Annotated in this window: 57 protein-coding genes and 2 pseudogenes (1 of these 59 cut by a window edge); 34 read left to right on the top strand and 25 right to left on the bottom strand. The window is 72.7% G+C overall.

Going from position 1 to position 54080, the window contains the following annotated elements; translation table 11 throughout:
- Positions 1 to 2, top strand: a 2-nt sliver of a protein-coding gene (locus ACZ6JS_RS32590) for an ATP-binding protein (RefSeq protein WP_469303347.1). 2098 nt of this gene lie to the left of the window's left edge; a 2-nt sliver of its 2100-nt coding sequence is all that appears in the window; the start codon falls outside the window, past its left edge; the stop codon is cut by the window's left edge — 2 of its three bases fall inside, at positions 1 to 2.
- 152 nt (positions 3 to 154) lie between these two features.
- Here the strand turns inward: ACZ6JS_RS32590 and ACZ6JS_RS32585 are convergent, their stop codons facing one another.
- Positions 155 to 340: a DUF5999 family protein gene (locus tag ACZ6JS_RS32585; protein ID WP_469303346.1), complete on the bottom strand. Its 186-nt coding sequence runs from the start codon at positions 338 to 340 to the stop codon at positions 155 to 157.
- A 155-nt stretch (positions 341 to 495) separates the two neighbouring features.
- Between ACZ6JS_RS32585 and ACZ6JS_RS32580 the strand changes: the two genes are divergently transcribed.
- Both ACZ6JS_RS32580 and ACZ6JS_RS32575 read left to right on the top strand, forming a co-directional pair.
- A complete protein-coding gene (locus ACZ6JS_RS32580) occupies positions 496 to 933 on the top strand; it encodes an SRPBCC family protein (protein WP_469303345.1) in 438 nt (145 codons plus the stop codon).
- A gap of 74 nt (positions 934 to 1007) precedes the next feature.
- Complete coding sequence (locus ACZ6JS_RS32575; protein ID WP_469303343.1) at positions 1008 to 1730, top strand: LppU/SCO3897 family protein; 723 nt, start codon at positions 1008 to 1010, stop codon at positions 1728 to 1730.
- A gap of 375 nt (positions 1731 to 2105) precedes the next feature.
- Here ACZ6JS_RS32575 and ACZ6JS_RS32570 read toward each other — a convergent pair whose 3' ends face one another.
- The gene (locus ACZ6JS_RS32570) at positions 2106 to 3335 is read right to left on the bottom strand and encodes an acyl-CoA dehydrogenase family protein (protein WP_469303341.1); all 1230 of its coding nucleotides are present in this window, start codon (positions 3333 to 3335) and stop codon (positions 2106 to 2108) included.
- 215 nt (positions 3336 to 3550) lie between these two features.
- Between ACZ6JS_RS32570 and ACZ6JS_RS32565 the strand changes: the two genes are divergently transcribed.
- The 3 genes and pseudogenes from ACZ6JS_RS32565 to ACZ6JS_RS32555 form a co-directional block, all read left to right on the top strand.
- Positions 3551 to 4195: a TetR/AcrR family transcriptional regulator gene (locus ACZ6JS_RS32565; RefSeq protein WP_469303340.1), complete on the top strand. Its 645-nt coding sequence runs from the start codon at positions 3551 to 3553 to the stop codon at positions 4193 to 4195.
- Between the two features lie 177 nt (positions 4196 to 4372).
- Entirely contained in the window at positions 4373 to 4921 is a 549-nt protein-coding gene (locus ACZ6JS_RS32560; RefSeq protein ID WP_469303339.1) for a hypothetical protein, read from the top strand.
- A 206-nt stretch (positions 4922 to 5127) separates the two neighbouring features.
- A pseudogene (locus ACZ6JS_RS32555) lies at positions 5128 to 5376 on the top strand (DUF6357 family protein); the annotation flags it as partial.
- Positions 5377 to 5384: 8 nt separating this feature from the next.
- Here ACZ6JS_RS32555 and def read toward each other — a convergent pair.
- Positions 5385 to 5939, bottom strand: coding sequence for a peptide deformylase (gene def / locus ACZ6JS_RS32550; protein WP_469303337.1), 555 nt, complete (start codon positions 5937 to 5939; stop codon positions 5385 to 5387).
- Positions 5940 to 6062: 123 nt separating this feature from the next.
- Between def and ACZ6JS_RS32545 the strand changes: the two genes are divergently transcribed.
- From ACZ6JS_RS32545 to ACZ6JS_RS32520, 6 genes are all read left to right on the top strand, one after another.
- Positions 6063 to 7301, top strand: coding sequence for a MurT ligase domain-containing protein (locus ACZ6JS_RS32545; RefSeq protein WP_030029096.1), 1239 nt, complete (start codon positions 6063 to 6065; stop codon positions 7299 to 7301).
- Positions 7302 to 7329: 28 nt separating this feature from the next.
- The gene (locus tag ACZ6JS_RS32540) at positions 7330 to 8058 is read left to right on the top strand and encodes a type 1 glutamine amidotransferase (protein WP_469303336.1); all 729 of its coding nucleotides are present in this window, start codon (positions 7330 to 7332) and stop codon (positions 8056 to 8058) included.
- A 215-nt stretch (positions 8059 to 8273) separates the two neighbouring features.
- Positions 8274 to 9299, top strand: a complete 1026-nt coding sequence (locus ACZ6JS_RS32535) for a 6-phosphofructokinase (protein ID WP_469303334.1) — start codon at positions 8274 to 8276, stop codon at positions 9297 to 9299.
- Positions 9300 to 9400: 101 nt separating this feature from the next.
- A complete protein-coding gene (locus tag ACZ6JS_RS32530; RefSeq protein ID WP_469303332.1) occupies positions 9401 to 10357 on the top strand; it encodes a cytochrome c oxidase assembly protein in 957 nt (318 codons plus the stop codon).
- Between the two features lie 32 nt (positions 10358 to 10389).
- The gene (locus tag ACZ6JS_RS32525) at positions 10390 to 10548 is read left to right on the top strand and encodes a hypothetical protein (protein WP_031150049.1); all 159 of its coding nucleotides are present in this window, start codon (positions 10390 to 10392) and stop codon (positions 10546 to 10548) included.
- A gap of 84 nt (positions 10549 to 10632) precedes the next feature.
- Positions 10633 to 11343, top strand: a complete 711-nt coding sequence (locus ACZ6JS_RS32520) for a lysophospholipid acyltransferase family protein (RefSeq protein ID WP_469303330.1) — start codon at positions 10633 to 10635, stop codon at positions 11341 to 11343.
- A gap of 19 nt (positions 11344 to 11362) precedes the next feature.
- On the opposite strand, the pseudogene ACZ6JS_RS32515 reads toward ACZ6JS_RS32520, so the two are convergent.
- From ACZ6JS_RS32515 to ACZ6JS_RS32480, 8 genes and pseudogenes are all read right to left on the bottom strand, one after another.
- A pseudogene (locus tag ACZ6JS_RS32515) lies at positions 11363 to 11905 on the bottom strand (alpha/beta hydrolase family protein); the annotation flags it as partial.
- A 203-nt stretch (positions 11906 to 12108) separates the two neighbouring features.
- Positions 12109 to 12894 carry an urease accessory protein UreD gene (locus ACZ6JS_RS32510; RefSeq protein WP_469303327.1) on the bottom strand — a complete coding sequence of 262 codons (786 nt, stop codon included), beginning with the start codon at positions 12892 to 12894 and terminating at the stop codon, positions 12109 to 12111.
- Positions 12891 to 13586: an urease accessory protein UreG gene (gene ureG, locus ACZ6JS_RS32505; RefSeq protein WP_469303325.1), complete on the bottom strand. Its 696-nt coding sequence runs from the start codon at positions 13584 to 13586 to the stop codon at positions 12891 to 12893. Before ureG ends, ACZ6JS_RS32510 begins: the two co-directional genes overlap by 4 nt.
- Before the next feature lie 63 nt (positions 13587 to 13649).
- On the bottom strand, positions 13650 to 14324 hold the full coding sequence (locus ACZ6JS_RS32500) for an urease accessory protein UreF (protein ID WP_469303323.1): 675 nt from the start codon (positions 14322 to 14324) through the stop codon (positions 13650 to 13652).
- Between the two features lie 13 nt (positions 14325 to 14337).
- Positions 14338 to 16059 (bottom strand): urease subunit alpha, encoded by a 1722-nt coding sequence (locus tag ACZ6JS_RS32495; protein WP_469303321.1) that lies wholly within the window; start codon positions 16057 to 16059, stop codon positions 14338 to 14340.
- The gene (locus tag ACZ6JS_RS32490; RefSeq protein ID WP_469303319.1) at positions 16052 to 16363 is read right to left on the bottom strand and encodes an urease subunit beta; all 312 of its coding nucleotides are present in this window, start codon (positions 16361 to 16363) and stop codon (positions 16052 to 16054) included. Before ACZ6JS_RS32490 ends, ACZ6JS_RS32495 begins: the two co-directional genes overlap by 8 nt.
- A gap of 16 nt (positions 16364 to 16379) precedes the next feature.
- Positions 16380 to 16682 carry an urease subunit gamma gene (locus tag ACZ6JS_RS32485; protein ID WP_030660405.1) on the bottom strand — a complete coding sequence of 101 codons (303 nt, stop codon included), beginning with the start codon at positions 16680 to 16682 and terminating at the stop codon, positions 16380 to 16382.
- A 372-nt stretch (positions 16683 to 17054) separates the two neighbouring features.
- Positions 17055 to 17504, bottom strand: coding sequence for an ATP-binding protein (locus tag ACZ6JS_RS32480; protein ID WP_469303317.1), 450 nt, complete (start codon positions 17502 to 17504; stop codon positions 17055 to 17057).
- 196 nt (positions 17505 to 17700) lie between these two features.
- Between ACZ6JS_RS32480 and ACZ6JS_RS32475 the strand changes: the two genes are divergently transcribed.
- Positions 17701 to 18585, top strand: a complete 885-nt coding sequence (locus ACZ6JS_RS32475; RefSeq protein ID WP_030841915.1) for a helix-turn-helix domain-containing protein — start codon at positions 17701 to 17703, stop codon at positions 18583 to 18585.
- A 13-nt stretch (positions 18586 to 18598) separates the two neighbouring features.
- Positions 18599 to 18829 (top strand): DUF397 domain-containing protein, encoded by a 231-nt coding sequence (locus ACZ6JS_RS32470; RefSeq protein ID WP_469303314.1) that lies wholly within the window; start codon positions 18599 to 18601, stop codon positions 18827 to 18829.
- Here ACZ6JS_RS32470 and ACZ6JS_RS32465 read toward each other — a convergent pair.
- Positions 18826 to 19998 (bottom strand): 8-amino-7-oxononanoate synthase, encoded by a 1173-nt coding sequence (locus ACZ6JS_RS32465; RefSeq protein ID WP_469303312.1) that lies wholly within the window; start codon positions 19996 to 19998, stop codon positions 18826 to 18828. The genes ACZ6JS_RS32470 and ACZ6JS_RS32465 overlap by 4 nt on opposite strands.
- A gap of 156 nt (positions 19999 to 20154) precedes the next feature.
- Between ACZ6JS_RS32465 and bioB the strand changes: the two genes are divergently transcribed.
- From bioB to bioD, 3 genes are read left to right on the top strand one after another with little or no spacing between them, the layout of a single operon-like run.
- Positions 20155 to 21420, top strand: a complete 1266-nt coding sequence (gene bioB, locus ACZ6JS_RS32460) for a biotin synthase BioB (protein ID WP_469303310.1) — start codon at positions 20155 to 20157, stop codon at positions 21418 to 21420.
- Entirely contained in the window at positions 21413 to 22735 is a 1323-nt protein-coding gene (locus tag ACZ6JS_RS32455; RefSeq protein ID WP_469303308.1) for an adenosylmethionine--8-amino-7-oxononanoate transaminase, read from the top strand. Before bioB ends, ACZ6JS_RS32455 begins: the two co-directional genes overlap by 8 nt.
- Positions 22736 to 22745: 10 nt before the next feature.
- Positions 22746 to 23489 (top strand): dethiobiotin synthase, encoded by a 744-nt coding sequence (bioD, locus tag ACZ6JS_RS32450; RefSeq protein WP_469303307.1) that lies wholly within the window; start codon positions 22746 to 22748, stop codon positions 23487 to 23489.
- Between the two features lie 242 nt (positions 23490 to 23731).
- Here the strand turns inward: bioD and ACZ6JS_RS32445 are convergent, their stop codons facing one another.
- Entirely contained in the window at positions 23732 to 24154 is a 423-nt protein-coding gene (locus ACZ6JS_RS32445) for a GNAT family N-acetyltransferase (protein ID WP_469303305.1), read from the bottom strand.
- Between the two features lie 212 nt (positions 24155 to 24366).
- On the opposite strand from ACZ6JS_RS32445, the gene ACZ6JS_RS32440 reads away from it, so the two are divergent.
- The 5 genes from ACZ6JS_RS32440 to mug all read left to right on the top strand — a co-directional run bounded on the left by ACZ6JS_RS32440 (position 24367) and on the right by mug (position 29620).
- A complete protein-coding gene (locus tag ACZ6JS_RS32440; RefSeq protein WP_469303303.1) occupies positions 24367 to 25701 on the top strand; it encodes a hemolysin family protein in 1335 nt (444 codons plus the stop codon).
- A complete protein-coding gene (locus ACZ6JS_RS32435) occupies positions 25698 to 26723 on the top strand; it encodes a hemolysin family protein (RefSeq protein WP_469303301.1) in 1026 nt (341 codons plus the stop codon). The genes ACZ6JS_RS32440 and ACZ6JS_RS32435 overlap by 4 nt, the downstream gene beginning before the upstream one ends.
- 67 nt (positions 26724 to 26790) lie before the next feature.
- The gene (locus ACZ6JS_RS32430; RefSeq protein ID WP_469303299.1) at positions 26791 to 27573 is read left to right on the top strand and encodes an SGNH/GDSL hydrolase family protein; all 783 of its coding nucleotides are present in this window, start codon (positions 26791 to 26793) and stop codon (positions 27571 to 27573) included.
- Between the two features lie 71 nt (positions 27574 to 27644).
- Entirely contained in the window at positions 27645 to 29078 is a 1434-nt protein-coding gene (gene purB / locus ACZ6JS_RS32425; RefSeq protein WP_469303298.1) for an adenylosuccinate lyase, read from the top strand.
- Positions 29075 to 29620, top strand: coding sequence for a G/U mismatch-specific DNA glycosylase (gene mug, locus ACZ6JS_RS32420; protein WP_469303448.1), 546 nt, complete (start codon positions 29075 to 29077; stop codon positions 29618 to 29620). Before purB ends, mug begins: the two co-directional genes overlap by 4 nt.
- A gap of 8 nt (positions 29621 to 29628) precedes the next feature.
- Here mug and ACZ6JS_RS32415 read toward each other — a convergent pair whose 3' ends face one another.
- From ACZ6JS_RS32415 to ACZ6JS_RS32400, 4 genes are read right to left on the bottom strand one after another with little or no spacing between them, the layout of a single operon-like run.
- Positions 29629 to 30105, bottom strand: a complete 477-nt coding sequence (locus ACZ6JS_RS32415; RefSeq protein ID WP_469303296.1) for a hypothetical protein — start codon at positions 30103 to 30105, stop codon at positions 29629 to 29631.
- A gap of 10 nt (positions 30106 to 30115) precedes the next feature.
- A complete protein-coding gene (locus tag ACZ6JS_RS32410; protein WP_469303294.1) occupies positions 30116 to 30553 on the bottom strand; it encodes a hypothetical protein in 438 nt (145 codons plus the stop codon).
- Positions 30554 to 30593: 40 nt separating this feature from the next.
- A complete protein-coding gene (locus ACZ6JS_RS32405; RefSeq protein WP_469303292.1) occupies positions 30594 to 31343 on the bottom strand; it encodes an ABC transporter permease in 750 nt (249 codons plus the stop codon).
- A gap of 26 nt (positions 31344 to 31369) precedes the next feature.
- Positions 31370 to 32281 carry an ABC transporter ATP-binding protein gene (locus ACZ6JS_RS32400; RefSeq protein ID WP_469303290.1) on the bottom strand — a complete coding sequence of 304 codons (912 nt, stop codon included), beginning with the start codon at positions 32279 to 32281 and terminating at the stop codon, positions 31370 to 31372.
- A 108-nt stretch (positions 32282 to 32389) separates the two neighbouring features.
- Here ACZ6JS_RS32400 and ACZ6JS_RS32395 point away from each other — a divergent pair, with 108 nt between their 5' ends.
- From ACZ6JS_RS32395 to ACZ6JS_RS32385, 3 genes are all read left to right on the top strand, one after another.
- Positions 32390 to 33568 (top strand): sensor histidine kinase, encoded by a 1179-nt coding sequence (locus ACZ6JS_RS32395; RefSeq protein ID WP_469303289.1) that lies wholly within the window; start codon positions 32390 to 32392, stop codon positions 33566 to 33568.
- A 4-nt stretch (positions 33569 to 33572) separates the two neighbouring features.
- Positions 33573 to 34223 (top strand): response regulator, encoded by a 651-nt coding sequence (locus ACZ6JS_RS32390; protein ID WP_469303287.1) that lies wholly within the window; start codon positions 33573 to 33575, stop codon positions 34221 to 34223.
- 101 nt (positions 34224 to 34324) lie between these two features.
- The gene (locus tag ACZ6JS_RS32385; RefSeq protein ID WP_469303286.1) at positions 34325 to 35482 is read left to right on the top strand and encodes an ROK family transcriptional regulator; all 1158 of its coding nucleotides are present in this window, start codon (positions 34325 to 34327) and stop codon (positions 35480 to 35482) included.
- A gap of 116 nt (positions 35483 to 35598) precedes the next feature.
- Here ACZ6JS_RS32385 and ACZ6JS_RS32380 read toward each other — a convergent pair whose 3' ends face one another.
- Positions 35599 to 36366, bottom strand: a complete 768-nt coding sequence (locus tag ACZ6JS_RS32380) for a GntR family transcriptional regulator (RefSeq protein ID WP_469303284.1) — start codon at positions 36364 to 36366, stop codon at positions 35599 to 35601.
- A gap of 288 nt (positions 36367 to 36654) precedes the next feature.
- Here ACZ6JS_RS32380 and ACZ6JS_RS32375 point away from each other — a divergent pair, with 288 nt between their 5' ends.
- The 4 genes from ACZ6JS_RS32375 to ACZ6JS_RS32360 all read left to right on the top strand — a co-directional run bounded on the left by ACZ6JS_RS32375 (position 36655) and on the right by ACZ6JS_RS32360 (position 42796).
- The gene (locus ACZ6JS_RS32375) at positions 36655 to 37527 is read left to right on the top strand and encodes an alpha/beta fold hydrolase (protein ID WP_469303282.1); all 873 of its coding nucleotides are present in this window, start codon (positions 36655 to 36657) and stop codon (positions 37525 to 37527) included.
- A gap of 220 nt (positions 37528 to 37747) precedes the next feature.
- Entirely contained in the window at positions 37748 to 39316 is a 1569-nt protein-coding gene (locus ACZ6JS_RS32370) for an alkaline phosphatase D family protein (protein WP_469303280.1), read from the top strand.
- 112 nt (positions 39317 to 39428) lie between these two features.
- Positions 39429 to 40856, top strand: a complete 1428-nt coding sequence (locus tag ACZ6JS_RS32365) for a GNAT family N-acetyltransferase (RefSeq protein WP_469303278.1) — start codon at positions 39429 to 39431, stop codon at positions 40854 to 40856.
- Between the two features lie 236 nt (positions 40857 to 41092).
- Positions 41093 to 42796, top strand: coding sequence for a DUF885 domain-containing protein (locus tag ACZ6JS_RS32360; protein ID WP_469303276.1), 1704 nt, complete (start codon positions 41093 to 41095; stop codon positions 42794 to 42796).
- Between the two features lie 114 nt (positions 42797 to 42910).
- Here ACZ6JS_RS32360 and ACZ6JS_RS32355 read toward each other — a convergent pair whose 3' ends face one another.
- The gene (locus tag ACZ6JS_RS32355) at positions 42911 to 43423 is read right to left on the bottom strand and encodes a rhodanese-like domain-containing protein (RefSeq protein ID WP_469303274.1); all 513 of its coding nucleotides are present in this window, start codon (positions 43421 to 43423) and stop codon (positions 42911 to 42913) included.
- Positions 43424 to 43517: 94 nt separating this feature from the next.
- Here ACZ6JS_RS32355 and ACZ6JS_RS32350 point away from each other — a divergent pair, with 94 nt between their 5' ends.
- Positions 43518 to 43964 (top strand): Lrp/AsnC family transcriptional regulator, encoded by a 447-nt coding sequence (locus ACZ6JS_RS32350; RefSeq protein ID WP_469303272.1) that lies wholly within the window; start codon positions 43518 to 43520, stop codon positions 43962 to 43964.
- Between the two features lie 118 nt (positions 43965 to 44082).
- Here ACZ6JS_RS32350 and ACZ6JS_RS32345 read toward each other — a convergent pair whose 3' ends face one another.
- From ACZ6JS_RS32345 to ACZ6JS_RS32335, 3 genes are all read right to left on the bottom strand, one after another.
- Positions 44083 to 47094 (bottom strand): AAA family ATPase, encoded by a 3012-nt coding sequence (locus ACZ6JS_RS32345; RefSeq protein ID WP_469303271.1) that lies wholly within the window; start codon positions 47092 to 47094, stop codon positions 44083 to 44085.
- Entirely contained in the window at positions 47091 to 48260 is a 1170-nt protein-coding gene (locus tag ACZ6JS_RS32340) for an exonuclease SbcCD subunit D (protein WP_469303269.1), read from the bottom strand. Before ACZ6JS_RS32340 ends, ACZ6JS_RS32345 begins: the two co-directional genes overlap by 4 nt.
- A gap of 85 nt (positions 48261 to 48345) precedes the next feature.
- Entirely contained in the window at positions 48346 to 48972 is a 627-nt protein-coding gene (locus ACZ6JS_RS32335; protein WP_350990726.1) for a YigZ family protein, read from the bottom strand.
- Between the two features lie 135 nt (positions 48973 to 49107).
- Between ACZ6JS_RS32335 and ACZ6JS_RS32330 the strand changes: the two genes are divergently transcribed.
- A complete protein-coding gene (locus ACZ6JS_RS32330) occupies positions 49108 to 49401 on the top strand; it encodes a hypothetical protein (protein ID WP_469303267.1) in 294 nt (97 codons plus the stop codon).
- A 191-nt stretch (positions 49402 to 49592) separates the two neighbouring features.
- The gene (locus ACZ6JS_RS32325) at positions 49593 to 49997 is read left to right on the top strand and encodes a CoA-binding protein (protein ID WP_469303265.1); all 405 of its coding nucleotides are present in this window, start codon (positions 49593 to 49595) and stop codon (positions 49995 to 49997) included.
- Positions 49998 to 50151: 154 nt separating this feature from the next.
- Here ACZ6JS_RS32325 and ACZ6JS_RS32320 read toward each other — a convergent pair whose 3' ends face one another.
- On the bottom strand, positions 50152 to 50793 hold the full coding sequence (locus tag ACZ6JS_RS32320) for a cupin domain-containing protein (protein WP_469303446.1): 642 nt from the start codon (positions 50791 to 50793) through the stop codon (positions 50152 to 50154).
- Positions 50794 to 50902: 109 nt separating this feature from the next.
- Here ACZ6JS_RS32320 and ACZ6JS_RS32315 point away from each other — a divergent pair, with 109 nt between their 5' ends.
- Entirely contained in the window at positions 50903 to 51769 is an 867-nt protein-coding gene (locus ACZ6JS_RS32315; RefSeq protein ID WP_469303263.1) for an EamA family transporter, read from the top strand.
- A gap of 19 nt (positions 51770 to 51788) precedes the next feature.
- Here the strand turns inward: ACZ6JS_RS32315 and ACZ6JS_RS32310 are convergent, their stop codons facing one another.
- Positions 51789 to 52622 (bottom strand): acyltransferase, encoded by an 834-nt coding sequence (locus ACZ6JS_RS32310; RefSeq protein ID WP_469303262.1) that lies wholly within the window; start codon positions 52620 to 52622, stop codon positions 51789 to 51791.
- 137 nt (positions 52623 to 52759) lie between these two features.
- Here ACZ6JS_RS32310 and ACZ6JS_RS32305 point away from each other — a divergent pair, with 137 nt between their 5' ends.
- Positions 52760 to 53305 carry a gamma carbonic anhydrase family protein gene (locus ACZ6JS_RS32305; protein WP_469303261.1) on the top strand — a complete coding sequence of 182 codons (546 nt, stop codon included), beginning with the start codon at positions 52760 to 52762 and terminating at the stop codon, positions 53303 to 53305.
- A gap of 76 nt (positions 53306 to 53381) precedes the next feature.
- Here ACZ6JS_RS32305 and ACZ6JS_RS32300 read toward each other — a convergent pair whose 3' ends face one another.
- The gene (locus ACZ6JS_RS32300) at positions 53382 to 54056 is read right to left on the bottom strand and encodes a DedA family protein (protein WP_469303259.1); all 675 of its coding nucleotides are present in this window, start codon (positions 54054 to 54056) and stop codon (positions 53382 to 53384) included.
- Positions 54057 to 54080 lie beyond the last annotated feature (24 nt).

Genomic DNA, 54080 nt, shown 5'->3' with positions numbered 1-54080 from the left:
GAATCCAGCCCGCGGACGGCGCGCTGTGCCACCGCATCGGGGCTCCCGTCAGTACGGGAGGGGTCTGCCCGACGGTGTGCGCAGGTCCAGGTCTCGGGGGGCGGGCTTGGGGACGGGCTTTCGGACCAGCTGCTGGCGCATGCTGCCTCCTCGCTCAGACCAGGGCCGGGCGGCGGGGTTCGACCGCGCGGCTGTCGGGGAGCAGTTCACCGGTGTCGTCGAAGACCACGACTCCGTTGCAGAGCAGACTCCATCCCTGTTCGGGATGAGAGGCCACGATGCGGGCGGCGTCGTGGTCGGCGCTGTCGGCGGCTGGGCAGGGGGGCTGGTGGGAGCACATGGCGCACCTCCTCGCGATGTGGGGCGGGAGGGCCGGTGGTCACCCGGTCGAATCCGCGATCCACGGTGGCGGCGAGTATTACTGATCGCCACCCCCGGACGGAACCCATATTCGCCGTCCAGTTCACGGTGTGTATGCCCGATTACCATGCGCTCATGCCCGTTATCCGGATCATTCACCGCACGTCCGCGACGGCCGCCGAGGCGTGGTCCAGGCTCACGGACTGGGAGCGCCACGGAGCGCAGGTCCCCCTCACGCGGACGATCATCGAGACAGCGCCCCCGACGCACGCGGGAACGATCTTCACGGCCCGCACGGGTGTGGGCAGGATCACATTCGACGACCGGATGGAGGTCGTCGTCTGGCGGCCTCCGGCGGCGGACTCGGCGGGGCTCGTCCGCCTGGAGAAGCGCGGCCGGGCGGTGACGGGCTGGGCGGAGATCGAGGTCCGCCCCCTTTCCGCGGGCGGTGCGGAGGTCCACTGGCGCGAGGACCTGCGCCTGCGCGGGCTCCCCCGCGTCCTGGACCCCGCGGTGGCTGCGGCCGGCCGGCTCCTCTTCGGCCGCGCCATCGGCCGACTGCTGGCCCGCTGAGGGCGCGAACAGGGCATCCCCTTAGGGTGCCGTGATCACCGCACTGGTGACCACGCACGAAAGAGGAGAGATCCGTGGCCACTCCGCCACCGCGGCAACAGGGCCCCGGCCCGTACGGCGGCCCCGTGTTCACGGGCCCGCAGCAGCCGTACGGCGCGTACGGCGCCCACCCGCAGCCCGGCCGCTACGGCTGCACCGTGTGCGGGGCCTGGCCGGCCGCGCCCGCCACCGTACGGGGCCACCAGGGCCTGGTCGTGCTGATGCGGTTCCTGAGCCGCCGGGGCCCGTTCTGCCGGGACTGCGGGCTCGCCACCTACCGCGACATGTCGTCCGACACCCTGTGGCAGGGCTGGTGGAGCCCGCTGTCCGTCATCGCGGCGCCGGTGACCCTGCTCATGAACCTGGGCCCGCGGGCGGCCTTCCGCCGACTCGCTCCGCCGTCCGGCGGCTTCCGTCCGGCCCTCGACCCGGGCCGGCCGCTGTGGCGCCGTGTGCCGGTGCTGCTCGTCCTCGTGCCGATCGCGCTCGTGGTCCTCGCGATCCCCACGCTCGTCGTCCTGGGCCTGCTGGTCGGCGACGGCGAACCGACGAGGCTGAGCGTCGGCCAGTGCGTGCGCGACGTGGCCGAGGGATCCGGTCAGACGCTCCTCGTGGAGCCCTGCGGCTCACCCGACGCGGAGTACCGCGTCACCCGCCACCTCGGGCCCGGTACCACCTGCGCGGACGGCGAGCTCTACGCCTACCCCGAGTACGGCCCCGGTGGTACGACCACGAGCTGCCTCGCCCGAGTCCGCTGAGGCCTGGCCGCGCGCCGGGCCGCGGGTCCAGCGCGTCCGCGGCCCTGCTGAACGGTCCGGCCCCGCGCCGGCGGACCCACCGCACCCGCCGGGAGCGGGGCGGCACTCCGGAGCCCCGGACGGGCCCCCGGGGGCGCCGCCGGCAGGGCGCGGAGCGCGCCGACGGCCTCCGCCGGAGGCCGCACCTAGCCCCGCGCCCGGCCGACCGCGCCTACGGCCGCGCCGGCACCCGCGTCCGCAGCCCGGCGGGAGACCCGCTCCCGGCACCGAGCCGGCCTCGCGGGCCGCGGAGCCGACGACCGGAGCGGGCGCCCGGAGCGGGCGCCCGCCCGCGGACGACCGGCAAGCGGGACCGCAGGCGCCCGACCCTCCGCCCTAGCGGATCGGCATGCCGGAGATCGTGCGCGCGATCACCAGCCGCTGGATCTCGCTGGTGCCCTCGAAGATCGTGTAGATCGCGCTGTCCCGGTGCATGCGTTCGACCGGGTACTCGCGGGTGTAGCCGTTGCCGCCGAGGATCTGCACGGCCTGGGCGGTGACCTTCTTGGAGACCTCGCTCGCGAAGAGCTTGGACATCGAGCCCTCGGCCGATTCGAACGGACGGCCCGCGGCCGCCATCCACGAAGCCCGCCACACCAGCAGCCGGGCGGCGTCGATCTGCGTGCGCATGTCGGCGAGCTGGAAGGCCACGCCCTGGTTGTCGATGATCGGGCGGCCGAACTGCGTGCGGGTCCTCGCGTAGTCGAGGGCGACCTCGTACGCGGCGCGCGCGGTGCCCACGGCCATCGCACCGACGGCAGGCCGGGAGGCCTCGAAGGTGGCCATGGCCGCGTTCTTGACCCGCTCGCCTCCGCCGCTGCGGGCGCGCTCGCGGGCGCGGGCGAGGCGCTCGTCCAGCTTCTCCTTGCCGCCGAGCAGGCAGTTGCCGGGGATCCGTACGTCCTCCAGGACCACCTCGGCGGTGTGGGAGGCGCGGATGCCGTGCTTCTTGAACTTCTGCCCCTGGGACAGCCCGGGCGTGCCCGGCGGCACGATGAAGGACGCGTGCCCCTTGGTACCGAGCTCCGGGTCGACGACGGCGACGACGATGTGGACGTTGGCGATACCGCCGTTGGTGGCCCAGGTCTTGGTGCCGTTGAGCAGCCACTCGTCCTTGGCCTGGTCGTAGACCGCGCGGGTGCGCATCGAGCCGACGTCCGAGCCGGCGTCGGGCTCGGAGGAGCAGAAGGCGGCGACCTTCACCTCGTCGGGGGTGCCGTACATCTGGGGGATCCAGGTACCGATCTGCTCCTCGGTGCCGTTGGCCACGACTCCGATCGCCGCGAGCCCGGTGCCGACGATGGACAGCGCGATGCCGGCGTCGCCCCAGAAGAGCTCCTCCATGGCCATCGGGATGCCGAGTCCGGTCGGGTCGAAGAACTGCTGGGCGTAGAAGTCCAGGGAGTAGATGCCGACCTTGGCGGCCTCCTGGATGACGGGCCACGGAGTCTCTTCGCGCTCGTCCCATTCCGCGGCGGCGGGTCGCATCACATCGGCCGCGAAGCCGTGGATCCAGTCCCGCACCTGCTTCTGGTCGTCGTTCAGCTCCATGGTGAACTCCGCCATGTTCCCTCCACCTGTCCGCACTGGTCGCTCCGGAAGTTACTAGCGGTAACCTACGGGAGGGCCACAGTATGTTACCGACGAGTAAGCACTGTCAAGCACGATCGATGCCCCCCGCCGGCCCTCGGTCCGTGTCCGCCGATTCGATCGCCGGGGTGCCACGGGTGTTACGTTGCGTGTGCGTCAGGCACATCGCAAGGGCGGGGAGAGAACACGTCATGGAGACCACGCAGCAGACCGGTGAACCGGGAGCGGCCGAACGCCGCCGGCGGGAGCTGCTCGAAGCCGCCGACCGGGTCGTGCTCAGGGACGGCCCCAAGGCCTCCATGAACGCCATCGCGGCCGAGGCCGGCATCACCAAGCCCATCCTCTACCGGCACTTCGGGGACAAGGCGGGCCTCTACCAGGCCCTCGCCGTCCGGCACACCGATGCCCTGCTCGACTCGCTCCGGGCCGCGCTCGACGCCCCCGCGGAGCGCCGGCTACGGGTGGAGGCGACCCTCGACACCTATCTGGCCGCCATCGAGGCCCGCCCGCAGGTGTACCGCTTCCTGATGCACCCCGCGGAGGATTCCCACACCGCCGAACGGGGATTCGACGTCGGCCTGCACTCGGCGCCGCTGCTGCGCAGGCTCGGTGAGGAACTGGCCCAGGTGATCAGCGAGCGGGTGGACCTCGGCCCCGGCGGGGAGCAGCTGGCCCGGGTCTGGGGCCACGGCATCGTCGGCATGATGCACGCGGCCGGCGACTGGTGGCTGGGCGAACGCCCCTGCGACCGCGCGGACCTGGTCGCGGGCCTCACCGACCTCCTCTGGGGCCGCCTTGCCACAGCCGGCAACCGCAAGGACGGCCCGGGCTTCTGACGAACCCGGCCCCTCGGCCCCCATCGGTGTCGAAGCCGCCGGCTCACGCTCAGCCTCACCGGCGGTTCGCGGCGCGGAGTGAGGGGCGGTGCCCCCGGAAACCCGGCCCGCGGGGCACCGGGCTCCGCCCGGCACCTCCCCGGCCACCACCGCGCCCCACGTGAACGAAGGACGACCATGGCCCGGCCCTATGACCCCGGACCCAAGCAGTTCGTCTTCGCCGTCGGCGACGGCGACGGCGACGACCATCGGGTCGCCGTGGGCGATCCTCAGGAAGCCTATGTGGCGTTCTCTGCGTTCTTCCGGAACCGGGGCTCCGGCACTTGCACCATCAGTGACGAGTCGGCGGGGCAGAGTCTGGTACTCATGCCCGGCCGGGGCGTGATCGCCCGGGTCAAGGGCGCGGGCCGACCCCGATCGGAGTACCTCCGGGTCGACCGGGGCAATCGCTACCTTCCGAGCGCGATGCTGTTCTTCGAGAACGGATATGCGGGCCTCGACCACTTCGGCCAGTGGTTCTCCGACCTCGCCGACCTTGACGCGCCGCCGGAGACTCGCGGCGCCGCCCGCGCCGCGGCGTTCACGACGGAAGCAGCGGCGATCGAAGAGGTCGCCCGGATCTGGGGGGCTTCAGGAATCGTGGACCCGAGCGACCAGTACTACGTCTTCTTCGACTCACACGACGCCGACGACGACCGGGCCGAACATCCGAACTGCTCAAGCTGATCGAGTTTCTCGGTATCGCACGAGTCGACGCCCCGGCCGGGGCTGCCGGCGGCGAAGTCTGGGTGCGTACCGACCCACGGCTTGCCGCCGAATGCGCACGGTGGTCGTGAACAGGTGCGGGATGGGGGCGCGACATCCCCGCGGCGCTCGCCCCGCGCCTGAGCGCCCCCGTCCGGCCGGTGCTGTTCCGGAAAGGCCCTGAGCCCGTGAGGGAGATCGTGTTCACCCGCAGCAGCGGATGGATCCCGAACGTGATCAGCGAGGACGGCGAGCTCAAGCTGATGCTCGGCGCCGGAGCCGACGCCAACCACGAGCCTCGTACGCTCACGTTCCCCATCGAGGAAGCCCACCTCATGGTGATCCGGCAGGATCTCCCCAGACACCTGCTGCTGTGGAGCGCGGTCCTCCCCCTGCGCGACGCCGCCGGAACCGCGGGCCACCGACTGGATGCGGAGGAGACGGCCTAGCGGCGCGGCGCGCCGCGGCCCCATGGGGCCTTGCGGATCGCCCGCCGCAGGCGGCGGGCCCGCATCCCCGTCACGCGGTCCGCGTACACGGTCCCCTCGAGGTGGTCGCACTCGTGCTGGAGGCAGCGCGCGAAGAAGCCCGTACCGGAGATCCGCACGGGAGCCCCGTCCGAGGTGACCCCCTCCACGACGGCGTGGTCGAAGCGGGCCGTGCCCGCCTCCAGCCCCGGCAGGGACAGGCAGCCCTCGGGCCCGAGGAACTCGTCCCCTTCGGCCGTCACCAGACGCGGGTTGACGACGTGCCCCACGTGCCGTACGTCTTCGTCATCGGGACAGTCGTAGACGAACACCCGCTGGGCGACACCGATCTGGTTCGCGGCGAGGCCCACCCCCTCGGCGGCGTACATCGTCGCGAACATGTCCTCGATCAGCCGGTCGAGGGCCGGGCCGAATTCGGTGACCTCCGGGCAGGGCGAGTGGAGCACCGGATCACCCAGCAGGCTCATGGTGCGGACGAGACCGGTGGTACCGGGGATCAGGCGCTGTCGCATGGCGCCAAGCCTACGACGGGCGACTATATGAGGAGATCCGCAGCGGTGCGGGGGCGCCGCGGTCAAGGCTGCAGCAGGTACTGGATAGGCTGGGGCCGACCGACGCTAGGAGGACAAGGGACGATGGCAGGCAACACGGAGCCGCTTTCGCCGCGGGCCAAGCTGGCCGTGACGGCGGGCAAGGCCGCGGCGGCGGTGTCGCGGGCCGCGGGACGCGGAAGCGGATCGGTGATCGGTGGCAAGGTCGCACTCAGGCTCGACCCCGATCTTCTCGGCGCGCTGGCGCAACACCTCGACGTCGTCCTCGTCTCCGCGACGAACGGCAAGACCACGACGACCCGGCTGATCGCCGAGGCCCTTCGCGCCAGCGGGCCGGTCGTCTCCAACGCCCTCGGCGCCAACATGCCGGCGGGCATCACCTCGGCGCTCGCCGGCGGATCGGACGCCAAGTACGGCGTCATCGAGGTCGACGAGAAGTACCTGGCCGGCGTGGCCCGGGACGTCACCCCCAAGGTGATCGCCCTGCTCAACCTCTCCCGCGACCAGTTGGACCGCGCCGCCGAGACCCGCATGCTCGCGGAGAAGTGGCGTGAGGGCCTCCAGGGGTCCAAGGCGGTCATCGTGGCCAACTGCGACGACCCGCTGATCGTCTGGTCCGCCTCCTCCTCCCAGAACGTCGTGTGGGTCGCGGCCGGCCAGGAGTGGAAGGACGACGCCTGGTCGTGCCCCTCCTGCGGCGGCGTCATGCAGCGCCCGGGCGACGACTGGTTCTGCGGCGAGTGCGGCTTCCGCCGTCCGACCCCGACCTGGGTGCTCTCCGGCGACCACGTGCTGGACCCGCACGGCTCGGCCTGGCCGATCCACCTCCAGCTGCCCGGCCGCGCCAACAAGGCCAACGCCGCCACCTCGGCCGCCGTGGCCGCCGTCTTCGGCGTCCCGCCGCAGGTCGCGCTGGAGCGGATGTACCAGGTGCAGGCCGTCGCCGGCCGCTACGACGTCGTCAACTTCCAGGGCCGCGAACTGCGCCTGCTGCTCGCGAAGAACCCTGCGGGCTGGCTCGAAACGTTTTCGCTGATCGACCCGCCGCCGACCCCGGTGATCCTCTCCGTGAACGCGCGCGGCGCCGACGGGACCGACACCTCCTGGCTGTGGGACGTCGACTACCCGCGCCTGGCCGGCCACCCGATCTTCGTGATCGGCGACCGCAAGCTGGACCTCGCGGTCCGCCTGGAGGTCGCGGGCCTGGACTTCCGGGTGTGCGAGACGCTCGACGAGGCCGTGCAGCTCGCGCCGCCCGGGCAGATCGAGCTGATCGCCAACTACACCGCCTTCCAGGACGTGCGCCGCCGCGTCGGCAACTAGTACTCATACCCCCAGAGGACACAAGAGCATGAGCGACAACAGCCTGCGTCTGGTGTGGGTCTACCCCGACCTGCTCAGCACGTACGGAGACCAGGGCAACGCTCTCGTCGTGGAGCGCCGGGCCCGCCAGCGCGGCCTGGACGTGCAGCGCGTGGACGTACGCAGCGACCAGCCCATCCCCACCTCGGGTGACATCTACCTGATCGGCGGCGGCGAGGACCGTCCGCAGCGCCTGGCGGCGGAGCGGCTGCTGCGCGACGGCGGCCTGGAGCGCGCCGTCTCGAACGGGGCGATCGTCTTCTCCGTCTGCGCCGGTTACCAGATCCTCGGCAAGGAGTTCGTCAACGACCAGGGCCGGCGCCAGGAGGGCCTCGGCCTGCTGGACGTCGTCACCCTGCGCGGTGAGGGCGACCGGTGTGTCGGCGACGTCCTCGCCGACATCGACCCGCGCCTGGGCCTGCCGCAGCTGACCGGCTTCGAGAACCACCAGGGCGTCACCCACCTCGGCCCGACGGCCAGGCCGTTCGCCCGGGTGACCATGGGCCGCGGCAACGGCACCGGCGACGGCACCGAAGGCGCGTACAACGACACGGTGTTCGGCACCTACATGCACGGCCCCGTGATGGCGCGCAACCCGCAGATCGCGGACCTGCTGCTGAAGCTGGCCCTCGACGTGAACGCGCTGCCGGCCATAGACGACCGGTGGTACGAGGCGCTGCGCGCGGAGCGCATCGCGGCCGCGACGCAGCCCGCCTAGCACCCGCGCGAACCGCTCATCAGGGCGCCCCCCGCATCATGTGTTCGGCCCGGTTTTCCCTAGGGGGAACCGGGCCGACGTCGTTTTGCACGACGATCACGACCAGCATGTGGAGGATGGTTCAGGGCACTGCTAAACCGCTTGTAGGGTGGCCGTAGTTCCAACCGGACGACGTGGTCCGGTCGCCGGCCCACGTTGCAAAGGTCTGTTCTGCCATGCGCATAGGTGTGCTCACTTCCGGTGGCGACTGCCCCGGCCTCAACGCCGTCATCCGCTCCGTCGTGCACCGCGCCGTCGTCGACCACGGCGACGAGGTGATCGGCTTCCACGACGGCTGGAAGGGCCTGCTGGAGGCGGACTACCGCAAGCTCGACCTCGATGACGTCGCCGGCATCCTCGCCCGCGGCGGCACCATCCTCGGCTCTTCCCGGGTCCAGCCCGCGCATCTGCGCGACGGCGTCGAGCGTGCCCGCGGCCACGTCGCCGACCTCGGGCTCGACGCGATCATCCCGATCGGCGGCGAGGGCACCCTGAAGGCCGCGAACCTGCTCTCGCAGGCCGGTCTGCCGATCGTCGGCGTCCCGAAGACCATCGACAACGACATCGCCTCGACCGACGTCACCTTCGGCTTCGACACCGCCGTCGGGGTCGCCACGGAGGCGCTGGACCGGCTGAAGACCACCGCCGAGTCCCACCAGCGCGTGATGGTCGTCGAGGTCATGGGCCGCCACACCGGCTGGATCGCCCTGCATTCCGGCATGGCGGCCGGCGCGCACGCCATCGTCGTACCGGAACGCCCCTTCGACATCGACGAGCTCACCGCGATCGTCGGCGAGCGCTTCTCCGCGGGCAAGCGGTTCGCGATCGTCGTGGTCGCCGAGGGCGCGAAGCCGAAGCCCGGCTCGATGGCCTTCGAGGAGCGCGGCAAGGACATCTACGGCCACGAGCGGTTCGCCGGCATCGGCAACCTGCTGGCCGTCGAGCTGGAGAACCGCCTGGGCAAGGAGGCCCGGCCGGTGATCCTCGGCCACGTCCAGCGCGGCGGCACGCCCACCGCCTACGACCGCGTCCTCGCGACCCGCTTCGGGTGGCACGCGGTGGAGGCGGCGCACCGGGGCGAGTTCGGCATGCTGACCGCGCTGCGCGGCACGGACATCGAGATGGTGCCGCTCGCAGAGGCGACCTCGACCCTGAAGACCGTCCCGGCCGAGCGCTACGCCGAGGCCCAGACCGTTCTCTGACCCTTCCCTGACGTCCCTTTTGTGACAGGCCGCCCCCGCGCGCAGGAGCGTACGGGGGCGGCACTACTGTGGTGGGGCAGCACAGTCGAGGGAGTGAACAGATGGACCACAGCGGGCACGGCATGGACATGCACATGGACTTGCCGCCGTTCACTCCCGGACGCGGGCTGGAGTTCTCCTTCGACGCGTTCTTCCTGTTCGGCTCCCTGCTCGGACTCGCCCTCTACGGGTGGGGCGTGCTGCGGCTGCGCCGGCGCGGGGACTCCTGGCCGCTGGGCCGGACCATCGCCTTCACGGCGGGCGTGCTGACCGTGATCCTGGTGATGTGCACCAAGCTGAACGACTACGGCATGGTCATGTTCAGCGTGCACATGGTCCAGCACATGGTGATCAGCATGATCACCCCGATCCTGGTGCTGCTGGGCGCCCCGGTGACGCTGGCGCTGCGCGCGCTGCCGCCCGCCGCCCGCGGGAGCAAGGGGCCTCGCGAGCTGCTGCTGGCGCTGCTGCACAGCCGGTACATGAGGGTGATCACCCACCCGGCCTTCACGATCCCGATGTTCATCGCGAGCCTCTACGCGCTGTACTTCACCCCGCTCTTCGACTTCCTGATGGAGAGCCGCGCCGGGCACATCTCGATGATGGTCCACTTCTTCGCGGTCGGCATGATCTTCTTCTGGCCGATCATGGGCATCGACCCCGGTCCGCACCGCCCGGGCTACGTCATGCGGATGCTGGAGCTCTTCGCGGGCATGCCCTTCCACGCCTTCTTCGGCATCGCCCTGATGATGGCGAGCCAGCCGATGATCAAGACGTACGCGAACCCGCCGGCCTCCCTCGGCATCGATCCGCTGCTCGACCAGCAGTGGGGCGGCGGCATCGCCTGGGCGTTCAGCGAGATCCCCTCCGTGCTGGTCCTGATCGCCCTGATCTACCAGTGGTACCACTCCGAGCAGCGGGCCGCGAAGCGCTCCGACCGGGCCGCGGACCGCAACGGCGACCAGGAGCTGGAGGCGTACAACGCGTATCTCGCCTCGCTCCAAGCGCGTGGCCGGTAGCGCGATCCCACCCCGGCGCGCCACCATGGGGCATGACCGGATCCGTTAAGGCGATGGCAGTGATGACCTTCGCCGCACTGGTGGCCGTCGCCACGTACTCGGTGGTTCTCGGCAGCAACGGCTGGCTGTGGTTCGGCTGGGTGGTGCTGGGGCTGCTGACCGCGGGGATGGCCGCCTCCCGCAATGCCTGAGGAAGGTCGCCGCCGCCCCCCTCCAGTCCGGACTCACTGTCCGTAAGATGGCCGTGACGACGGGATACCGACAGGAGCGGCCAGGTGTTCTACCACTTGCTCAAGCACGTGCTCCTCGGTCCGCTCCTGCGGCTGCTGTTCCGGCCGCGGATCGAGGGCCTGGAGAACATCCCGGCGGAGGGCGCCGCGATCGTGGCGGGCAACCACCTGTCGTTCTCCGACCACTTCCTGATGCCCGCGATCCTGGCGCGGCGGATCACCTTCCTCGCGAAGGCCGAATACTTCACCGGACCGGGGATCAAGGGCAGGCTCACCGCCGCGTTCTTCCGCAGCGCCGGGCAGATCCCCGTGGACCGGTCCGGCAAGAACGCCGGCCAGGCGGCTCTGCGCGAGGGGCTGGGGGTGCTGGCCAAGGGCGAGCTGCTGGGCATCTACCCGGAGGGCACGCGCTCGCACGACGGCCGGCTGTACAAGGGCAAGGTGGGCGTGGCCGCGATGGCCCTGGGCGCCGGGGTGCCGGTCATCCCCTGCGCGATGGTGGGCACCTTCGAGATCCAGCCCCCCGGCCAGAAGATCCCGCACATCCGGCGGGTGACGATCCGCTTCGGCGAGCCGCTCGACTTCTCCCGGTACGCCGGGATGGAGCGCGAGCGCGCCGTCCTGCGGGCGGTCACCGACGAGATCATGTACGCGATCCTCGGCCTGTCCGGGCAGGAGTACGTCGACCGGTACGCGGCCGAGGTGAAGGCCGCGGAGGAGACGGCGCGGAAGAAGGCCCGGCGCACGACGCGCTGAGCCTCCTCCCCTCCACGGGTCACGTGGGGGCTGCCCGGGGCTGCCCGCACACCCGTCCTGCGCTGGCGAACGGCGGGCAGGCCTCGCGCGCCGGGAGGTCAACCGCGGCGGTGTCGGGCGAGCGGGCGGCGGCCGGGGCGACAACGGGGGTGGCGTGCGGTGCGCAGGTCACGTCCTCGGCGTCGACCGTGCCGGTGAGCAGGCAGGCGTCCACCCGCGTGTTGACGCAACTGTACGGGGTGGCCGCGTCCCGCTCGGACTGGACGATCAGGACCGGCGGCAGACCGCGCTCGGCGCCGCAGTACTTCTCGGGCAGCCTGGTGTGGTCCCGGTCCCACTTGGTCCAGCTGGTGGGCCACTTCGCGTCGGCGCACTCGACGGCGGTGTGGACGGCGTTGCTGTTCTCCGACGCCGCGTTGCCCTTGCTGTCCGACATGTCCGGGGCAAGGGCGTCGATCAGGGCCTGCTCGTCGCCGGCCGCCCAGGCAGCGAAGGTCCGGGCGACGGGCACCCAGGAGGAGTCGTAGTAGGGGGCGCTCCGGAAGAAGCCGATGAGCTCGGCCCCCAGCGCCGCGCTGCGTGTCACGTGCGTGTTCCCTCTGCGTCAAATGCCGCCGCGGACGCCGGGTTGGCGCTGCGGTCGTCGGCGTGCAGGGGGATCCTGTCGCCTGCTCCCGTCCCGGCGACAGGGTGCTGTCGACTTCTTTGCCACGCCGATAACCGGACAGCCGAGTACCGCTGAGCAGGGCCCGACGTGTCCGGCGTTCAGCGGTGGTAGGTACGGCAGGCCGCGTCGAGGACCTCGCGCAGCCGCAGGGCGTCCCCGGCCAGGGCCGTCACGAGGACGGCCGGACCGGCCAGCGGTGTCGCGACGGCGCACTCCCCGAGCACCGCGGCCGGCGGCGGGTCCTGTGTGAAGGCCGGGTCCACGACGAGGAGCTGACCGACGGCCCGGTGCCCGGCCAGGCCTGCCGGGCCGTCCCAGCCGCCGTGAGCGCCCGGGCCGCAGGCGAGCTCCTGGTCCAGCAGCGGCCGGCCGCCGCAGGTGACGGTGAGACGGCTGCGCAGCAGACCGGGCTGCTCCCCGTGACGGCCCAGCACCTGTTCCTCGCGCAGCAGCAGGCGTGCGGTGGGGGCCAGCCGGACCCGGGTGCGCACCCGCAGGTCGCTGCCGCGGACCGAGACGAGCGGCTCCGGAAGCCATCGCACCGAGGCTCCGTCCTCCAGGTCCAGCTCCACGTCGTAGCGTGCGGACTCACCGGCCCGGCCGGGCAGGGCGAGGGTGGCCGCGGCGGATGTCAGGGCCAGCCGGGCCCCGGGGCCGGCAGTGGCGCGGACCGTGAGGTGGTCGCCGCCGAGCGGGGCGCTCATCGCGCCGACGAGCACGACCCCGGCCTCGGCCTCCCGGCCGCGGGTGCGGCGCAGGGCGAGCGGGCCCTCCCCTGCCAGCAGGGGCAGCGCGGTCCCGCCCCGGCCGTCGGCCACGGCGTGGATGCGGGCGGTGGCCCGCACTCCCGCGGCGGGCGGGGAAACGGGGGGCGCGGGGGTCACCGTACGGTCCAGGCGGCGATCCGCTCGCGGACCCAGGCGGCGACCGGGGCCACGCCCTCGGGTTGGCGCAGCGACTGGAAGGCGACGGGCAGGTCGCCGCGCTGCTCGGCGGCGTCGCGGGCCATCCGGCCGAGGTCGGAGCCGACGTGGGGGGCGAGGTCAGTCTTGTTGACGATGAGGAGGTCCGCGGTGGTGACGCCGGGCCCGCCCTTGCGCGGGATGTCGTCCCCGCCGGCCACGTCGATGACGAAGATCTGTGCGTCGACGAGGCCCCGGGAGAAGGTGGCGGTGAGGTTGTCCCCGCCGGACTCGACGAGGATCAGGTCGAGCGGGGCGTGCTCGCGGAAGGCCTCCTCCAGTTCTTCGACGGCCTCCAGGTTGGCGGAGATGTCGTCGCGGATGGCGGTGTGCGGGCAGGCCCCGGTCTCGACGGCGGTGATCCGCTCCGGCGGCAGGACCGCCTCGCGGAGCAGGAACTCGGCATCCTCACGGGTGTAGATGTCGTTGGTGACCACGGCCATGGACAGGTCGGTGCGCAGGGCGCGGCACAGGGCGGCGACGGTGGCGGTCTTGCCGGAGCCGACGGGTCCGCCGAGCCCGATGCGCAGGGCGCGCCGGGTGCCGTCGGCGCGCAGCGGTGCGGCGCTGTGGGTGTGCCGGTGGGTGTGGGCGACGGCGTGGTCGAGGTGCATGGGGATGCTCCCGGGAGTCGAAGGGGTGCCGCGGTGCGGTCACGAGGCGAACAAGCGGTGCGGTCAGGAGGCGAACAGGCGGACCGGCCAGTCGGCATGGACTTCGGCCGCTATCTCCAGCAGGGGTGAGGAGGCCGCGGGGAGGGCCTCGGGCCCGTCCTGCAGGGCTTGGTGGGCGGCCTCTGCGGCCCGGGTGGCGACGTCGTCGAGCTCGGGAGCGAGCCGGGCCAGCACCCCGCTCGCCTCGAAGGGGTCCAGCCCCAGCAGCCGCACGGTGGCGGTCGCCGGTCCGCCGACACTCTCGTACGCCGCCACGTGCGCGGCGGCCCGCGGCCCGAGCCCGGCCGCCCTGGCGGTGAGGCCGAGCACCACGGGCTGGTGGGCGCCGCGCGGGAACGCGGCGGCGAGCTGCTCCAGTCCGGGGTCGGGCCAGGTGGCCCGCGCGGCCCTCAGCAGCTGGCGGCCCAGCCGGCGTGCCGCGGTGCGCAGCGCGGGCGACGGAGTGCGGGCATCGGCCGCGGCGTCGAGGACGGCGGGGTCGAGCCCGGCGGCGGCCGCGGCCGCGAGGGCCGCGGAGGTGAGCCCGGCGGTGTGCAGCCGGCCTCGGCAGAAGTGCTCCAGAGTGGCGGCGTCGTGGATCCGGCCGGCCTTGCAGGCGGCCTCGGCCCCGCCGGAGTGGGCGTGGCCGCCCGCGGGGAACCGGCCGTCCGCGAGGACGAGCAGCGCGGCGAGACTCATGTGGCGGGGCCCATCAGAAGAGGAAGTAGCGCTGGGCCATGGGGAGTTCCGCGGCGGGCGCCGGTTCGACCGCTTCGCCGTCGATGGTGACGGTGAAGGTGTCGGCGTCGACCTCGACCCGCGGCATGGCGTCGTTGTTGCGCATGTCCGCCTTGGTCAACTTCCGCGTGGTCTCGATGGCGGTGAACCGCTTGCCGAGTCCGAGCCGGTCGGGCAGGCCGTCGTCGAGCGCGGCCTGGGCGGTGAAGTTCAGCGAGTTCAGGCCGGGCGCGCGTCCGTGGCCGCCGAACATCGGACGGGGCAGGACGGGCTGCGGGGTGGGGATGGAGGCGTTGGCGTCACCCATCTGCGCGTAGGCGATCTGGCCGCCCTTGATGACGAGCTCGGGCTTGACCCCGAAGAAGGCGGGGTTCCACAGGACGAGGTCGGCGAGTTTCCCGGTCTCGACGGAGCCGACGTCGCGGGCGATCCCCTGGGCCACGGCGGGGTTGATCGTGTACTTGGCGACGTAGCGGCGGGCGCGGTGGTTGTCGGCGGGTCCGTCGCCGGGGAGGAAGCCGCGGCGCCGCTTCATCACGTGGGCGGTCTGCCAGGTGCGCATCACCACCTCGCCGACGCGGCCCATGGCCTGGGAGTCGGAGGAGATGATGGAGATGGCGCCGAGGTCGTGCAGGACGTCCTCGGCGGCGATCGTCGAGGGCCGGATGCGGGACTCGGCGAAGGCGAGGTCCTCCGGGACCGCCGGGTTGAGGTGGTGGCAGACCATCAGCATGTCGAGGTGTTCCTCGACGGTGTTGACGGTGTGCGGCCGGGTGGGGTTCGTGGAGCTGGGCAGGACGTTCGGCTCGGAGACCACGGTGATGATGTCGGGTGCGTGTCCGCCGCCAGCGCCCTCGGTGTGGTACGAGTGGATGGTCCGCCCGGCGATGGCCGCGAGGGTGTCGGCGACGAAGCCGGCCTCGTTGAGCGTGTCGGTGTGGATGGCGACTTGGGCGCCGGTCTCCTCGCAGACGCTCAGGCAGGCGTCGATGGCGGCGGGGGTGGCCCCCCAGTCCTCGTGGATCTTGAATCCGAGGGCCCCGCCGCGCAGCTGGGAGTGCATGGCCTCGCGGGAGGTGGTGTTGCCCTTGCCGAGAAGGCCGATGTTGACCGGGTAGGCCTCCAGCGCCGCGAACATCCGGGCCAGGTGCCAGGGTCCGGGGGTGACCGTGGTGGCCTTGCTGCCCTCGGCCGGCCCGGTGCCGCCGCCGACCAGGGTGGTGATCCCGGAGGCGAGGGCCTCGTCGACGACGGTCGGGGAGATGAAGTGCACGTGTGCGTCGATGGCGCCGGCGGTGACGATTTTCCCGTTGCCCGCGATGATCTCGGTCTCGGGGCCGATGACCAGCGCCGGATCGACGCCGTCCATGGTGTCGGGGTTGCCGGCCTTGCCGATGCCGCAGATCCGGCCGTCCCGGATGCCGAGGTCGGCCTTGACGATGCCCCAGTGGTCGAGGACGACCACGCCGGTGATCACCGTGTCGGGTGCGCCCTCGGCCCGGGTGGTGCGGGCCTGGCCCATGGATTCGCGGATGACCTTGCCGCCGCCGAAGACGGCTTCGTCGCCCGACCGGCCGGGGCCGCCGCCGAGGTCCTGCTCGATCTCTACGAAGAGGTCGGTGTCGGCGAGCCGGATCCGGTCGCCGGTCGTCGGCCCGAAGAGGTCCGCATACACCTGGCGGGAGATCTCAGCCATCGAGCGGCCCCCCAATCTCCCCGCGCAGTCCGGGCACGGTTCGCGAGCCCGCCAGCGGGACGAGTTCCACCGCGGCGGGAATGCCCGGCTCGAAGCGGACGGCGGTGCCGGCGGCGATGTTGAGCCGGAGCCCGTGGGCCGCGGCGCGGTCGAAGGCGAGGCCGGGGTTGGCCTCGGCGAAGTGGTAGTGGGAGCCGACCTGGACGGGCCGGTCGGCGGAGTTGAGGACGGTGAGACGGGTGACGGGGCGGCCCTCGTTGAGCAGTACCGGGCCCTCCCCGAAGGCGATTTCGCCGGGGATCATGCGGGGGTACTCCTTGTCAGACGATGGGGTCGTGGACGGTGACGAGTTTGGTGCCGTCCGGGAAGGTCGCCTCGACCTGCACGTCGTGGATCATCTCGGGGATTCCCTCCATGACGTCCGCGCGGCTCAGGACGGTTCGGCCGGAGGCCATGAGCTCCGCCACCGTCCGGCCGTCGCGGGCTCCTTCGAGGATGTGCGAAGTGATCAGCGCCACCGCCTCGGGGTGGTTGAGGCGTACTCCTCGCGCCCTCCGCTTCTCGGCCACGTCCGCGGCCACGTGGATGAGCAGTCGCTCCTGTTCGTGCGGTGTCAGTTGCACTCGTATTCACCAAGCTTCCGGGACAAGATCGACTTCGTGCCGAGGTGACCTTAGCGGCGTTCAACACTCTGTTGACCTGCGCATTTCCGACCCAAGCGTCTCTTGCCCAACGCAGGGGAAGGCTTTCCGTTCCGCCCACCGCAGCTTTACCGGCTCATGGGTGATCATTGGTGGCCGCACGTGACCGCCACGCTAAGGGCCGCTCTTTTCCGCAGAGTTAACCCACGTTTCGGGCAGGCACCCGGTTCGGGCCTGCGGCCCTTCGGCCGCGACTTCCGTATACGGAAAACGCCGGGTGCCCATGGGGCCGCCCGGCGATCACCGTTCGTTCGGAGGTGCGGTCGGAGGTGTAATCGGAGGTGAGCCGGGCGCTCAGCAGCCCCCGGCGGCCGCGGCCGGCGCTCCCGCGGTCCAGGGGAGCGCGATCCAGACCGTCTTGCCCCCGTCCTCGGTGGGGGTGACCGAGAGGCGGCCGCCCGCCTCCACGGCTAGCCAGCGAATGATGACCATCCCGCGGCCGTTGTCCTGCTGGACGGCGGCCGGAAGCCGCCTGGGCCAGCGCGGGTGGCTGTCGGTCACCCCGACCCGCAGCCACTCCTCGCGCTCCAGACGGATGTCGACGGTAAAGGTCGGCGATTGACCGAAAGTGTGCTGTACGGCGTTGGTGGCGAGTTCCGAGACGATCAGCCGGACACTGTCCGCGGTCTCGGCGTCGTCGGGCAGTCCCCATTCGCACAGGACCTCCCCGACATAGCGTCGGGCAGCGGCCACCGAGGCGGGATCGCTCGGCAGAGTGACGGATGCTTCCTGGTGGTCTGCCATGGCGACGTCCCTTTCCCACCGGGGCGGCAACGCCCCGGATCTGTGCTGGACGCCAGAGTGCCACCCATCGTGCCTCCGCACCTGCGTTTCCCCAAAGATCTGCATATATCTGTCGCTCGATGCGGTGAACTCTGCTACGGAAGAGCGTATTTGGACGGCAGACTGGTGCGAGCTGTGCCGGTGGAAGGAGGCGGGTGTGCAGCACGGTCCCGCGGTGCGTCGGCGCAAGCTCGGCGAGGAACTGCGTGCCCTGCGTGACCGGTCGGGACTCACCAGTGGTGAGGCCGCCCGGATCGTGGGATGGCACCAGTCGAAAATCAGCCGCATCGAAACGGGTCGCAGCGGCGTGAAACCGGGGGACATCCGGCTGCTCCTCGACGCCTACGGGGAGGTCGTGAGTCCGGAGCAGCGGGCGCTGCTGGAGGCGCTGTCGGCCTCGGCCGCCGGCCCCGGGCCGGGCGGCGACACCGGCCGGGGACGCCAGTGGTGGCACGACTACCGGGGGCTGCTGCCGCAGGAGTACCGGGACTTCATCAGCCTGGAGGCGGGCGCCCGGTCCGCGCGTACGGTGGAACTGTCCGTGGTTCCCGGGCTGTTGCAGACCCCCGAGTACGCGCGGGCCGTGACCCGGGCCGCGCTCGGCGGGCTGCCGGAGCCGAAGGTCGACGCACTGGTCGACGTACGTCTCGCCAGGCAGGCGGTGCTCCGGGCCGATCCGCCGCTGGAGCTGAGCGCGGTGCTGGACGAGGCGGTGCTGCGCCGGCAGATCGGCGGGCCCGGGGTGATGGCGGAGCAGCTGCGGCACCTGGTCCGGGTGTCACGGCTCCCCCAAGTGAACCTACAGGTACTGCCGTTCAGCGTGGGGGGTCATCTCGGCCTCACGGGACCGTTCGTCATTTTCTCATTTACGAACATCGCCGATCTGGATGTGGTGGTACTCGACCATTTGACGAGTAGCCTCTATCTGGAGCGGAAGGAAGACCTCGAGGCGTACGGCGCCGCGTTCCGCACCATCCAGGCGCACGCCCTCCCGCCCCAGGACTCTTCGGAACTCATCGGCTCACTCGCTGACGACGCGTAGAGGAGGCACCCCTGTGTCCGCAACCCCCTTGAGCACCAGCGGACTTCTGATCAGAGCCGCGCGGTGGCGGCGGAGCAGCCGCAGCACCGGAATGAACAACTGCGTGGAAGCGGCCGTCCTCGGCGACGGCCTGCTGGCCGTCCGCGACTCCAAGCGGACGGACGGCCCGGCCGTGCTCTTCACCGGGCCGGCCTGGGACGGCTTCCTCGCCGCGGTACGGGCGGACGCGCACGCGTCCGTCTAGCCGTTCGCGGCTCCGGCGGGCGCGGTCGCCAGGATCGTCGTGACCGCCCGGTCGATCTCGTCCCCCGTGAGGTCGGCCCGGGCGGTAAGCCGCAGCCGGGAGATGCCGTCCGGCACCGACGGCGGACGGAAGCACCCTACGGACAGACCTGCCTCGCGGCAGTCGGCGGCCCAGCGCAGTGCCGCCGACGCCGACGGGGCCCGTACCGACACCACGGCCGCGTCCGGCCGGGCCGCGGTCAGGCCGGACGCGGTGAGCCGCCCGTACAGCCGGTCGGCCACCTCGCGGGCGCGCTCGGCGCGCTCCGGTTCCCGCCGCAGCAGGCGCAGGCTCGCCAGTGCCGCGCCCGCGGCGGCCGGGGCCAGGCCGGTGTCGAAGATGAAGGTGCGCGCCGTGTTGACCAGGTGCCTGATCACCTTGGCCGGGCCGAGGACGGCACCGCCCTGGCTCCCCAGCGACTTCGAGAGCGTCAGGGTGGCCACCACGTACGGCGCGCCGGCGAGCCCGGCGGCGTGGAGCGCGCCGCGGCCGCCCTCGCCCAGCACCCCCAGGCCGTGGGCGTCGTCCACGAGCAGGGCCGCTCCCTCGTCGCGGCACGCGGCCGCGTACCCGGCGAGCGGGGCGGCGTCGCCGTCGACGGAGAACACCGAGTCGCTGACCAGCAGGGCCCGGCCCTCGTGCGCGGCGAGCGCCTTGCGCGCGGCCTCCGGGTCGGAGTGCGGGACCACCGCGGTGTCGGCACGCGAGAGCCTGCAGCCGTCGACGATGGAGGCGTGGTTGCCGGCGTCGGAGACGACCAGCGTGCCCCAGTCGCTGAGCGCCGTGACGGCCGCGAGGTTGGCGGCGTATCCGGAGGACAGGACGAGCGCGGCCTCGAACCCGCAGAAGGCGGCGAGCTCCCGTTCCAGTTCCGCGTGCAGTTCGGTGGTGCCGGTGACGAGACGGGAGCCGGTGGCTCCGGCGCCCCAGCACTCCGCCGCCTCTCGGGCCCCGCGGATGGTGTCCGGGTGCTTGGACAGGCCGAGGTAGTCGTTGCTCGCGAGGTCCAGCAGCGGCGACACCGGCGGCCGGGGGCGCAGGGTGCGGACCAGTCCGGCCTGCTCCCGCGCGCGTTCCGCGGCGTCGATCCAGGCGAAGACGTCCGCTGGGTCGGGGGTGTGCTGGGGCATCGGCGTGTCCTCGTGTTTTGTCGGCAGTCCACAGACCTGCCCGACCCTAGTCGCCGCGACTTGTCCGCCAGGTGTGGTGATACACACACACCCATCCGGCCATGTTGTGCGATCTCTCCTTGGCCGGGATGGGTCGCGTGGGACAGGATCTGGTCCATGGACCTGCTGAACACCCTGGTGGACAAGGGGCTGCGGCGCGAGCTGCCGACCCGCGAAGAAGCACTCGCCGTACTGGCGACTTCTGACGACGAACTGCTCGACGTGGTGGCCGCGGCCGGCAAGGTGCGCCGCCAGTGGTTCGGGCGTCGGGTCAAGCTGAACTACCTGGTCAACCTGAAGTCGGGCCTGTGCCCGGAGGACTGCTCCTACTGTTCCCAGCGACTGGGCTCGAAGGCCGAGATCCTCAAGTACACGTGGCTCAAGCCGGAGGAGGCCTCCCAGGCGGCCGCCGCGGGCGTCGCGGGCGGTGCGAAGCGGGTCTGCCTGGTGGCGAGCGGCCGCGGTCCGACGGACCGTGACGTGGAGCGCGTCGGCAGGACGATCGAGGCGATCAAGGAGCAGAACGAGGGCATCGAGGTGTGCGCCTGCCTCGGTCTGCTCTCGGACGGCCAGGCGGAGAAGCTGCGCGAGGCGGGCGCCGACGCCTACAACCACAACCTGAACACCTCCGAGGCCACCTATGGCCAGATCACCAAGACCCACACCTACGCCGACCGCGTGGACACCGTGGAGAAGGCGCACGCGGCGGGCCTGTCGGCCTGCTCGGGCCTGATCGCCGGCATGGGCGAGACCGACGAGGACCTCGTCGACGTGGTCTTCTCGCTGCGCGAGCTGGACGCCGACTCCGTTCCGGTCAACTTCCTGATCCCGTTCGAGGGCACTCCGCTGGCCAAGGAGTGGAACCTCACCCCGCAGCGCTGCCTTCGGATCCTGGCGATGGCGCGGTTCGTCTGCCCCGACGTCGAGGTGCGGCTGGCGGGCGGCCGCGAGGTGCACCTGCGCTCGATGCAGCCGCTGGCGCTGCACATCGTCAACTCGATCTTCCTGGGTGACTACCTCACCAGTGAGGGCCAGGCCGGCCAGGCCGACCTCGACATGATCGCGGACGCCGGTTTCGAGGTGGAGGGCGCCGGTACGACCACTCTTCCCGCGCACCGCTCCGACGTGGTGGACGCGGCCTCCTCCGGCGGCGGCTGCGGGTCCAACGGCGGTGCCTCGCTGTGCGGTTCGGGCGCGGGCGCGGCCTCGGCCGGGGACGCCGCGGGCTGCGGATCGGCGTGCGGCGGCTGCTCCGGGCACGCACACGCGGAGGCTGCGCCGGTAGCGGCGCAGCCCGCACAGGCCGAGCCCGGTGCGCTCCGGTCGGACCTGGTGGCGGTGCGCCGCCGCGGTGCGGGGACGGACATCGCACCCAATGCCTGACCGGTCCCGCCCGCGGCCGGCCGGCGCGGACCTGCTCGCGCTGGACCGGCAGCACGTCTGGCATCCCTACGGCCCGATGCCCGGGCGGCAGGATCCGCTGGTCATCGCCTCCGCCTCGGGGGTGCGGCTCAGGCTCGCCGACCCTTCCCAGGGCGAGGGCCACGACGAGCTCGTCGACGGCATGTCCTCCTGGTGGTCGGCCATCCACGGCTACAACCACCCGGTGCTCAACGAGGCCGTGACCGCGCAGCTCGGGCGGATGTCGCACGTGATGTTCGGCGGGCTCACCCATGAGCCCGCCGTCCGGCTCGCCGCGAAGCTCGTGGAGATCACCCCGCCGGGACTGGAGCACGTCTTCCTGGCCGACTCCGGTTCGGTCTCCGTCGAGGTCGGCGTCAAGATGTGCCTCCAGTACTGGCGCTCGCTGGGTCGCACCGGCAAGACCAGGCTGCTGACCTGGCGCGGCGGCTACCACGGGGACACCTGGCAGCCCATGGCCGTCTGCGACCCCGAGGGCGGCATGCACGAGCTGTGGCAGGGTCACCTGCCGCGCCAGGTCTTCGCGGACGCCCCGCCGGGCGGCTTCGACACGCCGGTGGATCCCGCGTACGCCGACCACTTGCGCGGCATGATCGCCGCACACGCGGACGAGCTGGCCGCCGTGATCGTGGAGCCTGTGGTGCAGGGCGCGGGAGGCATGCGCTTCCACCATCCGGGCCACCTGCGGGTGCTGCGCGAGCTGTGCGACGAGTACGGGGTCCTGCTGATCCTGGACGAGATCGCCACCGGCTTCGGGCGTACCGGCGCGCTCTTCGCGGCCGACCACGCCGGGATCACCCCGGACGTGATGTGCCTGGGCAAGTCCCTGACCGGCGGGTACCTCACGCTGGCGGCGACCCTGTGCACGGAGCGGGTGGCCGACGGGATTTCCCAGGGCGCGGTTCCGGTGCTCGCGCACGGACCGACCTTCATGGGGAACCCGCTGGCCACGGCCGTGGCGCTGGCCTCCGTGGAGCTGCTGCTCGGCCAGGACTGGGCGCTCGAGGTCAAGCGGATCGAGGCGGGGCTGCGCGCGGGCCTGGCCGCCGCGGCCGGCATCCCCGGTGTGCGGGACGTACGCGTGCTGGGCGCCATCGGCGTGGTCCAGCTGGACCACGATGTCGACGTGGCCGCTGCCACCCGGGCGGCGGTGCGCGAGGGCGTGTGGCTGAGACCGTTCCGGGACCTGATCTATGTGATGCCGCCGTTCGTCACGGGCGACGCGGACGTGACCCGTATCTGCCGCGCGGTGTGTGCGGCGGCCCAGGAAGGCTGAGAAGGCTGAGATGTCCGTACTGATCGTGTCCGGGACGGGCACGGAGATCGGCAAGACCGTGGTCACCGCGGCCGTCGCCGCGGCGGCCGTGGCGGCCGGCCGCTCGGTGGCGGTGCTCAAGCCGGCGCAGACCGGTGTGGGCCCGCAGGAGCCGGGGGACGCGGCGGAGGTGGTGCGGCTGGCGGGCCCCTCCGTCACGGCGATGGAACTGGCCCGCTATCCGGAGCCCCTGGCCCCGGACACGGCCGCCCGGCGCGCGGGGCTGCCCACCCTGGCCCCGGCGCAGATCGCGGAGGCCGCGCGGCGGCTGTCCGAGGACCACGACCTGGTCCTGGTGGAGGGTGCGGGCGGGTTGCTCGTGCAGTTCGACGAGGCGGGTCACACGCTGGCCGACGCGGCGCGCCTGCTGGACGCCCCGACCCTGATCGTCGCCCAGGCTGGTCTGGGAACCCTCAACTCCACGACGCTCACGGCGGAAGCCCTGCGGGCCCGCGGCCTGACCCCCCTCGGCGTGGTCGTCGGCAGCTGGCCGCAGTCCCCGGACCTGGCGGCCCGCTGCAATCTGGCGGACCTCCCGAAGACTTCGGAGCTGCCGCTCCTGGGGGCGGTACCGGAGGGCTCGGGCACCCTGCCGCCGGAGCGCTTCCGCGCCTCGGCCGCCTCCTGGCTGGCTCCGCCCCTGTCGGGGACGTGGTCGGCGGAGTCCTTCCTGACCACCTGGTCCCCGCCGGCATTCGTCACCGCCGGCCTCTGACGACCGCGCCACGCCCTGCCCGGGAGCACCCCGGGCAGGCCGGCCCGATCCCGGCCCGGGGGTGACCGCCCCGCCCGTCCCCGGCCCCGCAGCCGTTCGAGGCGCGGGTTCCGGCCCTTCCGGCCCCGTCCGCGTTCGAGGCGCTGGGTGCGGGGCGGTCCCGGTCTGCGCTCCGCGGGCGCCGGGGGTGGAGCCTCGCGCGGGCCGGGGGCGCACCGCCGGGGAGACTGCGCCCCCGGTGGTCAGCCGAGCGGCTTCACCCACCGCGTCCACGCCTCCTGCGGCCCGTACCCGGCCGCCTCCCACGCCGGGTGCGCCCGCTCGTTCCGGTCGAGCACCATCGCGTCGGCACGCCGCCCGCCCAGCGCGGCGAAACGCTCCTCCGCGGCGGCCAGCAGCGCACGCCCCGTCCCCTGCCGCCGGTGCGCGGGGTGCACGGCGAGCCGGTAGAGGTGACAGCGCCAGCCGTCGAAACCCGCGATCACGGTCCCGACGAGCTCACCGTCGCGGTGTGCCAGCAGCAGCGCCTGCGGGTCCCGCTCGTGGAGTCGTTCGACACCCACGAGGTCGTCGCTGATGCTCGTCCCCTCGGCGGCCGTCTTCCAGAAGTCCAGTACGGCACCGAGGTCCCCGGCCGAGGCCGGGCCTATGTGAAGATCGCTCATGCCCCGGATCCCATCATCCGGCCGCGCTCCGCCAAAAGAATGATCCGATCGCTTTGCCCTTCCTTTACCATGTGGGGACAGGTCCCTCTCGAGTGAAAGGTGTGTGAGCGTCCGCCCATGGGCGAGCCTCCCAGTCCACGACATTCCACTGCGCCGCGACACCGCGCGATCCCCCTCCTCCTGGCCGATCATGGGACGGAGGTGATCGACCGATGACCGAGGTGCTCCTGCTCGTCGTGGCACTGCTGCTCTGCCTTGCCTGCGGAATCTTCGTCGCGGCCGAGTTCTCCCTCACGACCGTCGAGCGCAGCGAACTCGAGCGGGCCGCCGAGCGCGGTGAGCGCGGTGCCGACAGTGCCCTCGCGGCCGTCCGCACCCTCACCTTCCAGCTCTCCGGCGCCCAGCTCGGCATCACCGTGACCGGCCTGGTCATCGGCATGATCTCCAAGCCCTCGATCGCCGCCCTGCTCCAGGGGCCGTTCGAAGCCCTGGGACTGTCGGCGAGCGCCGCGTCCTCAACGGCCCTGGTCCTCGGCACGGTCCTGTCCACCGTCGTCCTGATGGTCGTCGGCGAACTGGTGCCGAAGAACTGGGCCATCTCCTCCCCGCTGGCGATTGCCAAGCGGGTGGCGACCTTCCAGCGGGTCTTCAGCCGGGCCTTCCGACCGCTCATCAGCCACCTCAACACCACGGCCAACCACCTGGTGCGCCGCATCGGCATGGAGCCGACCGAGGAACTGGCGTCGGCGCGCACCCCGCAGGAGCTGGTCGCCCTGGCCCGGCACTCCGCCAAGCAGGGCGCCCTGGAGAAGGACACGGCCGAGCTGTTCGTCCGGACCCTGAACCTGGCCGACCTGACCGCGGAGAACGTGATGACCCCCCGCGTCCAGGTCACCGCCCTCGACGTGCAGACCACCGCCGAGGACGTGGCGAACGCGACGATGGCCACCGGCCTGTCCCGCTTCCCCGTCTACCGCGGAAGCCTCGACACCGTCGTCGGTACCGTCCACATCAAGGACGTGCTGGCGCTGCCCGCCGAGGAACGGCGCCGCCGCCCGGTGTCGCAGCTGCTGCGCGAGCCTCTCCTCGTACCGGAGTCGCTGACCGTGGACCGGCTGCTGGACAGGCTGTCCGGCAAGCAGACCATGGCCGTGGTCATCGACGAGTACGGCGGAACGGCGGGCGTGGCCACGCTGGAGGACATCGTCGAGGAAGTCGTCGGCGAGGTGCGCGACGAGCACGACCCGCACGAAACCCCCGACCTGGCCGCGGCCGGTACGGACGCCTCCGGGCGGCAGCTGTACTCCGCCGACGGCGCCGCGCGCACCGACCAGCTCCGGCGGATCGGGCTGCGGGTGCCCGAAGGCCCGTACGAGACGCTGGCCGGCCTGATAGCGAACGAGCTGGGCCGGATCCCGTCCGTCGGCGACAGCCTGGAGCTGGACGGCTGGCAGCTGGAAGTGGTGGACGACATCGGGCGCCGGGCGGCGCGGGTGCTGCTGCACGCTCCCGCCGGTTCCCCGGACGGTACGGAGGACGCGCGATGACCGCGATCCAGCTGTTGATCGGCCTGGCGACGCTGGTCGTGAACGCCTTCTTCGTCGGCGCGGAGTTCGCGCTGATCTCGGTCCGGCGCAGCCAGATCGAGCCGTACGCCGAGCAGGGCGACCGGCGGGCCCGCGCCGTCCTGTGGGGGCTCGAGCACGTGTCCGCGCTGATGGCCGCGGCGCAGCTCGGCATCACGCTGTGCACGCTGGTGCTGGGCGTGGTGGCCGAGCCTGCCATCGCCCATCTGCTGACCCCGCTCTTCGACCTGGTCGGAGTGCCGTCCGGGCTCACCCACGCGATCTCCTTCGTGGTGGCGCTGGCCCTGGCGACGTACCTGCACATGCTCTTCGGCGAAATGCTGCCGAAAAACGTGGCGCTGTCCGAGCCGGTGCGCACGGCGCTGCTGCTGGGGCCTCCGCTGGTGACCCTCACCCGGGCGCTGCGGCCGGTGATCTTCGCGATCAACGCCTTCGCCAACGCCCTGCTGCGGCTGCTGCGGGTCGAGGTCAAGGACGAGGTCGGGGCCACGTTCACGGACGACGAGCTGGCCCGGATGGTGAAGGACTCCAGTGACGCGGGACTCCTCGACGACCGGGCCAGCGAGCGCCTGCACGACGCCCTGGAACTGGGCCGGCGACCGGTGACCGATGTGGTGCTGCCTGCGGAGCGGGTGATCTCGGCGCGCGAGGGCATCACTCCGGCGGGGCTGGAGCGGCTGTCGGCCGAGAGCGGGTACTCCCGTTTCCCGGTGGTCGACGCGCAGCAGGGGATCCTCGGCTACCTGCACGTGAAGGACGCCCTCGACGCGGACGGGGAGGCCCGCGACGAGCCGTTCCCGGCGTCGGCGCTGCGCCCGATCGCGCAGGTCCGGGCGGAGACCCCGCTGGACGACGTACTGACCGCCATGCGGCGCAGCCGCACCCACCTGGCGGCGGTGCTCGGGGCGGAGGGCGCCATGACCGGCCTGGTGACGATGGAGGACGTGCTGCGGGAGCTGTTCGGAAGGCCGGCCTCCACGTAGGGCACGCGGGGAGCGCGGGTCCCCGGGCCTGCGGGGCCGGGGTACCGCGCGGTAACATCACTCCGCCATGCAGATGAATGCCTCTTACACCAGTTTCGTCGCGGTCGGCGACTCCTTCACCGAGGGCATGTCCGACCTCCTGCCGGACGGCTCCTACCGGGGCTGGGCCGACCTGCTGGCCGCCCGCCTCGCGGCGCGCGAGCCGGGCTTCCGCTACGCGAACCTCGCGGTCCGCGGAAAGCTCATCGGCCAGATCGCGCAGGACCAGGCCCCCGTGGCGGCCGCGATGGGCGCCGACGTGGTCACCCTGGTGGGCGGGCTGAACGACACCCTGCGCCCCAAGGTGGACATGGGCCAGGTCCGGGACCACCTGGAGAGGGCGGTCGAACTGCTCGCACCCTCGTGCAAGCAGCTCGTCCTGATGCGCTCCCCGGGGCGCAACGGGCCGGTGATGGAGCGCTTCCGCCCACGCATGGAGCAGCTGTTCGCCACCATCGACGAGCTCGCGGCCCGCCACGGCGCGCTGGTGGTGGACCTCTACGGCGCCCCGGTCCTCGCGGACCCCCGGATGTGGGACGTCGACCGGCTGCACCTGACGGCCGAGGGCCACCGCCGGGTGGCGGAGGCCGTCTGGCAGACCCTGGGCCTGCCCGCGGAGCTGGACTGGCGCACCGAACTGCCCGTCGCCGAGCCGCCCGGCTGGGCGGTGCGCCGGACCCAGGACCTGAGCTTCGCCCGGCAGCACCTGCTCCCCTGGATCGGCCGCCGCCTGACGGGCCGCTCGTCGGGGGACGGCCGCCCGGCCAAGCGGCCCGAGCTGCAGCCCTACGCGGACGCACCGCTCTCGTAGCAAGGCACAATCACGAGCGGTGGCCCGACCTGCGTAAACACACAGCTGCGGCCCAAGTAGAATCCCTACACGTGACTGCCAAGCCCCGCATTCCCAATGTCCTGGCCGGCCGCTACGCCTCCGCGGAGCTCGCCGTCCTGTGGTCCCCCGAGTACAAGGTGACGCTGGAGCGGCGGCTGTGGCTCGCCGTGCTGCGCGCCCAGAAGGACCTCGGTATCGAGGTCCCGGACGCGGCCCTCGCCGACTACGAGCGCGTCCTGGAAGACGTGGACCTCGCCTCCATCGCCGAACGCGAGAAGGTCACCCGGCACGACGTGAAGGCCCGGATCGAGGAGTTCAACGCCCTCGCCGGACACGAGCACGTCCACAAGGGCATGACCTCCCGCGACCTGACCGAGAACGTCGAGCAGCTCCAGATCCGCCTCTCGCTGGAGCTGGCCCGCGACCGCACGGTCGCCGTGCTCGCCCGCCTCGCCAAGCTGGCCGGCGAGCACGCCGAGCTGGTGATGGCCGGCCGCTCGCACAACGTGGCCGCGCAGGCGACCACCCTGGGCAAGCGGTTCGCGACGGCGGCCGACGAGCTTCTGGTGGCCTACGACCGCCTGGAGAACCTCCTCGAGCGTTACCCGCTGCGCGGTATCAAGGGCCCCGTCGGCACCGCCCAGGACATGCTCGACCTCCTCGGCGGCGACGTCGCCAAGCTCGCCGACCTCGAACAGCGCATCGCCGCCCACCTCGGCTTCGCGCACGCCTTCACCTCGGTCGGCCAGGTCTACCCGCGCTCCCTCGACTACGACGTGGTGACCGCCCTGGTCCAGCTGGCCGCCGCGCCGTCCTCGATCGCCAAGACGATCCGGCTGATGGCCGGCCACGAGCTGGTCACCGAGGGCTTCAAGCCCGGCCAGGTCGGTTCCTCGGCGATGCCGCACAAGATGAACACCCGCTCCTGCGAGCGCGTGAACGGCCTGATGGTCATCCTGCGGGGCTACGCCTCGATGACCGGCGAGCTGGCCGGCGACCAGTGGAACGAGGGCGACGTCTCCTGCTCCGTGGTCCGCCGCGTGGCCCTGCCGGATGCCTTCTTCGCGTTCGACGGCCTGCTGGAGACCTTCCTGACGGTCCTCGACGAGTTCGGCGCCTTCCCCGCGGTCGTCGCCCGCGAGCTGGACCGTTACCTGCCCTTCCTCGCGACCACCAAGGTCCTGATGGGCGCGGTCCGCGCGGGCGTGGGCCGCGAGGCCGCCCACGAGGTCATCAAGGAGCACGCGGTGGCCTCCGCGCTCGCCATGCGCGAGCGGGGCGCCGAGCGCAACGAGCTGCTGGACAAGCTGGCCGCCGACGAGCGGATGCCTCTGGACCGCGCCCAGCTCGACGCGCTGATGGCGGACAAGCTGTCCTTCACCGGTGCCGCGGGCGACCAGGTCGCGTCGGTCGTCTCCCGTATCGAGGCGATCGCCAAGCAGCACCCGGAGGCCGCCGGGTACGCGCCGGGGTCGATCCTCTGACCCCCGAAGAGCTGGCCGCCGCCCGCGACCGCGTCCTCCCGGACGTGGTCGCGGGCGGTCTGCGTGTGCTGTTCTGCGGCATCAACCCAGGTCTCCTCTCCGCCGCGACGGGCCACCACTTCGCCCGCCCCGGCAACCGCTTCTGGCCGGTCCTGCACCTCTCGGGCTTCACCCCGCGCCGCCTGGCTCCCGCGGAACAGGAGGAACTCCTCACCTACCGCCTCGGCATCACCAACGTCGTGGCCCGCGCAACAGCGCGCGCCGACGAGCTGAGCGCCGAGGAGTTCCGCGAGGGCGGCCGCATCCTGACGGCCAAGGTGGAACTCCTCCGGCCACAGTGGCTGGCGGTGGTGGGAGTGACCGCCTACCGCACGGCCTTCGGCGAGAAGAAGGCACAGATCGGCCCCCAGGAGCGGACCATCGGCTCCACCCGCATCTGGGCCCTCCCCAACCCCAGCGGCCTCAACGCCCACTGGACCGCCGACTCCATGGCCCAGGAATACGCCCGCCTCCGCGACGCCGCTGAATCCCCCGCCGGCTAGGACGCGGCTCAGGCGGGCCAGCAGACCTTTCCGTGCTCGACCTGGAGCACCTCGGGGACCTCGGCTTCGTGGAACCTGAGGAGTCCGATCCCGACCGCGCCGTCCCCGCGTATGTGCGTCGCGTGAGCCCTTGCGGCCAGCCAGCAGAGCAGCTCACCGATTCCGTCGAAGTCGTCAGGGTGTATCTCCTGGCGGGACATCACCGACCAGCCCGTCCGGGGAAGGTGGGCACGGCTCGCCAGCGCCGAACAGAGGACGCCCCCCACCCGCCACGCGGCGCCCCGCCCGGCCAGCAGAGGACGGGGATCGGCCTCGATCACCGGCATGTCCGAGTCGTCCAGCACCACGACCGGGAACTCGGTGACGATGGTCAGGCGCTCCGGTCGGGCTCCGGTCCCCAGATGCCAGTTCAGCTCGGCCAGTTCGGAATCGGAGATTTCGTCCCGCAGGTCCACGGCGATCATCAGCTCGTATACGTCACTCACTCCGGCAACCCTACGGCGGATCGATGACAGTGGCCCCTGCCGTCAGCAGGTAGGGGTCCTCGCCGTCCCGCTGTGTCACACAGGCCACCAGCCAGTGGTCTCCGGCCCGCCACAGGTGGACGTGGTCGGTGCTGCCGCTCAGTTCCTTCCACGGCTCCGGTATCTCCTCCCCCTCCACCACACGGTCCCTCAGCGTCCCCAGGCTGAAGACCTGCGGGTCTCCCCACCGGTCGGCCACGGCCTGCGTGAGCGCCCCGTATTCGGCGCTTATCTGGTCGGCGGCCTCGATCCGGCCCGAGCCGTCGTCGTCCCAGAAATGCCGTGTCCGGGACAGCCGCACCAGATGGAATCCCGGACCGCTGCTGCTGTCGACGGTACGGACCGGCTCCCGGGGGAACTCCTTCGCCAGGAGCCGGTCGATCGTGTCGAGGTGCTCTGCCGTGGTCATACCGTCAGTATCCCGAGCAGCACTGACAACTGGCCTGCTGTCACGCGTCCCTGCGGCGCACCGCCAGCCAGCCGCCGAACACCGCGGCCGCTGCCCAGAGGGCCATCACGCCGAGCCCGGTCCAGGGACCCAGGTCGTCCTGCGTCTGGGCGTGCAGCACCAACTGCCCGGCGCGATCCGGCAGGAACCGGGCCGCGCCTCCCGCAGCCTCGCCCACGACGAAGGACACCAGCAGGACGAAGGGTATGAGCAGGCTCAGGACGACCGTCCCGCTGCGCAGCACAGCGGTCAGCCCGGCCGCGAACAGCGCCATCAGCGTGAGGTAGAGCCCGCTGCCGACGACGGCACGGTAGGTACCCGGGTCGCCGAGCTCGAGGGCGTACTGCCCCATGAACGCCTGACCCGCGACGAAAGTGACCAGCCCGGCGGCCTGCCCCACCAGCAGGGCCAGGAGGCCCACTGTCGCGATCTTCGACAGGTAGAAGCGGGTGCGGTTCGGCACCGCTGCCAGCGACGTGCGCAGCGCCCCGTTGTGGAACTCGCAGGATATGGCGCCGGCACCGAAGACCATGGCGGCGATCTGGCCGAAGGAAACGCCGTAGTAAGCCGCGAAGAGCGGATCGTCACCCATGCTGCCGTCCTCGGACCGGCCGATGGCGGCTGCCGTCAGAGCCTGGATGCCCGCGGTGACGAGGAAGACGGCTATGAGCCCCCCGAGGGTGCCGCGCAGGGACCGTATCTTGATCCATTCCGAGTGCAGGGCGGGGGCGGTGGGCAGAGCGGCGCGCATGGCGGGGCCTCCTGGAGGTCGGGAAGTCAGTGGGTAGCGGTGAACTGCGCGTGGGCGGACGTGAGGTCGAGGTAGGCCTGCTCCAGTGAGGCGCGCTCGTCGGACAGTTCCAGCACGGGGATGCCCTCACGGGCGGCCAGGTTGCCGAGCTGCTCGGCCTGTATGCCCTCGACGGTCCATCGCCCGTCGCCCGCGTCGGCCAGATCGAAGCCGTCCCGGGCGAGAGCGGTGCGCAGCCGGCCCGGATCCGAGGTGCGCAGGCGCACCCTCCGGGTGCTGCGGGCGTCGATGAACTCCTCCATCGACGTGTCGGCCAGCAGCTTGCCGTTGCCGAGGACGACCAGGTGGTCGGCGAGTGCGGAGGTCTCGGACATGAGGTGGCTGGAGACCAGCACGGTCCGCCCTTCGGCCGCGAGCCCGCGCATCAGCTCGCGGATCCAGATGATGCCCTCGGGGTCGAGGCCGTTGGTGGGCTCGTCCAGCAGGAGCACGCCGGGATCGCCCAGCAGCGCGGCGGCTATGCCCAGGCGCTGGCGCATGCCGAGCGAGAAGGACTTGATCCGCCGCCCCGCCACGGAGGCTATTCCGGCCTGCTCCAGGACCTCGTCCACCCTGCGCGTCGGAATGCGGCCGGCGGCGGAGAGGATGCGCAGGTGGTCGCGGGCGGTACGGCCGCCGTGGGCCGACTGCGCGTCCAGGAGGGCGCCGACCCGGTGCAGTGGGTCGGGCAGGTCCAGGTAGCGCCGGCCGCCGATGGTGGCCGTGCCCGAAGTGGGCCGGTCCAGTCCCAGCAGCAGGCGCATGGTGGTCGACTTCCCCGCGCCGTTGGGGCCCAGGAAACCGGTGACCCGGCCGGGCAGGACATCGAAGGTGAGGCCGTCCACCGCGCGGTGGGTGCCGTATGCCTTGGTCAGTTCACGGATCTCGATGCTGTTCATGGCTCAAGGCTCGCCGTCGGCCCGACCCCCTTCCCTCCCCCATGCGAGGGTGCCGTCTCCCCCACGTGGGGGAGACGGCACCCAACAGGTCGCTGCCACCATGGAGCCATGTACCGACTGCTCCGGGCTCCGTTCCAACCAGTGACCTATTCACGCTGGTTGCACCTCTGCGTGCCTCTGCTGCTGTTGGCCATATGGATGTTCGTGGTGCCGGAGTGGCCGTGGGGACCGATGCTGCTCGTCCTGCCGTTCGGTCTGGTGCCCTGGGTGCGGCTGGCGGAGGGCCTCCAGGCGCAGTTCCTGCTCACGCCGTACGACCGAGGCTCCGACGACGGCGCCATAAGCCTGGCTCCTTCGGCGCACTGGGGCGACCGCTGGCGGACGGTGCTGTGGCTGGAGACGCGGATGGTCATCGCGACGGGTGCGGTGGCCGCCACCGTGTGGATGCCCGCGCTGACTGTCGAGCTCATCGCGAACGCTCTCGGGTATTCCCCGGATCCTGGGCCCCTGGCGCCGCTCATACCCGAGCGTCGCTGGGTCGCCGCGCTGCTGGCGCCCGTTCCCCTCCTCGTGCTGATGGTCGTCGTGGTCCTGCTCGGCGAGTTGGTGACCGTCATCGCCACGCGGCTGCTCAGTCCCTCCGCGGCCGAGCGGCTGAGCGCCCTGGAGGCGCGTACGGAGCAGTTGCTGGAGCGGACCCGGATCGCACGGGAGCTGCACGACTCGATCGGGCACGCGTTGACCGTCGCCGTAGTGCAGGCGGGGGCGGCGCGCGCAGCGGGTGATCCCGCTTTCACCGACCGGGCGTTGTCCGCCATCGAGGAGACAGGCCGCGCCGCGCTGGAGGACCTGGAGCGGGTGCTCGGAGTGCTGCGGGAGTCCGGACAGCCGCCGTCGCAGCGGCCGACGCTGGCGGAGGCCGACCGGCTGCTGGAGTCGGCCCGGGCCTCCGGTTCCGAGGTGGACGCGCGACTGACCGGGCCGCTGGAGAAGCTGCCGGGTCCGGTCACCCGGGAGGGGTACCGCATCCTGCAGGAGTCGCTCACCAACGTGCTGCGCCACTGCGGGCCCGTACCGGTCCGGGTGCGCGTGGAGATGGCCGTGGACCGGCTGGAGATGGAGGTGACGAACGCACTGCCCGAGCGCCCCGCCGTCATACCGGGCGGCGGCAGCGGACTGCGCGGCATACGGGAACGGGCGGCGCTGCTCGGCGGGGAGGCCGAGACAGGACCGTACGAGGGCGGCTGGAGGGTGCGCGCACGGCTTCCGCTGGAGCGAATACGCTGACGGGATGCCGGTTACCGTACTGCTCGTCGACGACGAACCCCTGGTCCGCGCGGGTCTGCGCGCCGTCCTGGACGCCCAGCCCGACATCGAGGTGGTGGGTGAGGCGGCCGACGGCGCCTCCGTGATCCCGCTCGTGCGGCAGTTGCGGCCGGACGTGGTGGCCATGGACGTGCGGATGCCGCTGCTCGACGGGATCGAGGCGACCCGCGCGGTGCTGCGCACGGTGGCCTCCCCGCCGAAGATCCTCGTGGTGACCACCTTCGAGAACGACGAGTACGTCTACCAGGCGCTGCGGGCCGGAGCGGACGGGTTCCTGCTGAAGCGGGCCAGGCCTTCCGAGATCGTGCACGCGGTACGGCTGGTGGCGGAGGGCGAGACCCTGCTCTTCCCGGCGGCAGTGCGCGCCCTGGCCGCGGAGTACGGCAACCGGCAGGCACGGGCGGTGCTGGAGCGGGCCGCGCTGACCGAGCGGGAGGAGGCGGTCCTGCGGCTCATGGCGCGGGGGCTCACCAACGTGGAGATCGCGTCCGAACTGATCATCGGCACGGAGACGGTCAAGTCCCACGTCAGTGCGATCCTGGCGAAGCTGGGGGCTCGCGACCGCACCCAGGCGGTGATCACGGCGTACGAGTCGGGCTTCGTCTCACCCGCCTGAGAGGAAGAGCCTGCCTTGGCCGATGGGGGGCTGCTTCTCGCCGCCGCACCCGACGCGCAGTACGATCCGGCTGACAAGCTCGCTAGCTGGGAGGACACACGTTGGGGCAGCTGACCGGCGGGGATCCCTCTCTGCTTCGGCGGATCAATTCCGCGGTGGTGCTCAGGGCACTGCGCACGGCCGGGTCGCCGACCCTCACCGACCTCACCCGGCTGACCGGGCTCTCCCGGCCGACCGTCGAAGGGGTCGTGGAGGGGCTGATCGGGACCGGGCTCGTCGTCGAGGCCGACGCGGAGGAGGGCGCGCGGCGGCAGGGGCGGCCGGCCAGGCGGTTCCGGTTCCGGACCGAGGCAGGGCACCTGCTCGGTATCGAGATCGGCGCGCACCGGATCGCGGTCCTGCTGTCCGGGCTGGACGGCCGCATCATCGGCGCGGGCACCAAGGAGGTCGCCGAGACGGCCTCGGCCGACGAACGGCTGGAGCGGGTGCGCGCGGCCGTCGCCGATCTCCTGCGCCGAGCCGGTGTGCCGCGCGACTCCCTGCGGGCGGTCGGCGTCGGCAGCCCCGGAATCGTGGAGGCCGACGGCACCGTACGCCTCGGCACCGCTCTGCCCGGCTGGACCGGGCTGCCGCTCGGGGACCGGTTGCGGCGCTCGTTCCGCTGCCCGGTGCAGGTGGAGAACGACGCCAACGCGGCGGCCGTCGCCGAGCACTGGAAGGGCGCCGCACGGGACACCGGGGACATGGTCTTCGTGATGGCGGGCCTCAGCCCGGGCGCGGGCTCGCTCATCGGCGGCCGGCTCCACCGGGGCTTCGGCGGGGCGGCCGGGGAGATCGGCGCGCTGCACCTGCTGGGCCGCGAGGCGACGCCCGAGCGGCTCCTGTCGACGACGGGCGAGCCGCTGCACCCGCTGGACGAGCCGGCCGTCGCCGAGGTCTTCGCGAAGGCCAAGCGGGGCGACGAGCGGGCGGTCGCCGCCGTGGAGAGGTTCCTGCAGCGCCTGGTGCACGACGTGGCGGCGCTGGTCCTGGCGATGGATCCGGAGCTGGTGGTCGTCGGCGGCTGGGCGGCCGGCCTCGACGGGGTCCTGGAACCCCTGCGCCGGGAGCTGGAGCGCTACTGCCTGCGCCCGCCGCGGGTGGCCCTGTCGCTGCTCGGCGAGGCGGCGGTGGCGACCGGCGCCCTCCGGCTCGCGCTCGACCATGTCGAGGAGGAGCTCTTCGCCGTGGAGAAGACCGTCACGGCCCGCCGCCGCTGAGGCCCCGCCCCCAGGGCTCTCGCGGCCCGGCCGCGCACCCCGGAGAGCCGATACGGCCGTGGCCCCGACCCCGCAGACGCGGGCCGGGGACACGGCCGTTGGTGGACGGTCGGGTGTCAGGAAGCGACGGGTTCGTGCGTGATCTCGACGCCGCCCGAGTCCCCGAAGGTGAGGCGGCAGGTGTCGGCGCGGTAGGTGGCCACCGAGACAGCGGCCGTGCCCGCGGCGGTGAAGTACCGCGTGGTGACCAGGAGCACCGGCGCGCCGGGCAGGCGGTCCAGTTCCTTGGCGTCGTCGGCGCGGGCGGAGCCCAGCTCCACCGAGCGGTCCTGGCCGTCGAGAACCAGCCGCTGCAGCTCGCGCAGGACGGCACGTGCGCGGGCGGGACCCGACGGGGCCTCGATGGCGGGGAGGCCGGGCACCGAGGCGGCCGGCACGTACAGGAGCTCGGCGGCGACGGCCTGACCGTTCGTCATCCTGGTGCGGCGCACGGTGTGGACCGGCTGGTCGGCGGCGAACGCCCCACCGGTGCCGAGGAGCTTCAGCACCGCTGCGGGCGGTAGGGACTCCGAGGCGTCCTGCGGCTCCCAGCCGTCGGCGGCCTCCCCGGGCCAGCCGTGCTGCGTGCTGCCCACGGCGACGCCGACGCGCGGCGGGGCGACGGTGGTGCCGACGCCGCGGCGGCGCTGCAGCCGGCCTTCGAGCTCCAGCTGCTCCAGCGCCTGACGCAGTGTCGCGCGGGCGACTCCGAAGCGGGCTGCGAGCTCACGCTCGTTGGGCAGCACCTCGCCGACGGCGAAGTCCTGGTCGAGCGCCTCGCTGAGGACGGTCTTGAGGTGCCAGTACTTCGGTTCCGGCACCGTTTCGAGCTGCGTGGTCCCCACCCTGACTCCTCCTGCCATCGCTGCACTCGCCGTGTGTTCCAGCGGCAGTTCCGCGCCTTTGTTTATTAAAGGTTCCTGCACTATCCCTGCGACGATAGGACGGTGCACCCCCTTGGTCAAGACCAATGCTCATACCTTTGCCGGGCAGATCGGGCATATGTAGCAAGCCGTTCACGGGATGTTCTCATACGCCGCAAGGGCTTGTAGTCAAGGGCTACCCGACGGTAATCATGGCGGTGGGCACTCCTGACAGCCTGTCTCGCAGCAGTCCAACCGACGAGGAGCAGCATGACCGCCACGGTCTCCTTCACGATCGATTCGCCGCTCGGACCCCGCACCACCACAGCCGCCTACGAGCGCAAGGGCGCGGGCGAACCGCTTCTCCTGCTGCACGGGATCGGTCACCACCTGCAGGCCTGGCATCCGGTGACCGACATCCTGTCCGCCGAGCACGACGTGATCGCGGTCGACCTGCCCGGCTTCGGCGCGTCGGAGCCGCTGCCCGAGGGTGTTCCGTACTCCCTGGACACCGTGGCGCACGCACTCGCAGCGCTCTGCACGGCCCTCGGTGTCGAGCGCCCGCACGTGGCGGGCAATTCCCTCGGCGGCCTGCTCGCCCTCGAAATGGGCCGGAGCAATCTCGTCCGCTCGATCACGGCACTCTCCCCCGCCGGCTTCTGGACCGAGGGCGAGCGCCGCTACGCCTTCGCCGCGCTCCTCGCCATGCGGGCGGGCGCCAGGACGCTGCCCGTCCCCGCCGTCCACCGGCTCTCGCGCAGCGCCGCCGGCCGCGCCGCGCTCACGGGGACCATCTATGCCCGCCCGTCCCGTCGTTCGCCCGAGGCCGTGGTCGCCGAGACCCTCGCCCTGCGCCATGCCACCGGATTCGAGGACACTCTGGCCGCGGGTGGTTCCGTTCGCTTCACCGACGACGTGCCGGGGCTGCCGGTCACCATCGCGTGGGGCACCCGCGACCGGCTGCTGCTGCGCCGCCAGGGCGTCCGCGCCAAGCACACCGTCCCCGGCGCGCGACTGGTCCGCCTCCCGGGGTGCGGTCACGTCCCGATGAGCGACGATCCGGCGCTCGTCGCCCGCGTGGTGCTGGACACGGCACGCAGCGCCGCCGTTCCGTCGCGTGCGTGTGCGGAACCCGTCGCGTGAGTGTGCGGGACCGGTCGCGTGAGCGTGCCGGACCGGTCGCGTGAGCGTGCCGGACCGGTCGCCTGAGCGTGCCGGACCGGTGCGGGTCAAGGGGTTGAACGTCTGAACGGATGAGCGGCTGACCGCTGTTCATCCCCGGTTCGCGTGGGCGACGCGGTCGGGCCGGTGTGCGACGGCACCCTGGTCCGACCCGTCCTCGCCGCCCCCTGGAGACGCACCGATGGCATCGACCCCACACACCCGACGGTCCCTCATCGGCAATTCCCTCGCCCTGTCCTCGGCGCTGCTCGCCGCGCCCGCGCTCGCCGCGCCCGCCTTCGCCCGCTCCGGCCGGCCGAACGCGCACTGGGGCGTCCAGTCCGGTGAGATCACCGCGCACTCGGCCACCGTGTGGACCCGGTCCGACCGCCTCGCGCGGATGTACGTCGAGACTTCCCCGAGCGAGGCGTTCCGCTACGCCGTACGCCGCCACCGCGGCCCGCTGCTCGGCCCGTCGAGCGACTTCACCGCGACCACCGTCCTGCGCGACCTCCCGCCCGGGCAGCAGGTCCACTACCGGGTCGTCCTGGCCGACCCCGACGACCCCCGCCGTACCGCCGAGCCCGTCCACGGCACCTTCCGCACCACCCCGGTCTCACGCCGACGCGACGTGCGCTTCCTGTGGTCCGGAGACCTGGCGGGCCAGGGCTGGGGCATCAACCCCGACGTCGGCGGCTACCGCGTCTTCGACGAGATGCGCCGGCGCAATCCCGACTTCTTCCTCTTCAGCGGCGACACGGTCTACGCCGACGGGCCGATCGAGTCGGCCGTACCGCAGCGCGACGGCACCGTCTGGCGCAACATCACCACCGCGGAGAAGTCGAAGGTCGCCGAGACCCTGGAGGAGTTCCGGGGGAACTTCCGCTACAACCTCCTCGACCGCAACCTCCTCGGTTTCAACGCCCAGGTCCCCGTCCTCGCCCAGTGGGACGACCACGAGGTGCGCAACAACTGGTACCCGGGGCAGCTGATCGACGACCCCCGCTACAGCGTCAAGGAGGCCGACACCCTCGCCGCCCGCGCCCGCCGCGCCTTCGGCGAGTACTTCCCGGTCACCGACCTGCGCGGCGGCCCCGCCGAGGGCCGGATGTACCGCGTGATGCGCTACGGCCCGCTCCTCGACGTCTTCGTGCTCGACATGCGCACCTACCGCAACGCCAACTCCCCCAACGACCGGTCCGAGGATCCCATCGGCATCCTCGGCCCCGAGCAGCTGGCGTGGCTCAAGCGCGAGCTCGCCCGCTCCCGGGCCACCTGGAAGGTCATCGCCGCCGACATGCCCCTGGGCATCGTCGTCCCCGACGGGGCCGCGAACTTCGAGGCCGTCGCCCAGGGCGACCCGGGCGCCCCACTGGGCCGGGAGCTGCAGATCGCCGAACTGCTGCGGCACATCAAGCACCGGCGGATCACCGGGACCCTCTGGCTCACCGCCGACGTGCACTACACCGCCGCCCACCACTACGCGCCCGAGCGGGCAGCCTTCACCGACTTCGCGCCGTTCTGGGAGTTCGTCTCCGGCCCCATCGGCGCGGGCGGCTTCCCGGCCGGCCGGCTCGACGCCACCTTCGGTCCGGAGACGGCCTTCGTCCAGTCGGCTCCCTTCGCCAACATGTCGCCGTCCGAAAACCCCCCGTACTACGGTGAGGTCGACATCGACGGCGGCAGCGGGGACCTGACCGTCCGGTTGCGCCGTCAGGGAGGGCACGTCCTCTTCACCCGGACTCTCCGGCCCGGGCGGGTGGGCCAGTAGGGCGACCTGGAAAACGCCCCGAAAGCCGGGTGAAATCGGCCAGATGGACACTTAACCAGTCGGTCACAGAGCGTTCGTGATCACGCAACACCCTTGAGCAACAGTGGTGTGCATGACTGACCGTACCCACGCCCCCGCCCAGCGTCCCCACCGCCACCACTGGCGCCGCGACGTCGTCGAACTCGCCGCACTCTTCTGCGCCGTCGCGGTCGCCGACGCCATCGCCAATCTCGTCGTACACGGCCCCAGGGGTCCGATCCTGCTGGTCGCCTCGGCCATCGCGCTGCTGGTGACCGCAGCGTTCCACACGTGGTGGGCACGGCGCCACAGCCATGCGCCGCCGCCCAGCTCAGCTCCGCCCGGCACTCCGGCACCCCCGGCGCCCGCCGCCCCCGGAAACGCCGGCGCCACCACCCTGTGGCGGATGCGTACGACCGTACGGGACCAGCCCGGCTCCCTGGCCGTCCTGTGCACCGCCCTCGCCCGCCACGGCGTGGACATCCTGACCCTCCAGACGCACCCGCTGCCCGAGGGCGGCACCGTGGACGAGTTCCTGCTGCGCGCCCCGCAGCAGCTCCCCTCCGGCGACCTCACCCGCGCCGTCTCCCGGGCCGGCGGCCACAGCACCTGGATCGAGCGCGCCGACGCCCACGACCTCGTCGACACCCCGACCCGGCTGCTGGGCCTGGCCACCCGCACCGCGTTGGACGCCGCCGAGCTCCCCCTGGCCCTGCGCCAGTTGCTCGGCCGCTGCACGATCCACTCGATCCCGGCCACCACCCTCTCCGGCCGCCCGAACGCCGGCGCGGACGCCCCGGTCGAGGGCGTGCTGGAGGCGACGGTCATGCGGCTGCGCGACCCCTCGGGCGGTGCGATCACCGTGGAGCGGCCCTATCTGCCGTTCACCCCCACCGAGTTCGCCCGGGCCCGCGCCCTCGTCGAACTCGACGCCCGGCTCGGCCCGCGCGTACCGCGCAGCCAGGACGTACTGACGCTCCCCGAGGGCAACGAGATCACCGTGCGCCGCGCCGACGGCTCCGACCTGCCCGCGGCCCGCGCCATGCACGACCGCTGCTCCGAGCGCACCCTCGGGCTGCGCTACCACGGCCCCGTCGCCGACGCCGACCGCTACCTCGGCCACCTGCTCAGCCCCCGCTTCGGCCGCACCCTCGCCGCCACCACCGCGTCCGGAAAGCTCGTAGCCCTCGGCCACCTGCTGTGGGACGGCGACGAGACCGAGATCGCCCTGCTCATCGAGGACGACTGGCAGCGCCGCGGCATCGGCTCCGAGCTGCTGCGCCGGCTCCTCGCCATGGCCGTCGAAGCCGGGTGCGACAGTGTGTACGCCGTCACCCAGGCCGCCAACACCGGCATGGTCGCCGCCATGCGCGGCCTCGGACTCCCCCTCGACTACCAGATCGAGGAGGGCACGCTGGTGATCACGGCCCGGCTGGACGCGACCGGTGTCGGCTCCCGGCCGTCCCACGGGCTCCCCCTCGGGCTGCCGCACGCCCACCAGGCTCCGCGCCGCCCGCACTGAGCGCCGGGCCGCCGCGCGGGCGCCCGCTCCGGCCGGAGCGGGCGCCCGCGTCCGGATCCGGCCAAACTCCGGACCGCGCCGTCATCGGCCGAGCTCCCTCCGGCTCGCGAAGTCGCTTGTACACAGGCCTGGTTGATCGTTGCGGACCGCGGCCGGCAGCCGTGGTCCAGCCCGTGTCAGGAGGCTGACGACAATCGGTGATGACGGGAGGACGCATCACATACGAAGATGGCCGCATGTCAGAGACCCTCCACACCGGCAGCGCCCCCCGGCTGCCCCGCCAGGTGGCCGACGATTACGTCGACGGCCTCATCGCCCTCGACCCGATCACCGGCACCTACCTGGGTGTAGCCGAGAGCTCCGCCAAGCTCCCCGACTTCTCCCCGGCGGGCCGCGCGGCCGTCGCCGAGCTCTCCCGTGAGACCCTCGCCCGCCTCGACGCCGCCGAAGCGCTGCCCGGCGCCGACAGCGACGCCGAGCGGCGCTGCGGCCGACTCCTGCGCGAACGCCTCACCGCCGAGCTCGCGGTCCACGAGGCCGACGAGGACCTGCGCGCGGTCAGCAACATCCACAGCCCGGTTCACTCGGTCCGCGAGGTCTTCTCCCTGACCCCTGCCGACACCGACGAGGACTGGGCGGCCATCGCCGAGCGGCTGCGCGCCGTCCCGACCGCCTTCGCCGGCTACCGCGAGACGCTGCAGCTCGGCCTGGAGCGCGGCCTGTACGGCGGCCCGCGCGCCACCGGGACGATGATCGGCCAGTTGACCACCTGGGCGGGCCAGGACGGCACCGCCGCGCCCTTCTTCAAGGACTTCGCCTCCGGCGGCCCGCAGGCCCTGCGCGGCGAGCTGGACGAGGCGGCCGCCGGCGCCACCGCCGCCGTCGTCGAACTGCGCGACTGGATGACCGCGGTGTACGCCCCGGCCGTCGAGGGCCGGCCCGACACGGTGGGCCGCGAGCGCTACGCCCGCTGGTCGCGGTACTTCAACGGCACGGACCTGGACCTGGACGAGGCGTACGCCTACGGCTGGTCGGAGTACCACCGGCTGCTCGCCGAGATGAAGACCGAGGCGGGCAAGATCCTCCCGGGCGCGGGCCCCTGGGAGGCGCTGCGGCACCTGGACGAGCACGGCACCCACATCGAGGGGGTGGAAGAGGTCCAGGCCTGGTTGCAGGGCCTGATGGACGAGGCCATCGAGAACCTCGACGGCACGCACTTCGAACTGGCAGAGCGCGTCCGCAGGGTGGAATCCCGGATCGCCCCTCCGGGCGGCCCCGCGGCCCCGTACTACACCTCCCCGTCGGAGGACTTCTCCCGGCCCGGCCGCACCTGGCTGCCGACCATGGGGCAGACCCGCTTCCCGGTCTACGACCTGGTGTCCACCTGGTACCACGAGGGCGTGCCCGGCCACCACCTGCAGCTCGCGCAGTGGACGCACGTGGCGGACCAGCTCTCCCGCTACCAGGCCACGGTCGGCTGGGTCAGCGCCAACTGCGAGGGCTGGGCCCTGTACGCGGAGCGCCTGATGGACGAACTGGGCTACCTCAAGGACGCCGAGCAGCGCCTGGGCTACCTGGACTGCCAGATGATGCGGGCGGCGCGGGTCATCGTCGACATCGGCATGCACCTGGGCCTGGAGATCCCGGCCGACTCGCCGTTCCACCCGGGCGAGACGTGGACCGTGGACCTCGCGCAGGAGTTCTTCGGCCTGCACAGCGGCCGGCCGGCGGAGTTCGTGGAGAGCGAGCTGACCCGCTACCTGTCGATGCCGGGCCAGGCGATCGGCTACAAGCTGGGCGAGCGCACCTGGCTGCTGGGCCGGGACAACGCACGTGCCGCGCACGGCGATTCCTTCGACCTGAAGGCCTGGCACATGGCGGCGCTGTCGCAGGGGTCGCTGGGGCTGGACGACCTGCTGGACGAGCTGTCGAAGCTCTGACGGCACCGCGCGGCACGGCCGCCGGGCGTACGCCGGATGCCGGATGCCGGATGCCGGGGGACGTACGGGCAGCTCACTCCCTCAGAAGTGAGCGGCCCGTACGCGTGCGGGGCGTCAGCAGCCGCAGTCGTCCGATTCGGTCGGCGCGGTCAGCGGGTCGGCCGCGCCGCGCCGCTGCGTGCCCTGCCAGGTCTCGACCTCGAAGCCCTCGCGGATCCAGTACTCGATGCCGCCGAGCATCTCCTTGACCTGGAAGCCGAGTTCGGCCAGGGCGAGGGCGGAGCGGGTGCCGCCGTTGCAGCCGGGGCCCCAGCAGTACGTCACCACGGGGAGGCTCTTGTCCAGGAGACGCTCGGCCTGCTCGGGGATGAGGGCGGTGGGCAGGTGGATCGCACCGGGCACGTGCGCCTGGTCCCACGAGGGCGTGGAGCGGGAGTCGACGAGCTGGAAGCCGAGCTCGGCGCCCGACTCGCGGTGGGCCGTGAAGGCGCTCGCGACGTCAGAGACATCCGCGTGGAAGGCCAGGCTCGCGGCGAAGTACGCGGCGGCCGCGGCCGGGGAGGCCGGGGGCACGCGGAGCACGGGGTTGGTGGCGGCGGGTGCGGAAGCGTTCTGCGTCGTCGTCATGGCCAGGAATCTACGATCTGTTGATCATCCCAGGAAGTGGGTTTCCCCGGCCTTTTCCTTGTCTCGCCGGGGAATCCCCTGCTAGACCTGCCACATGACCGACTATTGCCCTGACGCGACCGACTGGCGGATCCTCGAGGCGCTTCAGCGGGACGGCCGCGCCAGTTTCACCGAGCTCGCCCGCTGCGTGTCCATGTCCGCGAGCGCCGTCACCGAGCGGGTCCGCCGGCTGGAGGAGGCCGGTGTGATCACCGGCTACACGGCCGTCGTGGACCCGGAGAAGCTCGGCAAGTCCATCCTCGCGCTGGTGCGGCTGCGCTATCCGCACGGCAACTACAAGCCGTTCCACGACTTCCTGGAGGCCACCCCGGAGATCCTGGAGGCCCATCACGTCACGGGCGACGACTGCTTCGTCCTCAAGGTCGCGACCCGCTCGATGGGGCACCTGGAGGAGGTCACCGGCCGGATATCGGGACTCGGCTCCGTGACGACGAGCATCGTCTACTCCTCGCCGCTGCCCCGCCGCCCCCTCAGCCCCTGACCCCGCCCCGGCCCACGCAGCCTGCCAGGGCCCGTGCGTCCTGCCCGGGCCCGTGCGTCCTGCCCGGGCCCGTGCGTCGTGCCCGGGCCCCCTCCACGCGTGAGCCCGTCGGGCCCGCTCAGTCCGTGAGCGCCGCCGTGCGGTGGCGCACCACCGATCCGCCGCGCTGCTTGACGATCTCCAGCTGCGCCTGGACCCGGGTGCGCAGGTCCGCGACATGGCTGACGATGCCGACGCTGCGGTCCCGCTCTCGCAGTGAGTCCAGGACGTCGAGCACCTCGTCCAGCGCCTGGTCGTCGAGGCTGCCGAAGCCCTCGTCGATGAACAGGGTGTCGAGGCGGGTGCCGCCGGCCTCGTCGGTGACCACGTCGGCGAGACCCAGTGCGAGGGCGAGCGACGCGAAGAAGGTCTCGCCGCCGGACAGGGTGGCGGTGTCCCGCTCGCTGCCGGTCCACGCGTCGACCACGTGCAGCCCGAGGCCGGAACGCCCGCGTCCGCCCGCTCGCGCGTCGGAGTGGACCAGGGTGTAGCGGCCGCCGGACATGCGCAGCAGCCGTACCGTCGCGGCGGCGGCCACCTGCTCCAGGCGGGCGGCCAGCACGTAGGCCTCCAGCCGCATCTTGCGCTCGTTGTCGGCGGAGGTGCCCGCGGTCAGTCCGGCCAGCCGGGCCACCCGGTCGTAGGCCTCGCGCAGCGGGCCGAGCGCGCGCAGCTCCTGCTCCATCTGCCGGGAGAGCCGGTCCAGCTCGGTGCAGCGCACCCGGGCCGCGTCACAGGCGGAGCCCGCCGCACGCAGCTTCGCCGCGGCTCGGCCCGCATACGCCTCGGCCGCGTCCGGTGCGGCCGGAGGCTGTGCCGCCGCTTCTGCGGTGCCGCTCTCGCCGAGGCGGTCCGCCAGGAGGGCCTCCTCCGCCTGCCAGGTGTCCAACCTGTGCTGGAGCGCGGTGCGTTCGTATTCGGGGAGGACGGCGCCGGCGGCGGCCTCGACGGTGTCGAAGCCGGCCTTGAAGGCGGCGTCGGCGAGCTGGTCGTCGGCCTCCTTCAGCCGGGCGGCCGCCGTCTCGGCCCGGCGCAGGCAGGCCGCGGCCGAGGCGACCATCCGGACCCGGTCCTCCAAGGTCCGGGCGCGGGCGGCGACGGTGGGCGCGTCGCGCCGTACGAGGGCGAGTTCGGCCTCCAGTGAGGCCTGTTCCCGGTCCAGGGCCTCGCGGCGGGAGGCCCGGGCGGCGGCCCGGGTCTCGGCGTCCAGCCGGTCGGCGCTGCGCGCGGCGTGCTCGCGTTCGGCACGGGCGAGCTGCTCGCGGGCGGCGTGCAGGCCGGCGGCCGCGGCGTGGGCGGCGGCGTGCCGGGCGCTCAGGTCCGCGGTGAGGTCGAGGAGTTCGGCTGTGGTGGCGTCCCCGGCCGCGGCAGCGGCCTCGGCGCGTGCCTCCCGGGCGGCGGCGAGCCGGCGTTCGACGGCGGAACGGGCCTGCTCGGCCTGTTCGAAGGCGGCGTGGGCGGCGTCCTCGGCGGCGCGGTCCACGTGGCCGGGTGCGGGACGGGCCGGAGCGGGGTGCTCCGCGGATCCGCACACCGTGCAGGCCTCCCCGGCCACGAGTGCCTCGGCAAGCTCGGCGGCGATTCCGCGCAGCCGGGCCTCCTTCAGCTCCAGCCAGCTTTCGCGCGCGGCGGCCGACTCCTCGCGCAGGTCGCGCAGTTCGCTTTCGGCGCGTTCGGCCTCGGCGGCGAACTCGTCCCGCCTGCGGGCGGCGTTGAGGCTCATCCGGGCCGGTTCCAGCCGGCCGGCGAGCTGTTCGGCGAGGGTGGCGGCCTGCTGGGCGGCGTCCGCCCGTTCCTGGAGGGCGGTGCGGGTCTCGTCCCAGCGCGCCAGCCACTCGGCGGACTCCTGGTGCTGTTCCTCGGCGGCCCGCGACTCCCGTTCCAGGTCGGCCCGTTCGCGGCCGATCTCGGCGCTGCGCTGCTCGGCGCGGTGGGCAGCGCCGAGCGCGCCGAGCTCCTCGCGCAGCCGCTGCTCGACGGTGGCCAGCTGTTCGGCGCCCGCCTCCCGCAGCGGGGGCGGCAGTTCCGCCCGCGCCGCCGTCTCGGCGTGCGCCGCGGCGAGGTGCGCCGAGGAGGCCGCGCCACGCAGCTCCAGGGCGGGCGCCACCATGGCTCCGCGCCGGGCCCCGTCCAGCAGGGCGCGCACACGCGCCCGCTCGGGCTCCGCTTCGGCGAGCAGCGCGGCCCGGCGGGCGGTCTCCGCGTGCCGGCGCTGGAGCCGGTCCAGCTCGCGCGCGTCCTCGGCGGCCCGCCGGGCGGCGGCGTAGCGGCCTTCGACGGCGGCCAGCGCGTATTCGGCGACGTCCAGCCTTTCCCGGGCCGAGCAGCGGGCGACGGCCGCCCAGGCGCGGACCGCTCCGGCCAGCCCGGGGTCTCCCGGCTGGTGTCCGGGCAGCGGCCAGGCCCGCAGGTCGGCGCTGTCCCCAGCGGCCTGGGCAAGTCGCTGGGCGGTGTGGAGCACCTTCTCGTCGCCGGCCCGGACCCTGGCCTCGGCGGCCCGGCGCCGCTCCCCGAGCAGGGTCTCGACGGCCGCGAACCGGCGGGTGTCGAAGAGCCGGCCGAGGAGTCGGCCGCGGGCCGCCTCGTCGGCGCGCAGGAACCGTGCGAACTCCCCCTGCGGCAACAGCACGACCTGGCAGAACTGCTCGCGGCTCATGCCGAGCAGTTGCTCGATCTCCTCGCCGATCTCCTGGTGGGAGCGGCTGAGCGGCTCCCAGCCCTCGCCGGTGTGCTCGCGCAGCCAGCTCTGCGCCTTGTCCTTGGTGGTGCCCGTACCGCGCTTCTTGGGGCGCTCCTGCTCGGGGCGGCGGGTGATCTCCAGGCGGCGGCCGCCCGCGGTGAGTTCGAGGGTGACCTCGGTCGGGGTGCCGGCGGCGGCGTGGTCGCTGCGCAGGCTGGTGCCGGGGGCCTGGCGGGCGCCTGGCACGGAACCGTAGAGGGCGTAGCAGACGGCGTCGAGGACGGAGGTCTTCCCCGCGCCCGTGGGGCCGTGCAGCAGGAAGATCCCGGCGCCGGACAGGGCGTCGAAGTCGATCTCCTGGGGGTCGGCGAACGGCCCGAAGGCGGTGACGGCCAGCCGGTGCAGCCTCATCGGTGGGTCTCCCGGCGGCTGTCGTCGGCGCGGACGTCGTCGAAGGCGCCTTGGAGGACAGCCCGTTCGGCCTCGTCCGGGTGGCCGCCGCCGCGCACGTGGGCGACGAAGTCCTCGGCGATCTGCTGGTCGGTGCGGCCGCGCAGCCGCTGGGCGTAGGAGGCTCCGGTCTCCTCCCGGCGGCCCTCGGGGTCGAAGGCCAGGGTGAGGGTGTGCGGGAAGCGGGCGGCGAGGCGGGCCATGGGGTCCTCGGGGCGGACCGGGTCGGTGAGGGTGGCCTCCACCCACGCGTCCTCGTGCACGGCGTACGCGGGGTCGGCGAGCAGGTCGTCGATACGTCCGCGCAGCCTCGCGAGGGCACGCGGTACGGGGGTGTCGACGCGCTCGGCGGTGACGACCTCTCCCCGTGCGCCCAGTTCGATCAGCCACATGGTCTTGCGGTGGTCCGCCTCGGAGAAGGAGTAGGCAAGCGGGGAACCGGAGTAGCGGACACGTTCGTTGATCGTCTGGCAGCCGTGGAGGTGGCCGAGGGCGGCGTAGTCCACCCCGTCGAATACGGAGGCGGGCACGGCCTCGACGCCGCCGACGCTGATGTCGCGCTCGCTGTCGCTGGCCTGCCCGCCGGTGACGAAGGCGTGCGCCAGGACGACGGAGCGGGTGCCGGGCGGTCGGGTGGCGAGGTCGGCCCGGATCCGGTCCATGGCTGCGCCGAGGACCGCCTCGTGGCTGACCTTCCGTGTGCTGAACTCGTCCTTGACCAGGGCCGGCTCCAGGTACGGCAGCCCGTACAACGCCACGTCACCGTGTACGTCGGCCAGTACGACGGGGTCGGCGCAGCCGGCCGGGTCGGTCCGCAGGTGGATTCCCGCGCGGCCGATCAGCCCGGCCCCGACCCCGAGGCGGCGCGCGGAGTCGTGGTTGCCGGAGATCATGACCGTGGGCACCCCGAGCTCGGCGAGCCGGTGCAGGGCCCGGTCGTACAGTTCGACGGCGGGCAGCGGGGGCACCGCACGGTCGTAGACGTCGCCGGCGACCAGGACGGCGTCGACCTCGTGCGTGCGGACCGTCTCGACGAGGTGGTCCACGAAGGCGGCCTGGGCACCGAGCAGGTTCACCCGGTGGAAGGCCCGGCCGAGGTGCCAGTCGGAGGTGTGCAGGAACTTCACTCGCCGGCCCCGCCGCACATGCCGTCTCCCCCTGGTCGTCTCCCGCTCGCTGAACCCCACTACGCTAACCCGTCCCCGGGGGCGCTCAGGGCGCGTACGTCTCCCCGCCGAGGGTGAGGGCGGCGCTGCCGGCCGTGGTGTCGGCGAGCCAGGCCTCGAAGGCGGGCAGGTCGGCCTCGGGCAGGGCGACCTCGATCTCCACGGCGGCTCCGTAGCGCAGGTCCACCACGGTCCGGCCGGTGGAGCGCAGGTCGTTCTGCGTCTTGCCGGCACGCTGGTGGTCGACGGTGACGGTGGCGAGCCGGTAGCGCCGCCGGGTGACGGTGCCGAGCTCGTCGAGGGCCTCGCCGACGACACCGCCGTAGGCGCGTATCAGCCCCCCGGCGCCGAGCTTCACGCCGCCGTAGTAGCGGGTGACGACGGCGACGGCGTAGCGGACGTCCCGGCGCATGAGCATCTGCAGCATGGGCACCCCGGCCGTACCGCCGGGCTCCCCGTCGTCGCTGGCCTTCTGGACGGCGGCGTCGGCTCCGATGACGTAGGCGTAGCAGTTGTGCGAGGCGGTGGGGTGTTCCTTGCGGATGCGCGCGACGAACTCCTGCGCCTCCTGCTCGGTCGCGGCGGGCGCGAGCGAACACAGGAAGCGCGAGCGGTTGATCTCCGACTCGTGCGCGCCCTCACGGGCCACCGTCACGTACTGGTCTGCCTTCACCGCTCCACCCTAGTCCGTGGCCGTGACGGCTCCGGCACCCCGCTGAGGCACGCCCGCGCAGCGCCGACGGCCTCGCGACCCGGGCCGACGCGCCTTGCCCGGTTCGGGCCGGGCCGGGCCTCCGATCATGCGGGGATGAGACCCGAAGTACAGGCGTTCGTCGCCGCGGGCCCGCTCCCCGACTGGGACGCCGACGAGGAGGAGATCGGCCGGCGGGCCGATCAGCTGGAAGCCGTCTGCGCACCCGTAACGGCCGCCGAGGCGCAGGCCCTGGCCGCCTGTTTCGGCCCCGACGACTGCTACGGCGTCGCCTGGTCCCTGGTCCACCTGATCGAGACCTGTCCGGGCCCGGTCCCGCCGGTGACACCGCCCGGCCCCGATGCCACCGCATGGCACCGAACGCTCTGGGGCCGCTGGGGCACCGCCTGAGCATGCCCGGCCGGTCGCCGGGCGGGGGCCCGGCCTACGGGGCGGGGGCCTGCACCCAGGGGGCGAAGCGCCGTCCGCCGTCCCACGCGGCTCCGGCGCCCGCGGGGAATCGGACATGCGGGTTTTCGGTTGTCGCGGCTGAGCAGCAGATGAGGGCAGATGACGGCAGACAGCATCAGGAGGCGGCACGCGTGTACGGCGATCCGGTAACCATCCGCAAGATCCTCACCGAACTCGGCGACACCTGGGCCGTGGTGGGCCTCTCGAACAACAGGGACCGGGCGGCCTACGGGGTGGCCCGTGTGCTCCAGCAGTACGGCAAGCGCGTGGTCCCCGTGCACCCCAAGGCCGAGACCGTGCACGGCGAGCCCGGCTACGCCTCGTTGGAGGCGATCCCGTTCAAGGTGGACGTGGTGGACGTCTTCGTGAACAGCGAGCTGGCCGGAGCCGTGGCCGACCAGGCGGTCGCGGTCGGCGCCGAGGCCGTCTGGTTCCAGCTCGGCGTGATCGACGAGGCCGCCTTCGACCGGACCCGCGAGGCCGGGCTGACGATGGTCATGGACCGCTGCCCGGCGATCGAGATCCCGGCGCTCTAGTGCTGTAGCCGGAGGATTTCGCCGGGGCGCGGCCCCCGGTGCGGTGCACCGCAGGGTGCAGGAGGAAGTCCAGGCGGAGCGTCGACGGCCGACGACAACGCAGCGAGGCGCGGTGCCGGGCGCCGCGAGCCCGGCAAGACCCGGAAGAGGGGTCCTAGCCGTCCCGGCCCGCGGCCGCCTCGCCGTGCCCGTGCGCGTGCCCGGCGGCGGTCGCGGCGGCCGGCGCCGAGACCGGCGGGACCGACACCGCGAGGGTCATCTCCATCGGCACGGAGCCTTCGTTGCGGTAGGAGTGCGGCAGGTCGGCCTCGAAGGCGGCCGCCGCCCCGGCCGGGACGCGGAACTCCTCCTCACCGACCACCAGGGTCAGCTCCCCGGCCGTGACGTGCAGCATCTCGATGGTGCCGGAGGGGTGCGGGACGGAGTCCGTGCCCTCGCCCGGCACCAGGTGCCAGGTCCACAGCTCCATGGGGCCGCGCTCGTCGGTGCCGATCAGCATGGTCGTCGAGCTGCCCGCCTCGCTCGACCAGATCCGCACCACCTGATCGGGTGTGACGACCCTGACCTGCGGACCGCGGTCGTGGTCGAGGAGCGCGGAGATGCTGACGCCCAGCGCGTCGGCCAGCCTGACCGTGGTGCCCACGCTGGGGTTCGTACGGGCCTGCTCGATCTGGATGATCATCCCGCGGCTCACACCGGCACGGGCCGCCAGGGAGTCGAGGGTGAAACCGCGCTCCGCGCGCCACCTCCTGAGGTTCCGGGCGAGCGCCTGGGTGAGCTGTTCGAGATCCGACACCATTCCGTCCAATATCTTGGATGACACAGTCCAACAGAGTGCACTAGCGTGTGTTTCCGTATTCGATGCTGCACTCCGGCGTTCACTGCACTGTACTGCGAGGCCCCCGATGACCGCCTTCTTCGCCCTGGCCACCGCCGTGCTGTGGGGCCTCGCCGACTTCGGCGGCGGGCTGCTGACCCGCAAGATACCGGCGCTCACCGTGGTCGTCGTCTCCCAGATCGTCGCCGTCCTCGTGCTCGGCGCCCTGGTACTCGCCACCGGCGCCCGGCACGAGGCCGACACCCGGCTGTGGTTCGCGGTCGCCGCCGGCCTCGTCGGACCCGTCGCCATGCTCAGCTTCTACAAAGCGCTGGCCCTGGGCCCGATGGGCGTGGTCTCGCCGCTCGGCTCCCTCGGCGTGATCGTGCCCGTCACCGCCGGGCTGATGCTGGGCGAGCGGCCCGGCCCGGGCCAGTTCGCCGGTATCGCCGTGGCCGTCGTCGGCATCGTCCTCGCCGGCGGCCCCGAACTGCGCGGCGCCCCCGTCCAGCGGCAGGCCGTGGTCCTCACCCTGGTCGCCGCCTTCGGCTTCGGCGCGGTGATGGCCCTGATCGCACAGGCCTCCACCACTGTCACCGGGCTCTTCCTCGCCCTGTTCGTCCAGCGGGTCACCAACGTCGCCGTCGGCGGCACAGCCCTCTGGGCGCAGTCCAGGCGCGGTGTCCCCGCTCTCCCGGCGGGCACGGGCCCGCGGATCCTGTGGGGGCTGCTGCCCGCGCTGGCCTTCGTGGGCCTGGCCGACGTCGCGGCGAACGGCACGTACTCCGTGGCCGCCCAGAACGGCCCGGTCACCGTGGCAGCCGTACTGTCGTCGCTCTATCCGGTGATCACCGCGCTCGCCGCCTTCGCCGTCCTCAAGGAGCGGCTGCGCACCGTCCAGGCGGCGGGTGCCGGTCTGGCCCTCGCGGGAACGGTGCTGCTCGCCGCCGGCTGAGCAGTTCCCTGCGGGCGCCCTACTTGTCGGCCTCGGCGAGCTCGCCCCCCGCACGCCCGAACCCCGCGCGCCCCGCCCCCGCCGGCCCGGCCCCCGCGCGCTCGACCTCGGCCAGCTCCGCCTCGGTGAGCTCGGCCAGGCCCCGCAACTGCTCGGGGGTCGTCCCGTCGGGGATCGGTACGGGCGCCGGGGTCCGCAGCGGCGGCTGCCAGCCCGTCTCCGGCGTCCAGCGGCGCACGATGCGTGCCGGCGCCCCCGCGACCACGGCGTGGTCGGGCACCTCGCCCCGTACGACGGCCCCCGCGGCCACCACGACGTTGCGGCCCAGTCGCGCGCCCGGGAGGATCACCGATCCGGTGCCGAGCCAGCAGCCGGGGCCGATCTCCACCGGCGCGCTGCGCGGCCACTGCCGTCCGACGGGCTCGTGCGGGTCGTCGTAGCTGTGGTTCGTGGACGTGATGTAGACCCCGGGCCCGCAGAAGGTGTTCGACTCGATCGTGATGCGCGCGTCCGCGATGACGTGGCTGTCCCGGCCGATGACCACCCCGTCGCCGAGCACCAGCATCGGCTCCGCGCCCAGGTCGAGGTCCGGCATCATGCCGGCCGTGAGCGTGACCTGCTCGCCGATGATGCAGTGCGCGCCGAGCCGGATCCACCGCTCGCCGAAGACGGTGCCCTGCGGGAAGGCGAGCCGGGTGCCGTCCCCGATCGCGCCGAACCGCAGCCGGCCCGGAGTCTGCGCGGTCACGGCGCCGGCCTGCTGCATCCAGCGCCAGCCTGTGTGGACCACGCGGCTCGCCAGCCTGCGACGCAGGGCCGCCACGGATGAGAACGTGTTCTGTTTCTTCGGCACCCGGCCACGGTAGTGCGCCGGGCCCCGGTCGTCCGGACGGCGATCCTGTGATCTTCACCCCATCGCGGGTCCGCGGGGCGGTGTGCCCTACCGTGCTGTTGGCGCGGCACCACGACGACGGACCAGAGGAAGAGAACATGACGCACCAGGCGGCCCAGGCACTCGTGGCGGGTGTCGGCGGAAAGACCCCGAGCATCGACCCGACGGCCTTCACCGCTCCCACCTCGGTCGCGGTCGGCGACGTCACCCTCGCCGCCGGCTCCAGCATCTGGTACTCGGCGGTGCTGCGCGCCGACTGCGGCCCGATCACGCTGGGCGCCGACAGCAACGTGCAGGACAACTGCACGCTCCACGTGGACCCGGGCTTCCCCGTGTCCATCGGCGAGCGCGTCTCCATCGGCCACAACGCCGTCGTGCACGGCTGCACCGTCGAGGACGACTGCCTGATCGGCATGGGCGCCACCGTGCTGAACGGCGCGGTGATCGGCGCCGGTTCCCTGGTCGCCGCCCAGGCGCTGGTGCCGCAGGGCATGGTGGTCCCGCCCGGCTCGCTGGTCGCGGGCGTCCCCGCGAAGGTGCGGCGCGAGCTGACCGCAGAGGAGCGCGAGCACATCCGCATCAACGCCCTGATGTACGTGGGGCTGGCCGAGCAGCACCGCGCCTCGACGACCACGGAAGGCTAGGCGTCGGGCCCTCTCCGCCGCACGGGGCCGGGGTGTCCCGCCCGTCAGCCGGCCGGGGCCGCGGGCTCCGCCGCCGTCACTCGCCGACGACGGCGGCTCGGGCCGCCGGCTGCGCGGGGATCTCCGCGCCGGCCGGCCCGGCGGCCTCTGCCGCCTTCTTCATCCGGCTGCGCACCACCAGGGTCACGACGAGCCCGAACACCACGGCGAGGCCCAGGGCCAGCCAGGAGAACCGCTTCAGCCAGGGCTCCGCGACGATGCCGACCGAATAGATGACGGCGGTGGTTCCGCCCGCCCAGAGGATCCCGCCGAGGACGTTGGCGACGAGGAACCGCCAGTACGGCATGTGCAGCACGCCCGCGAGCGGCCCGGCGAAGATCCGCAGGAGTGCCACGAACCGGCCGAAGAAGACGGCCCACATGCCCCACTTCTCGAACGAGCGTTCCGCCAGAGCGACCTGCTGGGGTCCGAAGTGCTTCGGGAAGCGCCGGCCCAGCCGCTCCAGCAGCGGCTTGCCGCCCCTGCGGCCGATGGCGTAGCCGATCGAGTCACCCACGATGGCGCCGGTGATCGCGCAGAGCCCCAGTACGACGGGGTCGATCTCCCCGTGCTGCGAGGCCAGCAGCGCCGAACTGACCAGGATGATCTCGCCGGGCAGCGGGATGCCGAGGCTCTCCAGGCCGATGACCAGGCCCACCAGGAGATAGATGCTGACCGCCGGAATCGTCTCCAGCCATTCCTGGATGTGCACCGGTGCGTCCTCCCGAATCGTCCC

Source organism: Streptomyces sp. NPDC046349, assembly GCF_055587885.1.
This window is presented reverse-complemented; position numbering and strand designations above follow the sequence as displayed.

Excerpts from the sequence above, each read along its gene's own strand:
- ACZ6JS_RS32525 (WP_031150049.1), top strand. The coding sequence starts at position 10,390 with ATGACCGGATCCGTTAAGGCGATGGCAGTGATGACCTTCGCCGCACTG.
- ACZ6JS_RS32360 (WP_469303276.1), top strand. The coding sequence starts at position 41,093 with ATGTCAGAGACCCTCCACACCGGCAGCGCCCCCCGGCTGCCCCGCCAG.
- ACZ6JS_RS32495 (WP_469303321.1), bottom strand. The coding sequence starts at position 16,059 with ATGGCTGAGATCTCCCGCCAGGTGTATGCGGACCTCTTCGGGCCGACG.
- ACZ6JS_RS32315 (WP_469303263.1), top strand. The coding sequence starts at position 50,903 with ATGACCGCCTTCTTCGCCCTGGCCACCGCCGTGCTGTGGGGCCTCGCC.
- ACZ6JS_RS32350 (WP_469303272.1), top strand. The coding sequence starts at position 43,518 with ATGACCGACTATTGCCCTGACGCGACCGACTGGCGGATCCTCGAGGCG.
- ACZ6JS_RS32375 (WP_469303282.1), top strand. The coding sequence starts at position 36,655 with ATGACCGCCACGGTCTCCTTCACGATCGATTCGCCGCTCGGACCCCGC.
- ACZ6JS_RS32445 (WP_469303305.1), bottom strand. The coding sequence starts at position 24,154 with ATGAGCGATCTTCACATAGGCCCGGCCTCGGCCGGGGACCTCGGTGCC.
- ACZ6JS_RS32410 (WP_469303294.1), bottom strand. The coding sequence starts at position 30,553 with ATGACCACGGCAGAGCACCTCGACACGATCGACCGGCTCCTGGCGAAG.
- ACZ6JS_RS32435 (WP_469303301.1), top strand. The coding sequence starts at position 25,698 with ATGACCGCGATCCAGCTGTTGATCGGCCTGGCGACGCTGGTCGTGAAC.
- ACZ6JS_RS32390 (WP_469303287.1), top strand. The coding sequence starts at position 33,573 with ATGCCGGTTACCGTACTGCTCGTCGACGACGAACCCCTGGTCCGCGCG.
- ACZ6JS_RS32440 (WP_469303303.1), top strand. The coding sequence starts at position 24,367 with ATGACCGAGGTGCTCCTGCTCGTCGTGGCACTGCTGCTCTGCCTTGCC.
- ACZ6JS_RS32540 (WP_469303336.1), top strand. The coding sequence starts at position 7,330 with ATGAGCGACAACAGCCTGCGTCTGGTGTGGGTCTACCCCGACCTGCTC.
- ACZ6JS_RS32370 (WP_469303280.1), top strand. The coding sequence starts at position 37,748 with ATGGCATCGACCCCACACACCCGACGGTCCCTCATCGGCAATTCCCTC.
- ACZ6JS_RS32570 (WP_469303341.1), bottom strand. The coding sequence starts at position 3,335 with ATGGCGGAGTTCACCATGGAGCTGAACGACGACCAGAAGCAGGTGCGG.
- ureG (WP_469303325.1), bottom strand. The coding sequence starts at position 13,586 with ATGCACCTCGACCACGCCGTCGCCCACACCCACCGGCACACCCACAGC.
- ACZ6JS_RS32305 (WP_469303261.1), top strand. The coding sequence starts at position 52,760 with ATGACGCACCAGGCGGCCCAGGCACTCGTGGCGGGTGTCGGCGGAAAG.
- ACZ6JS_RS32365 (WP_469303278.1), top strand. The coding sequence starts at position 39,429 with ATGACTGACCGTACCCACGCCCCCGCCCAGCGTCCCCACCGCCACCAC.
- ACZ6JS_RS32585 (WP_469303346.1), bottom strand. The coding sequence starts at position 340 with ATGTGCTCCCACCAGCCCCCCTGCCCAGCCGCCGACAGCGCCGACCAC.
- ACZ6JS_RS32530 (WP_469303332.1), top strand. The coding sequence starts at position 9,401 with ATGGACCACAGCGGGCACGGCATGGACATGCACATGGACTTGCCGCCG.
- ACZ6JS_RS32355 (WP_469303274.1), bottom strand. The coding sequence starts at position 43,423 with ATGACGACGACGCAGAACGCTTCCGCACCCGCCGCCACCAACCCCGTG.
- ACZ6JS_RS32545 (WP_030029096.1), top strand. The coding sequence starts at position 6,063 with ATGGCAGGCAACACGGAGCCGCTTTCGCCGCGGGCCAAGCTGGCCGTG.
- ACZ6JS_RS32400 (WP_469303290.1), bottom strand. The coding sequence starts at position 32,281 with ATGAACAGCATCGAGATCCGTGAACTGACCAAGGCATACGGCACCCAC.
- ACZ6JS_RS32465 (WP_469303312.1), bottom strand. The coding sequence starts at position 19,998 with ATGCCCCAGCACACCCCCGACCCAGCGGACGTCTTCGCCTGGATCGAC.
- ACZ6JS_RS32330 (WP_469303267.1), top strand. The coding sequence starts at position 49,108 with ATGAGACCCGAAGTACAGGCGTTCGTCGCCGCGGGCCCGCTCCCCGAC.
- ACZ6JS_RS32455 (WP_469303308.1), top strand. The coding sequence starts at position 21,413 with ATGCCTGACCGGTCCCGCCCGCGGCCGGCCGGCGCGGACCTGCTCGCG.
- ACZ6JS_RS32560 (WP_469303339.1), top strand. The coding sequence starts at position 4,373 with ATGGCCCGGCCCTATGACCCCGGACCCAAGCAGTTCGTCTTCGCCGTC.
- ACZ6JS_RS32405 (WP_469303292.1), bottom strand. The coding sequence starts at position 31,343 with ATGCGCGCCGCTCTGCCCACCGCCCCCGCCCTGCACTCGGAATGGATC.
- ACZ6JS_RS32500 (WP_469303323.1), bottom strand. The coding sequence starts at position 14,324 with ATGAGTCTCGCCGCGCTGCTCGTCCTCGCGGACGGCCGGTTCCCCGCG.
- ACZ6JS_RS32565 (WP_469303340.1), top strand. The coding sequence starts at position 3,551 with ATGGAGACCACGCAGCAGACCGGTGAACCGGGAGCGGCCGAACGCCGC.
- ACZ6JS_RS32395 (WP_469303289.1), top strand. The coding sequence starts at position 32,390 with ATGTACCGACTGCTCCGGGCTCCGTTCCAACCAGTGACCTATTCACGC.
- ACZ6JS_RS32480 (WP_469303317.1), bottom strand. The coding sequence starts at position 17,504 with ATGGCAGACCACCAGGAAGCATCCGTCACTCTGCCGAGCGATCCCGCC.
- ACZ6JS_RS32345 (WP_469303271.1), bottom strand. The coding sequence starts at position 47,094 with ATGAGGCTGCACCGGCTGGCCGTCACCGCCTTCGGGCCGTTCGCCGAC.
- bioD (WP_469303307.1), top strand. The coding sequence starts at position 22,746 with ATGTCCGTACTGATCGTGTCCGGGACGGGCACGGAGATCGGCAAGACC.
- ACZ6JS_RS32535 (WP_469303334.1), top strand. The coding sequence starts at position 8,274 with ATGCGCATAGGTGTGCTCACTTCCGGTGGCGACTGCCCCGGCCTCAAC.
- ACZ6JS_RS32430 (WP_469303299.1), top strand. The coding sequence starts at position 26,791 with ATGCAGATGAATGCCTCTTACACCAGTTTCGTCGCGGTCGGCGACTCC.
- ACZ6JS_RS32490 (WP_469303319.1), bottom strand. The coding sequence starts at position 16,363 with ATGATCCCCGGCGAAATCGCCTTCGGGGAGGGCCCGGTACTGCTCAAC.
- def (WP_469303337.1), bottom strand. The coding sequence starts at position 5,939 with ATGCGACAGCGCCTGATCCCCGGTACCACCGGTCTCGTCCGCACCATG.
- ACZ6JS_RS32580 (WP_469303345.1), top strand. The coding sequence starts at position 496 with ATGCCCGTTATCCGGATCATTCACCGCACGTCCGCGACGGCCGCCGAG.
- bioB (WP_469303310.1), top strand. The coding sequence starts at position 20,155 with ATGGACCTGCTGAACACCCTGGTGGACAAGGGGCTGCGGCGCGAGCTG.